Here is a 57,671-nt window from a genome sequence, read left to right on the forward strand (position 1 = left end):
TCAAAAACGTGACGACCAAGTATGCTATCAGCTACCTTTACCAAAACGTGGTCAGACAGGCGATGGGTGGCTAAATGACGTGCTTGACTTACAAATTCAAAACCTTCATTTGAAAATAAAAGCTGGGGAAATGGTTACGTTGCTGGGGCCCAGCGGCTGTGGAAAAACAACCCTCTTGCGCAAAATCGGCGGTTTTATCCCCGCCACGGAAGGTGAAGTAATGGTGCAGGGCAAAGACATCACGCAACTACTACCAGAAGTGCGCCCAACCGCCATGGTTTTTCCAAGCGATAACTTGTGGCCGCACATGACTGTTTTCCAAAACCTTTCTTTTGGATTAACTTTGCGGAAACACAACCGCAAACAAATCCAAAGAGAAGTCGCCGCCATGCTCGCCATAGTGAATATGTCGTTGACCGATGAGCTGCATCCCCATGAACTCACAATTGCGCAACAACAGCGCGTTGCGATGGCACGCGCTTTACTTTTAAAACCGAAAGTTTTATTGTTGGACGAACCTTTTTCCAAATTGGATGAAAATGCCCGGGCCCATATGTACGAAGAACTCATACGTATCCAGTCCGAACTGAAGACGACTATCATACTCGCAACTAACGACCGTACTGAAGCACTCTCCTTATCGCAACGTATTGTGGTCATGGAAGAAGGGCGGGTAGTCCAAGTTGGAACGCCCCTCGAAATTTATGACCATCCTAAAAACAGCTATGTCGCTACTTTTAGTGGGGAAATGAATACATTTGAGGAAATTGCCTTCCGTCCCGAAGACGTCCGTATCTTTGACAGCAGTAAAGGCGATTATGTCGGGATTGTTGACTCAATAATGCTTTTTGGGCATTATGCAACAATCCGAATTCTTTCGGGAAAATATGTGATTAAAGCCTACGCGCCAAAAAATAGTGCCAGTGTATTTAATGAGAAACAGACGATAACATTTAACATCGAAAAATTCATCAATTATGAAAAAGGAGTCGGGCTGTGAGCAAGGTATTAGTTATTATTGTTAGTTATCTTTTGGCCTTGTTCTTTCGTTTCTCATTTAAGTGGCTCTGTGATTTGACGCAAAAACCTGGTTTCATACCTATCCTCTTGATTTTATTCCTGAGTGGATATTTCTATTTATTTGGAACGACCTTGATTATTTTACATGCGCTGTCCCGTATTCCGGAAACCGCAATCGAAACGGCCCGCGATGTCGGTGCCAACAAATGGCAAATTTTCCGTGCCATTATCCTGCCCATGACCTATAAAGCCTGCTTGATTGGCATGGTGCTGTTATTAATTTGAAAGGAGAGTCACGCATTTGAAACTTGAAAAAATAATCATCATCACCCCCAAAGATAACCAAACCAATATCCGGGTGCCGTTTACTTTGGATCATGATTGCGAAATCCTGGAAATAATGTTTAAGTACGGACCTGCCTATGCCAGTGATGAAGATGCTTTGCCTTTTATCATGAAGATGCTCCCACGGTATACGGATAGTGAAGTCACATGGGAAATGGCTAAACAATATTTGCCCGTGGAAAATTTGGTCACGCTATCCTTGGCTTACGAAAATCACTATCTGGGCGCACGCCACACCAAGGACCGTGACCAAAAAATAGTGTTGTCTGAAAAAGAGTCCAGTCTGGGATTTCCGACCTTGCCCATTAAAAAAGGGGAGTGGGAACTGCAATTGAATGTCCATAATACTTGCTCGCCAGAACTAATTGCACACGTCATAGTTGAAGCGAAAGGAGGATTCCATGAAGCAATACGCAGTCGAACTGCATAGCCACACGAATCATAGCGATGCCCATTTTACCGTCGCCGAATTATGCCAAGAAGCCAGCAATTTCGGTTACGATGGTTTAATTTTAACCGACCACAATACTGCTTCCGGCTATCCGGAATTTAAAAAGTTGGCTGACGAAAAGGGACTCGTGACGATGCGCGGGATCGAATGGACGACCTATTTCGGCCATATGCTTGTTCACGGTGCCGATTACCTTGTTGATTGGCGCGACGCCCAGCCGACCACAATTGATTATCACATCCAGGAAGTCAAAAATGCCGGCGGATTGGTGGGTATCGCTCATCCTTATGCAATCGGGAGCCCCATGTGCACAGGATGCCATTGGTCCTTTGAAGTAGAAAATTGGAAAAATGTCGATTACATTGAAATTTGGAATGAAGTTTGCCCAGACGAGTCTCTTTCCAGTTGGGAAGCGTATGCGCGCTGGACCCATTTGCTTGACCAGGGTTACCGCATTTCCGCCAGTGCCGGTCGCGATTGGCACCGACTGGAAGGCCTGGACAAAAATCCCGCTGTCACCTATATCGAAACAGTGGGCCAGTTGACCCCAACCAGTTTCCGCCAAGCATTGGAAAAGGGAGCTTTCTATTTGACCCTTGGACCAAAACTCGATTGGCAAATCGGCAGCCATCATATGGGCGATACCATTCCGACCGGGATCTATGTAACGAATATTCAGGCGAAACCATTTGATCTGCCCGCATTTGCGCCTTTTAATCCGCGCGCAAACCGGGTCAAAATCATCCACAATGGCGAAGTCTATCTGGATATCCCGATTACCGAAGAAAAAATAACCCTTTCCCTCCACCTCCAGCCGGGCTATGTCCGCCTCGAACTCTGGGGCGCGATTAAGGACAAAACAAACGAATTACTTCTCGTTTCCAACCCTATTTATATTGAAAAGTAAATCCGTTCGGAAATAAAAGTTGAGATACTGCCGAGTTTTGGGTGAACTCGGCAGTATTTTTGATAAATGCAAATTATAATTCCGACTTTTCCCGAAACTCGGAATTATAATTTAATTTTTCACTTTATTCTTCCGAGTATGCTCATAAATCGACCTTTTCGATACAAGGCCACCGCACCAACGATACAATGACTCCACCGGTTTTTTATGATTGGGGAACAACCGCTCGAACTCTTTCTTTGTCCGCTTCAGACCGACCAACTTGGGCTCGGTCAACCCGCAATTGGAACAACCAAGCATTTTCCGGGAATGTTCTCGCATCACTCCCCGGCACTCCCCACACATTATCCCCGGCCGTACCGAATCGTGATCGTATGACATCAACTTTCGGTACCGATTATCGTTCACATGCATCCCTACGAACCTTTCACCGAGCCGCAGCTGCCAATCCGACATTGCAGCTTCTGTCATCCGGATTTTTTGAAAATAGCTATCCAGCTGCTGCGGCAAGACAATCGGCATTTCCGCAGTCAACCCATATAAAGTCACATTGGGATTCGTGAATACCAACCGCGCCTCAACCGGCAAGGGCACTCGCATTTTTCGCAATATTTCCGCAACCATCCGCTTTGCACGTTCCAATTGGTGCAGGGGATCGTGTGTCAAATCCATGAAGCCATCCGGTCCCACCTTATAGGTACCTTCCCAGTGCTTCGCGTCCAAAATATGAATCTTTTGAGAACCGATCAGTAACAAATCAATTTGGCATATGCGATCTTGGGAAATTACCAAGTCCTGGATTTGAACGATGGTACCTTCCAAGCAAGCCGCTTTATTATTAACTATATTTTCCCCGATTTCCCCCAACACCAAAAATCGGAATTGGCGCTCTTCTTTTTCACTAAACGTAACCCGTCCTCGCAAACACTTCATCAGTTCCAACTCAATTAAATCATCTCGACGCTTCAATAACATCCCATCATCTCCTTTTTCTATCTACCTATATATAAGCAAAAAGTCCCTAAAAGCTTTTTTTATGGTATGATTGAAGCATTATTTTTAAGGGAGAATCAGCACCATTGAAAATTCCGATATTGTTCGAGGACAATCATCTTCTTCTTGTCGAAAAGCCGGTCAACATCCCGGTTCAAGCCGACGCCAGCGGGGATCTTGATTTCCTTACAATGTTGAAACATGACATTAAACACCGGTACCAAAAACCCGGAAACGTATACCTCGGTCTCCTGCACCGCTTGGATCGGCCCGTTGGTGGGGCAATGGTTTTTGCCAAAACATCCAAAGCCGCCGCGCGCATGTCCGACATGCTGCGCCGACGCACGATCGATCGCACTTATTTTGCCATCGTCCATGGCAAACCCAGCACTAACGCGGGCACTCTTACGCACTACCTTTATAAAGACCGAAAGAAGAATCAAGTCTTCAGCGTGAACGCCAACCATCCGGAAGCCAAAAAAGCCGTTCTCGATTACCAAACAGTGATGACAAAAAACAACTTCAGCCTGCTCAAAGTCAACTTGCATACCGGCCGACCACACCAAATCCGCGTCCAGCTCGCAAGCAATGGCACGCCACTTTTCGGCGACCAAAAATACGGTGCACATCTCAATAAACACGGCCAACAAATCGCACTTTGGGCGACAAAATTACATTTTAAACATCCTGTGAAAAAGGAGCCGCTAACCATCTACTCAAGCCCACCAAACCAACACCCGTGGAATTTATTTCCAACTGTTATGGACGAAAGTTGAAAATGGGAGTAGAATCAAGTAATTAACAGGAGGGTAAATGAATGACAAAAAGTAAAAAATACGTATTAATAACAATTATAGCCTGTGCTCTTGCGGCTTCATCCGTCGGTTTGAACATCAACTTGAATGGTCTGTACATCCAGCCCGTCTCACAAGCAATCGGCGTTTCAACAGGAGCATTTTCATTACACTCCACGTTCATCAGTATTGGGATTGCGGTTGGTTCCATATCTGTTCCTGCATTCTTAAAGAAATTTGATTATCGTCTCATTGTCCTCGTTGCCAGTGTAGTCGCGGCAGTGATGACTTTTTTAATGTCACTTTCGAGTCAAGTGTGGATGTTTAGCGTCCTGGGCTTTATTCGTGGCTTCTCATCAGCATTCTTTGGCTTTGTTGGGTTACAATTTCTTATTAATAACTGGTTTATTGCGAAACATGGTTTAGTTACGAGTCTTGTTTTCAGTTTCGGTGGGGTGGCAGGTGCTATTCTTTCACCAATCGTTTCCAGTTTGATGGAGTCACAAGGTTGGCAAGCGGGTTACATCATTCAGTCTGTATTGTACCTGGTGTTTGCTTTACCAGCGCTTTTCATCCCATTCAAAGCAACACCGCAACAAGAAGGACTGGAACCCTATCGAGATGGTGAACAAGTCAAAACAGCTCAAGCAGGAGATTTCAAATCTGAAGTCAAACCATTCACCTACAAAACAAAAACCTTTGTCCTTGTCATTTTGGTGAGCATTTTTGCGACGGCGTTAACGGGCATGGTCCAACATTTACCAGGCGTTGCAACCGACTTTGGTTTTTCAACTGCCGTCGGTGCGATGATGATTTCTGCAGCTATGATTGCAAATATTATTTTCAAACTGCTGGTCGGAGTCTTGAATGATAAAAAAGGAGCCATTTTTGCCAATTTGGTAATGGTTCTGGCAGTTACTTCTGGATTCGGGTTGTTGCTTTTAGGGGCAAGCCAAATTTTCATGCTGAGTGGTAGTTTCATGTTCGGGTCCATCTACGGCTTAACAGCAGTGGGTATGGCACTTTTCATCAAGCATCTTTATCCGATTGAACATTTTGGAAAAGTTTTCCCAATCGTGAATTTTACCCAAAATATTGGTGCAGCTTTCGCCATTTCCATTTATGGATTCAGTTATGACTTAAGCGGAGGCTATACTCTGGCTGTTGTGGCATCCATGGTAGTAGCCGTCCTGATTGGAGCCTTAATCTTATTAGCAGACAAAAGTGTGAAGTGAAAACTTCGCACTTTTTTTCATGTCCCGTTATAATAGAAACAAATAACAAAGGAGGGGCTTCTATGGAAAACTTGACTGCCTTTGACGTGCGCGCAGCAAATGGTGCCCATGCAATCCGTATGGCAGGGAATCTCTTGATTGAAGCGGGGTACGTTACCGAACGTTACGTCGGCAAAATGATCCAGACCTACGAGAGCAATACACGTTATTTCGTCATTGCGCCTGGAGTCGCAATCCCACACCAACGGCCGGAATTAGGTGCTTTAAAGACCGGTGCGGCTATCATCACCCTGAAAAAACCAATCAATTTTGGCAACCCGGCGAATGATCCCGTTGATACCGTCATCGCCTTTTCAGCTGCAGATGACGAAGCCCATCTCAAGGTCGTCCGCCAAATTGCCCAATTTCTGCAAGAAAATGTGAATTCGAAAAATCAGGAGCAATTAGAATTGTTATTGAAAAAAATACTTGAGAATGCTATCTAGTTTCAAACTGGATAGTGTTTTTTTATACTCATTGATAGCATTACTTTTGTTTGCTAATATAGACAACGTAAGCGTTTACGAATTGGAGGTAAAAGAATGAATTGGTGGAAAAACAGTGTGATTTATCAAATCTATCCTCGGAGTTTTCAAGACTCAAATAATGATGGTATTGGGGATATTCCCGGCATTATTTCGCATCTGGATTACCTTGAAAAATTAGGTGTTGATGTCATTTGGTTGGGGCCGGTGTACCAATCTCCTGGTGATGACAACGGCTATGATATCAGCGATTACCAAGCAATCAATCCTGAGTTCGGGACCATGGAAGATTTGGATAATCTTATTAATGAAGCAAAAAAACGCAATATCGGCATCGTCATGGACCTGGTCGTAAACCATACTTCCGACGAACATGAATGGTTCCTGGAAGCAAAAAAAGGCAAGGACAATCCTTACCGCGATTACTATATTTGGCGTGATCCTGTCGATGGTGGTGTGCCAAATGACATGAAATCCACATTCAGTGGTCCGGCGTGGGAATTCGACGAAGCAAGCGGCCAGTATTACTTGCACTTATATAGTAAAAAACAACCTGATTTGAACTGGGAAAATGAAGAGATGCGCAACAAAATTTACGAAATGATGACGTTCTGGCTGGAAAAAGGTATTGCTGGCTTTAGAATGGATGTCATTGATCACATCGGTAAAGTTCCCGATGAAAAAATCATTACCAATGGACCGAAATTGCATGATTATATCCAGGAAATGAATCACAGATCTTTTGGGAATTACGATGTGATGACCGTAGGCGAAACGTGGAGTGCGACACCGGCCGATGCACCGCTGTACTCAGACCCGCAGCGCAAAGAACTTTCCATGGTATTCCAATTTGAACATATCGGGCTGGATGAGCAACCCGGCAAGTCAAAATGGGACCTCAAACCGCTGAATATCATTGATTTAAAAAAGACACTGACAAAGTGGCAAACCGAAATTGGCGAAAACAGCTGGAACAGTCTTTTCTGGAATAATCATGACACCCCGCGTATTGTTTCACGATGGGGTAACGACAACGAATACCGCGTTGAAAGTGCGAAGCTTTTCGCGATTCTGTTGCATTTGATGAAAGGAACGCCTTATATCTATCAAGGTGAAGAGATTGGGATGACCAACCGCGAACTTTCCGATATTTCCCAAGCACGGGATATCGAAACGATTAATATGTACCATGACCGCCTAGGTTCCGGGTATGACGAAGCGGCTATTTTTGAATCCCTCAATGCGAAAAGTCGTGACAATGCGCGCACCCCGATGCAGTGGAAGGATACTAAAAACGCAGGATTCACAACTAACGAACCGTGGATTCCAGCCAATCCGAACCACGAAACCGTCAACGTGGCCAATGCTCTAGAAGATCCAAATTCCGTTTTCTTTACCTATCAAAAACTGATTCAACTGCGGAAACAAAACCCGCTCATCGTCCATGGCAACTACACCTTACTGCTTCCGGACCACGAAACTATTTTTGCATATGAGAGGGAGTATGAAGGGGAGAAATGGGTAGTGGTCGCAAATTTGAGCGATTTTGAAGCAAGATTGGATTTAAAAACTACGCCAACTGAGACAATTATCAGCAACTACAATAAGACGTATGATCATTTAGCAGGTATTAAATTGGAACCTTATGAAGCATTTGCGGTGAAGGTGCTAAGCTAATAAAAATAGCCGGGGCTGGGAGTTATTTCCCAGCCCCGGCTATTTCACCGAATATTTGCTTCGTAAACGTGCTCAAAAAGGCAGCCCCGGCGTCACTTTGTCATGGTTGTTGCTGCTTCAGCAGCTTACAAACATGATACACTTGGGCGTCAGCCCACAGTGCCTCCATAATAATGCTCAGATAGTCTGCGACCATCTTCCGCTTATTCGCTCCAGTGATCCGGGGCTAAACGCCTTTTTTCCCACTCTCGGCTATTTCAATTAAAAGAACATTTTCAATACATCATCCAAAATACCATCATCACTATCTTTGGCCTTCTTGGCATCATTTCCGCCTGTTAAGCCGCCGAGTAATTCACCCAATAAGCCTTTCTTGCGGGTATCTTCTTGTAAGGACTTCGTCACTTTTTTAGCAGTTGCTTGCGTTTCTTTCTGTACACCCGCTTTATCAAGATGCTTTTCATTTTTCATGTCTGCTAGATATTTCAATACGACCGGTGCCAACAACACCAATACACGTTTGACCGCAGCAGGTGACATCCCAACGGAATTTGCAATCCGGTCAATTATCGAACCTTTGTCGTTGAACACATGGCCCAGAATCTTGTCGCCGTCTTCCGGATCCACTTGTTCTGCCACTTGATTGACTGATTGATACTGTTTGACATCCTGGTGTTTCGTCAAAGCCTCGTTTAGCGATTCCAAGCCTTTTTCATCTGCCGCGTTACGTTGCAGGGCTTGTAAAATGGCCGGCAAACCTACAGCCGCTACTTTGCCAAAGTCAGTCGCACTGACATCCGCACGTTTCGCCAACGTTTGCTTTTCAGCGGCCTGATCGTTATCCACAAATAAATCCAGTAAACTTCCTACATTATCAAATAATCCCATTTTAAATACCCCGTTTCTTTAATAGATATTTTCATTTTATAAAAGAAACCGAATACATACAAATAAAAGCCCTTCTCTAGAGTGTCTATCTAATTTTGATTAAACTGTTCATATTTCCCAAATTCAAATTCACATGATAAAATGAAAGCGGACACACAATGCCCAGTGATTAACACAGGGCAATATAAAAGGAGGAATTATAAATGAATAAGAAGTTTATTTTACCAATGCTTATCGCAGGTAGTTTTCTTTCTTTAGCGGCCTGTGGTAATTCAGGCGGAGATTCCGACACCGTCACTTTATATGTTTCCGGAGACGTTTCTGAAGGGAGCGCCTATGCGCAAATGGCAGAAAAGTACGAGGAAGAAACCGGCGTTCACGTTGAAGTGACCGACGTCCCTTACGCCGATTTAACAACAAAAATTTCCACTGCTGTCCAATCCGATGACGCGCCGGATGTTGCGCGTGTATCAGGTGTCGTACCTGATTGGGCAGATTACCTGATGGACTTATCTGATGTCGCAGAATCAGCGAAAACGATTGAATCCATCACCATAAAAAATGAAGAGGGCGTTGTCAAAGCGATCCCGACCGATATCACCGCGGTGGGTATGTTCATCAATACTGAACTTTATGACGAAGCCGGTGTTTCCTATCCGACTTCCGAAGATGATATTTGGACTTGGGATGAATTCGTGGCCGGACTAGAAGAAATCATGGACAAAACGGACGCCCGTTTCGGACTTGTGATGGATGCTTCAGACCACCGTCTCCGTGCATTTACTTATCAATTTGGCGGTAAAGATTTCTTCTTGAATGAAGATGAAACTTCTTACATGACTGACGAAGAAACGATTGAAGCAATTGAATATTTCAAGGAACTCAATAACAACGGTATCATGCCGAAATCGGTCTGGACTGCTGGTGAAGATGCTTCCGCAATGTTCAAGAGTGGCCAAATCCCAGCTTACATGTCTGGTAGCTGGCAAATAAAAGACTTCTCGGAAAATATCGATTTCGAATGGAAAGCTGTTTATATGCCTTATGAAGAAGTACGTGCAACCAATATGGGCGGTAACTTCATGGTTGGCTTTGAAAATGGGGCAAACCCGGAAGGGGGCCGCGCCTTTATCGAGTGGCTTTACCAACCAGAGAATTACACGCAACTAGCGACTTATGCGGGTTACTTACCTGCACTTGAGGGCGTAAGCGTTGAATATGATAGTGGCCAAGAAGCTTACGATATTTATATCAACGAAATCACAGCAGCCGATGAAGTTTCCGGTAAACAAACATCCGATGGCGTGTCCCGGACGATGCGTGGTTATACAGGACTGACCGGTGCTTACCGTGATTCAGTCGTTCAATATTTGAATGACGAGATTGAGATCGACACAGTGATTGAGAATACCATCGAAGATTATAACAATGGGTATTTAGAAAAATAAACACCCCGGATTAGATCCTGATTTCCGGATCTAATCCGTTTTTTTAAATAAAGGAGGGAAGGGAATTGCTAACAAAATTAAAAAGAAATAAATGGCCGCTCATCTTCACCGGTACCAATATCATCTTATTTATCCTATTCTTTTTACTACCCGCAATTCTCGGGTTTTATTATTCACTAACGGATTATAAAGGCTTCTCAACGCCGAACTTCATCGGCTTTGAAAATTATACGGAATTATTCCAGGACCCAAGTTTCTACCGTGCGCTCTTGCGAACCTTCCGCTATGCCATTACGCTTGTACCACTGATTTATGTCGTTTCCTTGAGCATCGCCTTGCTCCTCAACAGTAAATATGCCAAGGGACGCGGCTTGGGACGGATTGTTATCTTCCTACCCTGGACCATCTCGGGAATCATTGCTGGGGTCATTTGGAAATGGCTCTTTGGGGAACATTTCGGATTTATCAACTATGTTATTTCCGTCATTGGTGGCGAACCGCTTCCGTGGTCGTCCAGTGCAAATGCTGCCTTCTCAGTAATCGTCATGGCTGCTCTATGGGGTGGGACAGCCTTCAACATGCTCCAATTTTCTAATGCGCTAAAAAATATTCCGGCCTCGCTCTATGAGGCAGCCGACATGGATGGGGCAAATAGTCGACAAAAGTTCTGGAACATTACCTTGCCGTCCATCAAGCCGACCTCCTTCATGGTTATCTTGTTGGGATCCATTGGGTCCATGAAAGAATTCGCGCTCGTCCAATCATTGACTGGTGGTGGACCAGGGACGTCGAACGTTTTTATCGTGCAATACATCTACCAAACTGGTTTCGAAAAAAGACGAGTGGGCTATGCGAGTGCCGCATCGATGGTGCTCTTCGCCATCCTGCTATTGCTGGGTCTCGTGCAAATGCGAATAGGGGGGAAGAAACGTGACTAAAAAAACCTACGATATTTCAAAGCTACACGACAGGACCGCGACAATCTTGCTTACAACAGCACTTCTGATTGTTGTTGTGCTATATAGTTTTCCCTTACTCTGGTTTGTGTTAAGTTCCTTCAAACCTGGCTCGGAATTATTCACATATCCATTGAGTATCTTGCCGGAAAACCCGACACTCCAAAACTATAATGCAGCCTGGAATAGTCTGGATTTTTTTCGGTACTTTGGCAACACCATGATTTCTTCTGTTGTAACTACCATCTTGACCGTATTTGCCAGTGCGACCTGTGGCTACGCTTTTGCTAAATACGACCAAAAATGGCTTAATTTCTTTTTCATTTGTATCATCGCAACGACGATGCTGCCAACTGAAGTTATCATGAACCCAGTGTTCATTATTATCCGTGAACTCGGACTGTACGATAGCCTGGCGGGCATCATCATTCCGTCCATCAATACCGCAACCGGCATTTTTATGTTCCGAACCTTTTTCGTATCCGTGCCCGACGACCTCGTTGAATCTGCACGAATTGATGGTGCGACCGATGGGCAAATTTTCGCACGCATCATGTTTCCGATTGCCAAGCCTGTCATCCTGACGCTCAGTATTTTTTCATTTCAATGGCGTTGGAATGACTATATTTGGCCATTGATTGTTTTGAACGATCCCAAAAATTACACGTTGCAAGTTGCCCTCAGAGGTTTGGTCGGCGCCGAGAATATCAACTGGACCATTCTTATCGCCGCATCCGTCGTCTCGATTATTCCGTTGCTACTCGTGTTTATTGTATTCCAACGGTACATTACCGATGCAAATATCACAACCGGATTGAAAGGATAAGAACTCGGCAGTATATGTGTGAGTAGGCACATTTACTGCTGAGTTTTTTTATAAATCGGAAGAAAAACCCTCAAAAAAAGATTCTAGTTCCGACTTCAACCCAAAAGTCGGAACTAGAATCTTCAAAATCAATTTTTATTTCATCATTTCACGCGGAAATGCCGCCAGTACTTTTTCCGCAACAAACAATAATACAAGGCTACAGGGGCGCTGAACAAAAACAGAACGCCGACCACCGAAAAGCGCCAGTTCAACAGCCAAATCGCTCCAACACCGACAAGCATCCCTAACGATTGCAACGGGAACATCCACGGCAAAACCAGACTATCCTTCAGTTTCTGCCAAGGTGAACCTGCCAGGGTTCCATAAAATATAAAGAAGTAACTGATAGTCAAAAAAATAATGACCCACAACACCACAAAAACCGGCATCACCACTGGAGCAAACGTCGCTATGACACGGTAATTAACCCAGGAAAAAGCCAGCACCGCATACAATGGGATCATGAATCGGATGCTTTCATTCCAGACCCGGCGGTAAACTTCATAAAAGAATTCATTGATGACAACGTCTTTCCTTTCCCAAATCAAGGCACGCAACACTGCACATAAGGCGAGGGTGGCAGGACCAATGCCTAAGAGGACACCGCCAGCCAACACCCCAACAAACCATAAAATATTCAAATAAACCAACGAGCTAAACCACTGCATGGTCCGCATCAAACCGTGGCTAAGTGTTTCTTCTGATTCATACATAAAGCCCTTTACACCCCTTTTTTGGTGACGACTGCTATTTCTTTATATAATATAAAACGTTTCCAATATTGTCAATTCAATATTTTTAAAAATTAAGTGTTGACATCTTCGGAGGAAATAAGTATATTTAGCTTAGTAAAGCGCTTCACACTATTATAACAAAGCGGGGAGGGGAACCAGATGGCTACGATTTATGATGTCGCAAAAGAGGCGGGTTATTCGATTTCGACCGTTTCCAAGGTCTTGAATAACAGCACCAATGTGAGTGAACGGGCCAGAAAAAAAGTCCAACAGGCTATCACGGCTTTGGGATATGTTCCCAGCTCGTCCGCACGTACGCTCGCAACAAAAAAATCACAAATGATAGGAGTGGTGTTCTCAGAAAATTTGGGCGTCGGAATGGCCCACCCGTTTTTTGGTCCCGTTATTGAAGGATTCCGTCAGTTCGTGGATATTTATAATTATGACTTATTATTTGTTTCCAGAAGCATCAAAGGTGAAGAGAATTATACCGACCAGTTGATCCGAAGAGGGGTTGACGGTATCGTCATCTTCAGTACTGATTCAGATCGTTCGGATCTCCAAATCTACAGGGAACTGGGCATCCCATGTATCTTTATCGACACGGATGTGCATGAATTCAATTCGGTCTTCAGCGACAACTACCAAGGCGCGAAAATGGCAGTGGCACACCTTGTGGGGTTGGGGCACAAAAAAATTGCCCATATCCACGGTGAAAGCAGTGGCTTTGTCGGCCAGGAGCGGATGCGTGGTTTTATGGAGGCAGTCAAAGAGAATCATTTGCACCTTCCACCAGCCTATAGTGTCAATGGCGGTTTTTATTCAGCCGATGGAGGCCGTTCAGCCATGATGGAACTTTTACGTTTACCGGAACCACCGACAGCGGTTTTCGTTTCCGGGGATCAGATGGCAATCGGGGCAATCCAAGCTATCAAGGAATACGGTCTGCGAGTGCCGGACGATATTTCCGTCGTTGGCTTCGACGACATTGAAATTGCGAAGTATATGGAGCCGGCTTTGACAACTGTTGCACAGGATAAAGAAAAAATCGGCCAGCAAGCCGGCGTCATAGTCATTGACAGTATCATGACTCCCGACCGTCTGCCAGTCCGGAAAGTTATCCCGGTCCGCTTGATTAAACGGGCGACCACAGCTTCACCTAAATTAGCTTAATACTCTTGGTTATGCTTGCATAACCATCATTTTTACTAGAAAAGTAAAGCGCTTTACATAAAATGCAAGCGCTTAATAAAAATAAAGAGGAGCATTCAAATATGAAAAAATGGGCAAGTATTGTAGGCGTTGCGGGTTTGAGTTTGGCATTGGCAGCTTGTGGGGAACCAGAAGCGGATTTAACAATCACGTCGTTTACCGATGAATTACAAAGACCGATTGATCGCTTTGAAGAATTGCACGATGTGACTGTTGAGTTGCAAATCATCCCGACAGCTGATTACCGTCAAACGATGCAACCGGTTCTTGAGAGCGGCGATGGCGCACCGGACATTTTCACGGGTGAAATCGTGTACATGCAACAATGGCTGGATGCCGGTTACTGGACCAACCTTTCCGAAGATCCGTTCAACGTCGGTGAATGGGAAGATGATTATGTCGAGTACGTTTACGACCTAGGAAAAGACGAAGACGGCAATGTTCGTGCCCTTTCATGGCAGACGACCCCAGGTGGTATCTACTACCGCAGAAGCATCGCCAAAGAAGTACTGGGAACGGACGATCCGAAAGAAGTCGGGGCGATGATGGCATCGATGGATGGACTGGTTGAAGTGGGTGCGAAAATGAAGGAAGCAGGCTACGCTTTGTTCCCTGATGAAGGCTCAATTTCCAAGTTCACCAGTTTTGCGACAGGCGGTAGCGATCCGCAGCCATGGATCAACGAAAACAACGAACTGATCGTGACGGACGAACGCCTTTCTTACTTTGACTACGCGAAGACCATGCGTGATGAACAATATACGGCTTTGGCACCAGCTTGGTCACCATCTTGGTATGAATCCTTCAACGGACCGATCACTTACAACATGGGCTGGGAAGAACTGGAAGAAAATCCGGATGCAAGCGGTCAAATCGAAGTCTTCGCAGTGGCCTTGCCAACTTGGGCACTGGATGCCGTATTCAAGCAAGAAGCCAATGCCAATTCCGGCGACTGGGCTATCACTAACGGACCAACGCCATACTTCGAAGGTGGTACATGGTTAGGGATTTATGAAGGCTCTGAAAACAAAGATCTTGCTTTCGAATTCGTGAAAATGATGACGCATGACGAAGAATTCTTGACGGAATGGGCCGAAGAAACCGGTGACGTCCTCAGCTTCAAGCCAGTCACAGATGCCATCAAGGATGACGTGTCCGACGAGTTCCTGGGTGGACAAAACCATTACGAATTCTTCTTGAGTGAAGCAGAGAAAATTGATGCCAGCGTTGTGACCCCTTATGACCAACAACTGAACGATTTGTTTGGTGCCCAAGTAGGTGCCTATGTCGAAGGTGAAATCAGCAAAGAAGAGGGTATCCAAGAATTTTACAATCAAGTAAATAATGCTTTCCCAGACATCATTACGCCTGACGAAAGATAACAATCGATTCAATTTGGGATTCTCAAGCGAGAGTCCCGGATTTTTTAGTAATTTGGGATGACAAGAGGGAAAGTGCGAACCACAGACGAAGTAACTGTCTTGAAGTTCGCACTCGACCCTCATTCACTTTATGGGTCCAAACAAGCACGCTTTAAGCTACAAGGAGGATAAAAAATGGGAAAGAATTCAAATAGGGCGTACCTCTACATTGCGCCGTTCGTCATTGTGTTCCTGACGTTCAACATCTATCCAATCTTACTGACATTTTATTTTAGTCTGACGAGCTACTCCGGCATGGGCGGTATTGACAATGCCACATTCGTTGGCGTGGGTAACTACTTGCGTCTGGCGCAAGACAAATACTTCATCGAATCACTCTTGAACACCTTGATTATTTGGGGCAGCGGCTTTATTTTTCAAATCGCTATCGCCTTGGGTCTGGCCCTTATTTTCAGTGACATCCAGTTAAAGATGAAAGGTATCGGCTTTTTCCGGACCCTTTTTTATCTGCCGAACATCATTACCGTGGCCTCTGTGGCCTTATTGTTCAGTTTGGTACTGGACTGGAACTACGGCGCTCTCAACCAGATGCTGTTGGACATTGGTATCCTCAAGCAACCCATCAACTGGCTCAGCAACACCACCTATGCACGAGGAGCGGTCGCCAGCATCAATACGTGGATGTGGTTCGGGCAAACTTTCATCATTCTGTTGGCAGGAATTGCGGGCATTTCCACGGATTACCTGGAGGCTGCACTGATTGACGGGGCCAATTGGTGGCAACGATTCCGTTATATCACCTTGCCGCAACTGAAACCAATCATGCTTTATGTGATGATTACATCCCTTATCGGTGGTTTGCAAATGTTCGATTTGCCGATGCTCTTGACAGACGGCATGGGCGCACCGCGCGGCTCATTGAACACAATGGTCCTTTATTTATACAATCAAGCCTTCAAATACAATAACTTCGGGTATGCATCCGCCATCGCCTACGGATTATTCTTGATCACCGCTATTTTCTCGGTCATCATCTTCCGGACGATGTATAGCAACACGAACAAGAAAGGGGCATTAAAATGAGAAATACCGAATCAATCAGCAGCCAGACCGTCGCGGTAAAAATCGGCAAAAGATACAACAATCGGATAAAAGTACTAAAAGTGATTCTTTACATTTTCCTGATCCTTTTGTCGGTTGTTTCGGTCATCCCCTTTGTGATGATGATCGTGAACGCCACTCGTTCCAACGGGGAAATTCTACGCGGTTTTACCTTGATTCCTGGCCAATCGTTCCTCGAAAATTATAATGTCTTGATTAGCTACATGGATGTTTGGCGTGGCTTTGCGAACAGCCTTTTCGTGGCCACATGCGTGACGGTTTTGAACGCATACTTTTCCGCCTTGACCGCCTTCGCCATGGCCTTTTACGAATTCAAGGGAAAAAATCTTATTTTCGGGGCTTTCCTGGTCATCATGATGGTGCCTGGACAGCTCGGTCTCTTGGGGCAATATGAATTGAACAGCACTCTCGGTATCCTTGATACTTATTGGCCTTTGATCATCCCATCCATCGCGGCACCTTTTACGGTCTTTTTCTTCCGTCAATACCTGGTGTCTTCCATGCAGGTTTCCATTTTGGAAGCAGCCCGGATCGATGGTGCAACCGAACTGTACATGTTCCATAAAATAGTCTTGCCGATTTTGAAACCGGCTATCGCGACGCAAGCCATCTTTACATTTATCGGCACATGGAACAACTATATGACACCACTGATCATGCTACGGACACCAAGCAAATTCACGTTGCCGGTCATGATGGGGGCCTTGAATGGGTCACCGGTAGCCATGAATCTGGGCGCCATGTATCTGGGAATCGCCATTTCCGTCGTTCCAATCATGTTGGCCTTCATGTTCTTCTCGAAAAATATTATCAACAGCATCTCTGCTGGTGCAGTGAAATAATTAAAGTAGGTGAACAATTTTGTATCAATTGAATGAAAAAAATGAATGCATCATTGCAAACTACCAAACGGCGTCACCTTTTTCAAGTTTCTTGCCGGGCATCGCCGGTCTGAAGGGCATCCCCTTGTGGTCATTTTATGTCAACCGTGGCCAGGCCATCGCCAGCTTCGGCATTGAGAACAAGGATGGGGCAATCGCTGAATTTTTCCCGGCGGACAAAGCCTATCAATTCACGCCATTACAAGGCTTCCGTACATTCCTGAAAGTGACGAGAAACGGCAACACAAAGCATCTCGAACCTTTCGGGGTGCCAAATGCTGCCGGCAACGAAACGATGAAAATCGGCATGAATCATATTGAACTGACTTACGAAAACCCTGAAGAAAAGGTGGCGGTCCATGTCCGCTATTACATCCTGCCCAATGCTCCCATCGGTGCGCTGGTGCGGGAAGTGCGGATGACGAACGCAAACGCCGAACCGATTCAGCTCGAACTCGCGGACGGCTTGGCGGCGATCCTGCCGGCTGGGATCACCAATGCCGGTTACAAGGAAATCGGTAACACCCTAAAGAGTTGGTTTGATGTCAAAACCGTCGACAACCGCTTCAACTTTTACCATTTGCGCGGCAGTACTGAAGACACGGAGGACGTGAAGGAGATCCACAGTGGAAACTTTTATGCGTCCTTGATTGATGATGAAAAAGCAGCCATTATATATGACCGCGACCTGATTTTCGGTCACGACCAAACCTTAAGGACGCCGCAACATTTCCTGCACCACAACGTAAACGAAATCAAGCTGGAAGCCCAAATTCCGACCAACAAAAGCTCTGGTGGCTTTACGCTGTGGGGTGACGAAGTGGCTTCGGGGCAAACAATCACGCTCCAGACTTTGGTGGGATACGGGAAAGACGAAGCAACGATTGCATCCTTTTTGGAACAACACTTCAATGCGGCTTTCCTCGACGCCAGTTCTTTGACAGCCCAAACCTTGACGGCCGAATTGACCGCAGCCATCCAAACCAAGACCGCCGACAGCCGTTTCGACAGCTACGCCCGCCAATCCTATTTGGACAACGGCCTGCGTGGGGGTTTCCCGACCGTCCATTCGCATGACGGGAAACACAAAACCTATTACGTCTATTCCCGCAAGCACGGCGACCTGGAGCGGGATTATAATTTCTTTTCTACTTCCCCGACCTATTACTCCCAGGGGAACGGGAACTACCGGGACATTAACCAGAACCGCCGAATGGATGTTTTCTTCACGCCGGAAGTAGGCGATGACAACCTGCACCATTTCATGGAACTGATTCAGTTAGACGGCTACAACCCGCTTGTCATCAAGAAAGTACGTTATACCTTCAATGGTGACAGCACCCTGTTCCTGACCCAAGCGGCTGACAACCAGAAACTGGTTCGTTTCTTCCAGCAACCGTTTGAACCGGGGGAACTGCTGGCTTTCCTGAAAGAAAACAACATCACCTTAAATTCTTCATTCGAAGCGTACCTGGCCTTCGTTCTCAGCGAAAGTACCGAAAACCTGGAAGCGGACCACGGCGAAGGGTTTTGGATCGATCACTGGACTTATAACACCGACCTGATCGAAAGTTATCTGTCCCTTTACCCGGACAAGAAACAGGAACTGTTTTTCGAACGACCTTATAAATACTATCAAAACAAGGCGTTCGTAGAACCGCGCGCGAAGAAGCATATCAAACACGGCGAGCGGTTCCGTCAGTTCCATGCGGTCCGCCACGGGGAAAATGAAACCAGCCAGTGGGTCCAGACGCCAGATAACCAACCCCCGACGACCACCCTGTATGCCAAACTCGTGTTGTTGACGGCAGTGAAAGCCGCCACTATCGCGCCATTCGGTTACGGGATTGCGATGGAAGCCGGCAAACCCGGTTGGAACGATTCCCTGAACGGCTTGCCGGGATTGTTTGGCGCCAGCACATCGGAACTGTATGAACTGAAACGCCTTATGACCATCATTAACGCGGTGGATGGACCGGTGACCCTGCCGATTGAGGCCACTCGCCTCCTGGACAAGCTCCAGGCGCATTTTGAAACGATGACTACAGACGACCAAGCTTTTTGGGACCGGACCACCACATTATTGGAAAATTACCGCGCCGATATTTATCACGGACTATCCGGTGAATGGTCAACGCTGGCAGCCAAGCCTTTGTTGGCCGCTATCACCAAGCGGGTGGACGAAGCGGTGACAGCGGTCGAAGCCTACAACGGCGACGGGCTCCTGCCGACTTACTTTTACTTTGATAAAGAAGCGGACCATTTTTCAGCCCATGCGGTGACACCGTTCCTGGAGGGAATCGTCAAAAAAATGAAAGTGACCGCCAATCCGGTTGAAGCACGCCAACTCTATGAAGCCGTGCGAAAGTCGGAAATATTCGACCGCAAACTCAACATGTACAAAACCAGCACACCGCTGACCGACGAACCAATCGAGCTGGGTAGGGCGAAGTTTTTCACCCGTGGCTGGTTGGAAAACGAATCGGTGTTCCTGCACATGTCCTATAAGTATTTATTGGAAATTCTGAAGAGCGGCCTGTATGAAGAATTCTATGAAGATAGCCAAACGATGCTGATTCCGAATTTGGATCCAGCCGTATACGGCCGCAGTATTTTGGAAAACTCATCCTTTATCGCCAGCTCCGCCAATCCGGATCCGAGCATCCATGGCAAAGGTTTTGTGGCTCGTTTGAGCGGGTCGACCGTTGAATTTCTGGAGATGTGGGTCCGGATGTTCATCGGTGAGACGCCATTCACGTACACCGACCAGCTCGGGTTCCAATTACGACCGGTCCTGCATCAAGGATTATTCCAGGAAGACGGTACGGTCCAATTCAAATTATTCGGGGCCATCGACGTCACCTATGTCAATGAAACCAAACAAAATACGTACGGAAAAGATGGTGTCAGACCGGTCCGATACACACTCACCTACCTGGATGATCACGAAATCGCGGTTGAAGGCGAGTGGGTGGACGACCAAGGGGCACGCGCAATTCGAAATAAAGAAGTGAAGAGCATCCGCGTGACACTTGCTTGACACGAAGGAACGAGGGAAAGCAATGAAGAAATATATTGGTATCGATATCGGCGGGACGAATATTAAATACGGCCTGTTGGATGAAACGGGCACCATCCTTCACAAATCAAAAAGCAAAACCAGCACCAAGGGCCAAGAAATCATCAGCCGAGTCAAAGAAATCGTGGCAACCTATCAAGAAAACCATGAAATCGCCTCCGTTGGAATCAGTGTGCCCGGTGTTGTTGAGGCGACCGGCTTTATGACGACCGGCGGAGCCATTTTCGATTTTTATGGTATCCATTTGAAAGATATCCTCGAAAAAGAACTGGGCGTTCCGGTGTCGGTTGAAAATGACGCCAACAGTGCTGCCTTGGCCGAAAAATGGCTCGGAGCCGGCAAACAGTACGCGAATTATTTCACGGCTGTGGTCGGGACCGGCATCGGTGGGGCCATCATCATCAACCATGATATTTACCGCGGTGCCCATGCGACAGCGGGGGAATTTGGCTTCATGATCAACAAATTTATCGAGGCGGGCGATACGCGCTTGGCATCGCTCAGCTTGACCGGTTCCGTCCAATCCGGTTTGGTTCAACGTTACCAAGACGAAACGGGGACAACAGCCGAATTGGACGGCGAACAGATATTTACCTTGGCCGCAGCGGGTGACACCAATGCCCAAGCGATCATCGATGCGTTTTATCATCATCTCGCCATCGGGATTTACAATGTCCTGGTGACCCTGGACCCGGAAGTGGTGTTGGTCGGAGGCGGAATCAGTGCCAACCCAGCCTTTATCAAAGAATTGAATCGCCGCGTCCGGGCTTTGCAGGCTGGACACCGCGATATGGAAAATATGACCTTAGCCGAAATCCGCCCGTGTCATTTCCTGAATGATGCCGGGATTGTCGGGGCAACTTACAAGGCCATGAAAAGCTGCAAGGAGGAGAACGTAGAGAGTGGAAAAAACGAAGTTACGGCACTTATTTGAGCAAATGACCTTCCAGGAAAAAATTGGCCAGCTCGTGCAAGTCAGCCCGCACTTCCTGGATGAAAATCCGGAAGAAGGCACCTTGACCGGTCCGTTACAAAATGTGATTTTGGCGGAAGAAGACCGCTTTGTCGTCGGGTCGACGTTGAATACCCAAACCCGGGAACAAGCGGCTGCGATTCAGAAACGCTTTTTGGAAAAAAGCCGCTTGAAAATCCCGTTGTTATTGATGGCGGATGTCATTCACGGCTACCGGACCATTTTCCCGATTCCGCTTGCGCTTGGCGCCAGTTGGAATCCAGCCCTGATTGAGGAAATGGCCGCATTATCAGCCAAGGAAGCCAGCAGTGAAGGGATTCAGGTCACTTTTTCCCCGATGGTTGACTTGGTGCGTGATCCGCGCTGGGGACGGGTGCTGGAGAGTACCGGTGAAGATCCTTATTTGAATCAGGTTTACGCAGAAGCATTCGTTACGGGCTATCAAGGGACAGATCTGGAAAAGGATCATGAGAAGATTGCGGCCTGTGTCAAACATTTTGTCGGCTACGGCTGGGCTGAAGCTGGACGGGACTACAACCGCGTCGATATGTCGGAAGTGGAACTGCATCAAAATCATTTGCCCGCTTTTCAAGCTGCCATCGAGGCCGGGGCCAAATTGGTGATGACTTCTTTCAACGTCTTCAACGGCACGCCGGTCACGGCCAACAAACCGCTCCTCGAAACGGTTTTGCGGGAACAGCTGGGCTTTGATGGGGTCATCATTTCCGATTGGAATGCAGTCGGCGAACTGATCAATCATGGGGTGGCCGAAGACCATACCCAGGCAGCCCAACTGGCGGTGGCGGCGGGAATCGATATCGACATGACGTCCTACAGTTACATCCATGCCCAGGAAGAACTCGCTCCTTTACAGGAAGCAATTGATGCATCCGTGTGGCGCGTGTTGAATTTGAAGAATGATTTAGGTTTGTTTGAGAATCCTTATCGGGGCCTGACCGAAGAACCGGTTGATACCGAAGCTTTGCGGGGTGAAGCCCGTAAGTTGGCCAGCCAAACACTGGTATTGTTGGAGAACCACGACCAAACATTGCCACTCAAAGCGGATAATGCCATCGGCTTGGTGGGGCCATTTTCCCAAAGTCAGGATGTGCTGGGTTCCTGGTCCTTAATGGGTGACCCATCCCAAAGCGTGACTCTGGAAGCGGGAATGAAGCCCTATGCTCGCCAGTTGCAGGTAGCACCGGTCGCGGAAACGACCGCCATCTCAGCATCCGAATGGCAAGCCATCCACAACGTGTTCGCCACCAGTGAAACTTTGGTGGTGGCTCTGGGTGAAGCCAGCCGCGAATCCGGCGAGGGTGCCAGCAAGTCCGACATCACCCTGCATCCGGTCCAAATCGAGTTGTTGAAACAAGCCCACGCCACCGGCAAGAAAGTCGTGACTGTGCTCTTTAACGGCCGGCCGCTGGATTTGCGAGCGGTCAAACAGTATTCCGATGCCGTCCTGGAGGCTTGGTTCCCCGGGACAGAAGCAGGGAATGCCGTGGCGGATGTCTTGTTCGGTGCCGTCAACCCGAGCGGGAAATTGTCCATGTCTTTCCCGTACACGACCGGCCAAATTCCGGTTTATTACAACCAGATCCGTACCGGCCGTCCACTGACCGAGGAAACAAAAGGCTACCAATATGTATCACGCTATTTGGATATCCCGAACGAACCGTTGTATCCTTTCGGGTACGGAAAAAGCTACGCTACATTTGAGTTGCGGGAAATCGAACAGAGTACGACCGAACTCGATCCGGATGGCGAAATCCATTTCAGCGGCCTTATCAAGAACACGAGTAATTACGACGGGACGGAAACCATCCAACTTTATATCCATGATCAAGTCGCGACCGTGTCACGGCCAGTCAAGGAGTTGAAAAAGTTCCAAAAAATCACGGTTCCGGCGCAAAGTGAAGCACCATTCACGTTCACTTTGATCGAAGCTGATTTGCGTTACATCCATCCCGACTTATCAAACCACGCCGACCCCGGTCTGTTTGACGTCTTTATCGGGACGGATAGTCTTGCCGAAAAGGTGGGCACATTCAAGTTACTAGAAGGAGGAAAAGGTTAATGAAGGGTTTCAAGCATGATTTTCTTTGGGGTGGCGCCGTTGCGGCCAACCAAATCGAGGGTGGCTGGAATGAAGGTGGCAAAGGTATTTCAACCGCTGATGTCATCAGCGGCGGCTCCAATACGACGGCCCGGAAAATAACGGACGGGGTGGTGCCCGAGTATCATTACCCAAGCCACGAAGCGGTTGATTTCTACCACCGTTACAAGGAAGACATTGCCTTGTTCGCGGAAATGGGCTTCAAGAGTTTCCGGACCTCCATCGCCTGGAGCCGCATTTTCCCATTGGGGGACGAAACCGAACCGAACGAGGCGGGTTTGCAGTTTTACGATGACCTGTTTGATGAATTGCTGAAATACGGGATTGAACCGGTCGTGACCTTGTCCCATTTTGAAATTCCTTATCATCTTTACAAGCAATACGGCGGTTTCCGCAACAAGCAGCTGATTGATTTCTTTGCCCATTATGCGGAAACGGTGTTCGAACGCTACCGTGACAAGGTGAAGTACTGGATGACGTTCAACGAAATCAACAACCAGGCAGATGGTTACCATCCCCTGCATGTGTTTAACAACTCGGCCATCATTTTCGAAGAGGGCGAAAACAAAGCAGAAGTGGTTTACCAAGCGAGTTTGAACGAACTAATCGCCAGCGCCAAAGCCGTCAAAATTGGCCACCGCATCAATCCCGATTTCCAGATTGGTTGCATGATGGCCTATGTCCCGGTTTATCCGTATTCTTCCAATCCAGATGACATGATGGCAGCCGTAAAGGCCATGGACCGCCGTTTCTTCTACAATGACATCCATGTCCGCGGCGAAATCCCAGGTTACGTTTTGAAAATCTGGGAAAAGGAAGGCTATCAGATTGACTATACGGAAGAGGAGTTGCAAATCCTGCGCGAAGGGACAGTGGACTACATCGGTTTAAGCTATTACATGTCCAATACCGTGACCGCCTTGGAGAATGTCCCGGGTAGACAGGATGGGGCGATTGATGGCTTGAAGTTGACCGACAACCCCTATCTCGAAAAAAGTGACTGGGACTGGCCGATTGACCCGGTTGGTTTGCGTTATATCCTGAATGTCTTGAGCGAACGCTACAACCTGCCTTTGTTTATTGTGGAAAATGGTTTTGGTGCATACGACACGGTTGAGGCGGATGGCACCATTCAGGACGACTACCGCATCCATTATTTGCGTGAACACATCAAGCAAATGAAACAGGCCGTTGAAGAAGATGGCGTTGACCTGATCGGCTACACACCTTGGGGCTGCATCGACATCGTCAGTTTTTCCACCGGTGAAATGGAGAAGCGCTATGGATTCATTTACGTCGATAAAGACAACCAAGGCGAAGGGACCCTAGACCGCAAGAAAAAGGCGTCTTTCGATTGGTACAAGGAAGTGATTGCCTCGAACGGGGAAAACTTGTAACGATGATCGACTCGGCAGCAAATTCGCTGCCGAGTTTTTTTGGGTTCGCCAAACCCTTTAAATTGCTTTCATCCCTCATTTAATATAAATTTAATCCAATACGATTAACGAAAGGAGCACCCATCTTTATGTCAATTGGCTATGCCTGTTTAAATATCGGGACGCCGGGTACAAACGTCCGCGCCGTCACGATGAAATTCGCCACCCCGGAAAAACTGACCGAGGTAACTGCACACAACCTGGCCTCACTCGAGCGCATGGTTGATTATAACCACGAAAATAATATCAAACTATTCCGGATCAGTTCCGACCTGATTCCATTTGGCTCGAGCCCCGTTAATGAACTCGACTGGCGCGTGATTCATCAAGAGGATTTCCATAGAATCGGTGCCAAAATCAAAAAAAATGGCCTACGCGTTTCCATGCATCCGGGCCAATATACCGTTTTGAACTCCCCAAGTGATGACGTCGTTAACCGTACCATTGCGGATCTGATTTACCACGACCAAGTGCTCACTGCGCTTGGAACCAACCGCACCAGTAAAATTATTCTGCACGTGGGAGGGGTATACGGTGATAAGCCAGTTGCGATGGAGCGATTCGCTCTCAATTTCCAGCGCCTGCCGCAATCCGTCAAGGACCGCCTCATCATCGAAAATGACGAACGTTCCTATAATATTGAAGAAGTGCTGGTTCTGGCTAACCAACTGAAAATACCGGCCGTATTCGATAATCTGCATCACGCGATCAACCAACCGCCAACACCGGCGCCGGACAGCTATTGGATCGCAGAAGTCGCCAAAACCTGGCAGCCCGAAGACGGCAAGCAAAAAATTCATTATTCCCAACAGGATCCGACCAAGCAACCCGGTGCCCATACCCAAACAATCGCGCTTGAAACGTTTCTGGATTTCTACAGCGAATTACCCGATCAAACCATTGATATCATGCTGGAAGTCAAGGATAAAAACCTGTCCGCCGTTAAATGTGTCAACGCCTTGACCGATACACCCCAAATCAAATTTTTGGAAAAAGAGTGGGGTAGATACAAATATGCCATCCTGGAAAAATCGCCAGCTGCTTATCAAGCTATCCGCACGTTATTAAAAGATAAATCAGCTTACCCGGTGCGCGAATTCTATCAGTTAATCGAAACAACGTTAGCTGATTCAAGCGCGAACCCCGGCTACATTGAGAATGCGGCCGAACACGTTTGGGGCTACTTCAAGGACCAAGCGACTCCAGCCGAGCGCAAACAATTTGAACGCAACTTGGCTAAAGGCGCACCCGCACCAATCAAACGCCAGCTGCTCAAGCTGGCAACCAAATACGAAGTCGATTATCTTTTGCAATCATTATACTTATACCTTTAGGAGGCCACACCATGAAATGGGCAATACTGGGAGCAGGCAACATCGCCAATGATTTCGCACGTTCTTTCAAAACTGACAAGGCCGAGCTTTACGCCGTTGCATCCCGTTCCAAAGAAAAAGCAGCCGCATTTGCCGACCAATATAAGATTCCTGTCAGCTACGGCAGCTATGAAGAAATGCTCGCCGACGCTACCATCGACGCCGTCTATATCGCGACACCTCACAGCCACCATTACAAGCAGATCAAGCAATGCCTGAATGCCGGTAAGCACGTCTTTTCCGAAAAAGTCATGGTGACAAGCCGCGCCCAACTCGACGAAGTCATCCAGCTCGCGGCCGACAAGAACCTGTATTTGGCCGAAGCCATGACCATTTTCCATGTCCCGCTTTACCCGAAACTCAAACAGTGGATTGCGGAGCACGACCTTGGCAAACTCAAATACATCCACGCGCCATACGGAGCCTTCAAACCCGAAGACTCCCCGATGTATTTCTACAAACCCGAGCTAGCGGGCGGCGCACTCTTCGACATCGGAACTTACGCGCTCACATTCGCACTCGAGTTCATGACCAGCCAACCTGACGAAATCCTGACTTTCGGCAACCTACACGAAACCGGAGTCGATGAAACCTCCGTCATTCTTTTGAAAAATAAAGAAAAAGAACTGGCAACCATTACCTTATCTTTTGGTACCGACCTCCCACATGTAGGCGTCGTTGCGTTCCAAAAAGGTTACCTGGAAATACCGGGCTACACCCGCGCTAACCAAGCTACTTTTACGGACCTACAAGGAAACAAAACAGTGATTGAGACAACCGATACCGCCCATGCCTTCACTCATGAAATCAATAATTTCACCAATATGGTGCTGGAAAAGGGTGCTAACCCCACTCTCGCCAAAACAAAAAATGTCATGACTATTATGGATACGGTTCGGGCCGAATGGGGACTGGTTTATCCGTTCGATTAAATTATTATGGACCACCTACTCTGAATACTCGTTGGCTGTATAAGGTCAAGTGTGCAGAGAAAGGGGTCCTTCTCTGCGCGCTCCCGATACGAAGCTTTCCGAGCATGCAGACTTTCGCAAATAGTCTGCATACTCGGAATAATATTCATGAATGTATGCAGATTTTACTGTTTTAAGTAATCATGAATCATTCTTTTTGAAAATATTTTGTCGCACCACAAATAAATTTGATGGACGCGTTGTTTTTCTGGTGGAAATAAAGTATCTAATTCTAGAATTGTCCGTTCTAAACTGTTTCGTTTATGTTCAAATATGTTGCATCTTGGGCAAGTTAATCGTAGAAAACTGTACTCAACCATCCGAACCCGACACTCCCCACAAAGTACCCCACCCGCTACATCCTCCACACAGTACTTAGCCAACGGCTGATATGGATTATTCACAACATGGTGATTAGCCAATCGCTGACCCAACCGGACATCACTATCCTGCAAAAATCCGCCCGACCGAATCCGTAATTCGTTTAAATAACCTTGCACCTGATGCGGCAACAACACCGGATCATCCCGCCGCAACCCATACAAACTTACGCCCGTTCCCACAAATACTAATCGTGATTCTACCCGAACCGATACCCGCATCGACCGCAACAATTCTTCCAGCAACATCCGGGATCTCTTTAGCTGCGCCAACGGACAGGCTGATAGACCCACAAAATCCCCATCCATTAAGTCAAACGCCCCCATCCAATTTTTTACTTCAAACAAATAAACCACACCATCACAAATATATAAAGCATCAATCTGGCACAACTTTCCACCAACAACCAACACCAAATCATTCAACCGCACCGCACAATCATCAATCCAGGCACCCAATTCATCAAAGCTGCACTCACCAACCTGGCCCGATTCCGAATTCCGCAGCTGTCGCTCCAGCCTCGGCGAAAACACCATCCGTCCCTGTAGCGCACGCAATACCCGAAGCTCAACCGCCATTTCCCGTTTTTTCATCAACATAGCCATTCCCCCTTTACATATATATAAGCAAAAAACCTCGAAAAGCTTTTTTTAAAATAAAAAAATACCCTCTATAGCCTTAAACTGATCATACTTATATAAGCGCTTGCATTTTGCGGAACTTTCACCTACAATCAGAGGTGATAGAAGTACCATTCAAAGACAACCAAGATACGGAAGTTTGGTTAAATCCCAATACGGTCCCGCCACTGTAATCATATGGAGACATATGGAGTCAGATCTTTATCTTGGATTGCTAATAATGCAACGTTTGCTGTTTCGAGGTAAAACAGTATCGTCCCAGTCTATGTAATGGCGCATAGGCTTTTTTTGTACTCAAAAAACAGCTTCATTTTTAGCAAAATGAAGGACCTCTATCAAAAATTAGTAGATGGGGACTGGACTTCAAAGATGAAGGTGGGTAACCAATGACGGTTATTCAGTTCCTAATTTTTTATAATACAAAAATTAGGAGTGAGGAAAAATGAAAAAATATTTATTTTTATTAGCATCTGGATTTATTTTGGCGGGTTGCCAATCACCACAAACGACCGAAGAATCAATTTCCGAATCAACCATCTCATCAGTTATGGCAGAGACGATTACCGTCACGATGCGCATGTCCATTGATGGTGAAGAAGTTGAGGGTGGCAGCCAAGAAATACAAGTCGAAGAGGGCGCTATTCTCCTGGATGTTATGAAAGAGAATTATGACATCGAAGAAACGGACGGATTCATTACGTCCATTGACGGACAGGAACAAGATACGGAAGCAGGGAAATATTGGTTATTTGATATAAATGGCGAAATGGCACCAGTGGGCGCAAATGAAACGGAACTCCAAGAGGGAGACGTTGTAGAATGGAAACTAGAAGCGATGTAAGAAAAAAGAGCCAAAAATTTTCGGTTAAGCGATTAGCTTTATTGGCTATCCTGACAGCCCTTTGTTATGTTGGCAGGATTGTCTTTCAATTTATCCCGAATGTCCAACCGATGACGACCATCCTCCTGTTGATAACATTGAATCTCACGATTACGGACGGCTTGATTGTTGCAGCTGCGTCCCTTATTCTGTCCAATATGGTTTTGGGAATGGGTCCTTGGCTTTTTCCACAACTCATCACGTATTTCCTTTTGCTGGGTTTCGCCGGCATCTTTCTCAAACCCCTTTATGGGAAGGGGAAGAAAAATACCCGCTTCATTTTTACTGCCTATTCTTTTTTGAACGGCCTGCTGTTCGGATTCATCATCTCCATTTTTTCTTACAATATGTATGGCATGACCAATTTTTGGGTCTACTATTTAATGGGGATTTCGTTCGACCTCATGCATGCGGCGGGAAATGCTGGTTTCTACTTGATCCTGGAACCGATTCTAGCACCGTTGTTACACCACCAAATGCGAAAAATCCATTGAACCGAGGATGCTCCTCGGTTTTTTCTTGTCTTGACTTTTAGAAAAAATAGAAATAATATGAGGGTGTGTGTTGCGCTTTCATATTGAAATGAGGGGCAAGTATGGAAACAAAGGAAAGAAAAATATTTGAATCCGTTCCGGGAAAACAAGTCACCATTGCGCATATCATTGCCAATCCTGATAAACGTATCTTTGACAAATTGGGATTACAAAATGAGTATTACCAGGCAATTGGTATCATGACCATTACGCCAAGCGAAGTGGCCGTAATTGCCGTGGACATGGCTAAAAAACAAGGGCCGATAAAAATTGGTTTTGTTGATCGCTTCAGTGGCTCAGTTTTTATTTTGGGAGACATTGCCGCTGTTGAAGGAGCAATGATAGAAACAACATCATTTCTTGAGAGGATGATGGGATTTAGTGTACCTAAAATTACGAAAACATAAATCGAACGGGGTCTTTATATGAAAAAGATAATGTATATCGGATCGATTGGGAGCGGAAAAACGACGCTTTGCCAAAGTATTTTAGGCGAAGAGCTGAAATATAACAAGACGCAGGCAGTGGAGTTTTACCCCCAAATGATTGATACGCCAGGCGAATTCGTGCAGCATCGGCGTTTTTATAGTGCCTTACAGATGATGGCAGCCGAATCGGAAATTATCGGCTTGATCTCCAGCGCCATTGAACAGGAAATGATTTTTTCACCAAACTTTGCCCAGAACATGATGCGACCATGTATCGGGATTGTTACCAAGATTGATTTATGCGAGGACGAAAAACAAATACAGGATGCAGAGAAACGACTGCAACTAGCCGGAGTGGAAAAGATTTTTCGTGTTTCTGCCGTAACCGGCGAGGGCATGCCAGCATTAATAGATTATTTAAAAGGAGCAGATGTTCATGCAAATATACACTCGGACCGGTGATAAGGGTTACACGCGCATTGTCGGGGGCATCCAATTAGCTAAAGACGAAGCACGGGTCATTGCCTATGGAACCGTGGATGAATTGAACAGTATCGTTGGAATCATTACCAGTCTGGATGAAACGAAGCCACAACTTAGAGCGGAACTGATGCAAATTCAACAGTATCTGTTCGATTGTGGCAATGATTTGGCAACACCACATGGTAAAAATCCATACAGGGTGACCAAAGATTTAACTTTTTGGCTAGAAAGTAGAATTGATGTATACGCGGATATCCCACCCGTAGTGGAGTCATTTATTTTACCAGGGGGGACAACGCTTGCCAGCACGCTTCATTTTGCACGTACCGTGGCACGCCGGGCGGAAAGAGAAATCGTGACCTTCCAATGGACTAACGATATGAATGAGGAAGTCCTCAAATTTATCAACAGGTTATCGGATTATTTCTTTGCAATTGCGCGGGTTGTTAATGCGGATGCACAGATTAAAGACGTGCTATACGAACGCAGCGGTAAAGTCTTCCATACCGAAATAACTAAAAAAGATTTAAAAGATTAGAAATGAAACCGTTTTATAAAAAACTATTGACAATTATTTCTTTGAATAGTACATTTAGAGGGTAGAGCACAAGGGCGTGCGAATTAAAAATACGAGCAACGAGGCCGTAAGTACACGAGTATCAATGATACTCCCGTTACTTGCGGCCTTTTTTTGCGAGAAAGGAGGGTAATGATGGAGAAAGTCAGATTTGGAACAACTTTATACATGGGTGATAATAGCTTGGAGCATTTAGCGGAATTTGAAAATGAACGACTATTAATTGTTACAGATGGATTTATTGCTTCTTCTCAAATTCTGGAAACCGTATTGAATTATTTTTCATCCACGACAACATTCAAGCTAATTTGGGGGAAATGGAAATGCTCCAGAAGGCAGCCGGTAATATTCCCGTCATTGGCAATGGGGGAATCAAAAATGAATGCCTGTTGGAAAAAATGCTCAACACTGTTCCATTAGCCTCCGTTGCAAGGCCACTCATCTTGAATCCGAATTTTCCATTTGATGGAAAAATGGAAAATGTCCCCGCAGGCCTGCAAAAAAGTATTGATAGTTCACCTGAATGGTATTTCAACGAACCACAGTAAGGCCAGTGCGCCTATACTGCGGTTCGTTTTATTTATTTTTCTTACAGTGTCTGCACATCAATCCCGTTTACCACCAAAAATTTTCAAAAAAAATACTGCCTCCGGATCAAATCATCCAAAAGCAGTATTATCTTTATTTAATCGGGCGTTTCGCCACGATTTCAATTTCGACATCTGCACCAAGCGGCAATTCCAGAACAGCGACGCAAGTCCGGGCCGGGTATGGGGCCTCGAATTGCGTTTTATAAACTTCATTCATCGCCTCAAAATGTTTCATTGAAGTCAGATACACATTCACTTTGACCACATCATCAGGTGTTAGATCCGCTTCAGCCATAACTGCCAACAAATTAGTAAAGCACTGCACAGTCTGAGCCGCAATATCATCACCCAATTCACGAGCATCAATCGCATTCTTGGCCGTTTGACCGGAAAAATAAACATACTCGCCAGCGTCGACCGCATGCGAATAAGGACCCGACGCCATTACACTGTCTGCTGTATAAATTTTTCTAACCATATCTGAAACCTCCTATTAAGTCTTTGATACCATTCATTCTAGCGAAGTACCTCCCTATATACAAATAATCATCGCCGAAAAACCAACCTATTGAATTTATGCTTTTACTTTTGGCAACAAAATCTCTATAATATTTCTTAATATACATTTGAAAGGCAGTGTAATCATGGAAAAATCAATCATCGAACAACTCCCGAAAGTGGAACTACATTGCCACCTTGATGGCTCCGTGCCACTACCAACTTTGCGTAAATTCGCAACCGAGGCAGGCTACCAACCCGGCGAAATCGAAAAGGCCATAGCACCGGATAAATGCCTCAACCTGCAAGACTATCTCGACAGCTTTGACGCAATCCTGCCACTTCTCCAGACTGCCCAAAACCTGGAAGAGGCCACTTACGCAACCATTGAAGCCGTCGCCAACGACAATGTGAAATATATCGAACTACGTTTCGCACCGCGACTGCATACACGAGAAGGGCTGACCCTTCATGAAGTACTGGATGCCGTTATCCGCGGACTCGAAGCCGCAACCGACGTATTCCCGGTCAAAGTCAACCTCCTAATCAGCGCCATGCGCCACCATTCCAACGCGGACAACTTGGCACTTGTCGAGCAAATCAAAACCTACCACAATCCTTACGTCGTCGGTTTCGATTTCGCCGGAGATGAAAAAGAGGGCGCCAACCAGCACATAAAACCAGTCGTGGATGCGGCCAAACAAGCCAATCTTCAAATCACGCTCCATTCCGGTGAGTGTAACTGCCCGCATAACGTCGTGGATGCAATCCACCTCGGTGCAACCCGAATCGGCCACGGCGTCGCAGTCAGAAACGACAAAAAAGCCCGCGACCTTTGCCGCGAGCGTAATATTTTATTGGAGGTGGCTCCAACCAGCAACGTCCAGACCAATGCAATCGCGTCCCTGGATGACCATCCCTTGCGCCTGTTCCTGGACGAAAACGTTCCGTGTTGCGTCAATACCGACAACCGAACCGTCTCAAACACAACCCTCAGCCGCGAATACCAACTCATGGCTGAAAATTGCGCCTTGACCTATGGCGAAATGAAGAAATTAAACGTAGCAGCTATCCGCCACTCATTCGCAAGCGCGGAAGTAAAACAAACGATTCAAAAACAACTTGAAAATTCTTACGCTCCCTATCTGGACTAAGAAAAATCTTGTGCTATAATTATCTTTAGCGTTACCAATGACGCTAAAGAATCCCGGGCGATTAGTATAGCGGGAGTACGCTAGCATGGCATGCTAGTAGCACGAGTTCGATTCTCGTATCGTCCATCCATAAAAAAGGGCCTACTTCATAACGAAGTGGGTCCTTTTTCGCAAAGGTCTTCTCAAATTCAACAACCTTTGCACTCTGAACCAACTATTAACGCAAAGGTTCGTTAATAAACGCCTACCTTTGCCGGCAAAATACAAAATCTACGCAAAGGTCTTCAAAACTTACTCGACCTTTGCGTAATGAACGTATGAATCATTCTTTTTGAAACTAACCCCTCACACCAAAGATACAAATCACGCTGTGGGTAAAGAGAATTACCGAATAAAGTATCCAGCTCAGCTTTAGCCCGCACCAGTCCATCCTTTTTAAGCTCATAAAAATTACACCTGGAACAATACAGTTTAACCAAATCGAAACCCATCATTTTCCCACGACAGTCAGGGCACATCATGCCACTCGAAACGCTCGCCCGAGAATAGGGCACTTCTTTCTGATAAGGATTAACCGCCACATGATATTTTAAAAGCCTCTCCGCCAATCGTCTATCCCACTGGGACCAGCCACCACGCCAACAAATATCCCTATAGTATTCCGGAATCTGATGCACAAACAAAATGGGAGCGTCTCTTTGGATGCCATAAACAACAATTTTGGGATTCATAAAAACAAGCCTGGCCTCAACTTCCAACTCAATCCCCATACTTCGTACCACATTTTCCAAAATCAATTTAGAACGCTTGAGTTGAGCCAATGGGCAGGCAGCCAGTCCAATAAAATCCCCATCCTTTATATCGAAAGAACCTTCCCAATTCTTTATCTCCAAAAGATAAACCTTTCCATCAGAAATAAATAAAGAATCAATCTGGCAAGTCCGGCCACCGCTTACCAAAAGCAAATCATGCAACCGCATCACATATTCATCCATGTCATCAGCCATACCATCATTCAAACATTCTCCCCTATAGCCAATCAACAAAGACTTATAAAGGCGCTCCTGTTCAGACGTAAAAGCCATCCGGCCACGCAGAGCTTCTAACTTCTGTAGCTCAATCGGTTTCTCACGAACTTTCATTAACATATACATTCCCCCTACATATATATAAGCGAAAATTCGCAAAAACAATTTTTTTCCTTCAAAATCATTCTGGCTCTGCACAAAATCCACAACTATACTATAATGATTGTAACCGCATTACAAACAAGGAGTGATTATAATCAAACCCAACTACAAACAAACCAAACAGCCACTTCGCGACAATCCAGGCATCCAAACCGAACTAACCGACGCAACCATCCAAGAACGCAAAACGAAAGTCCTGAACCTTATGAAACAAAACCAACTCTCGTCACTCATCATCTACGCCGACAAAGAGCACGGCGCCAACTTCGAGTACCTGGTTGGCTTCATTCCACGCTTTGAAGAGGCCATCCAGATCCTGAACGTCGACGGTTCCAGCATTTTAATCTTGGGAAATGAAAACCATAACAAAGCAAAATATGCACGGATTCCGTCTGAAAGCTTCAAATGTTCGATGTTCTCACTTCCCAACCAACCAATGGCCAGCGGGGACGAACTGAAAAATATCATTAGCGAAGCGGCTATCGACACCAGTCAAAAAGTAGGGCTGGTAGGGTGGAAGCTCATCCCGGGAATCGATATACCGAACTTTATCGTGGAAGCCATCAAAACCCGTACCACAAATCTGGTGGACGCAACAGGCTTGATGATTGACCCGGCTTACGGCGCGCGCACGACCAATAACGCCAACGAAATTGCCCACTACGAATACGGGGCTTCACTGGCTTCAGACGGCGTCCTGAACGCCCTGAACAATTTGGAAGTAGGTAAATCCGAACTCGAAATCGGCGCACATCTGCACCAACACGGCCAATATAATACCGTCGTATCCATAGCCGCATTCGGCGAACGTTTTGTGAATGCCAATATTTACCCGACCCACAAAAAACTGGAGCAGGGTGATAAAGTAGCCCTGACAACTGCCTACAAAGGCGGCCTTTCCAGTCGAGCAGGGTATGCCGTCGAAACCAGAGAAGAACTCGAACAAGTAGACCCAGGTTATCTGGAAAACGTGGTTTATCCTTATTTCACAGCTTATAACTATTGGCTCCAAAATGTGAAACCAGGCGTTCACGCCGGCGAATTCTACGCCAATTTTGAAGCCCAATACCCACAAAGAACTTATGGATGGGAACTTTGTCCCGGGCACCTGGTGGCCGATGAAGAATGGCTATCATCGCCATTTTTCAAAGGTTCAAACGCTACCGTTGCGTCTGGCATGCTGTTCCAGGTCGATTTTATCCCGAGCCAAAAGCAATACAAACAGGGTGTTTCCGCTGAGAGCACGGTCGCAATCGCCGACACGGAACTCCAAAATGAAATCAAAGCATCTTACCCTGAGCTTTGGACCCGAATCCAAAATCGCAGAGCCTATCTAAAACAGGAACTAAATATCGATTTACCAGACGAGATTCTGCCTTTAGCTAGTACACTGGGCTATATCAGACCCTTCATGCTGAACAAAGATATCAGTCTCTATCTCGAAAACTAACAAAAATCGGAAGAACAAACAACAAAGGCAACTTCTCCTGCCGACTTTTAAAAAAACTCGGCAGTAAATTTACCCATTCTAAAATCTCTTTCCGAGTTTGCAAAGAGTCTCTGCAAAGGGACTCTTTTTTTCATGAATTATGCTAAAATTTAAACAAACGCTACTAGGAGGAACAACCCTTTGGAATATCCCTTATTACCAAAACAAATGCCGGCAACAATCAAGTCTGTCTGGCGCAAAACCACAATTCTTCTCGCACTTATTTTCATAATCATCGGATTAGCCGTTACAGCTCTTCTCGCCTATCTGGACGTCTTCACCAACCCATGGATTATCGCGCTCAGTATTTATTTCGGTATCACGATACTCACGACCCTAATCGCGATAGCACTGATTCCATATCGTTATCATTTCTACCGCTTCGAAGTGACACCCGAGGACCTGGCTTTCCAAAAAGGCTACTTTTTCCGCTCAATCACCTACGTGCCGATGAACCGCATCCAGCACGTCGAAACCGAGCAAGGACCGTTCCTGCGCAAAGAAAACCTGATGGAAATCGTCATCCATACCGCAGCGACCAGCCACCGCATTGCCGGCCTCGATATGTCCGAAGCCCTGAATCTGCGCGAACAAATCATTGCACTCGTAAAGGTGGCGAAAGAGGATGTCTAATCGTCAAAAATTCCATCCCATGGCCATCGCCAGTTACTGGATCCAAGCCTTAAGAACCTGGCTTTTCCTGCTCGTTCTGACTTTAATCAACGGCGGCTCCTATTTAGTCATCCTGGGAATCGTCGCCCTGGCACTCGTCCAAGCAATCGCAAAATACCTAACGCGCTCGTACGTCATTTCCCCCGAAAAAATCATCATTTACCACGGCTTTTTTCGGAAAAAAGAAACCGACATCCCTTACGAACGCATCCAGACCATCAAGCAACGCCAGTGGTTCTTTTACAAACCCTTCAATATTATCCAAATCCTGATTGAAACCGCAGGCGGAAAATCCCAAGAGGCGGAGGGCGAGCTACCAGCCGTAGACATAAATACCCTCCAATTACTGGAAAGTTACCGTCACCGCGAGCCTTTGGAAAAAGAACCCCAGACCGCTGCCGAGGCGACTTATCACGTCACCGATGAGCAAATATTTCTTTTCGGTATCACCGACCTCAGCATTCTCGCCTCCTTAACGGCTCTGATCGCTTTCGGGACCGAGTTGATTCCGGATAGTTGGTATACAAACGTTGTGACCACTGCCGAAGATGCGTATCGTCGTGGCTGGATTTTCTTGCTCGGATTAGCGTTGCTTGTATTTGTATCCATTATGCTGATATCTTTGGCCAAGAACTTTTTCCAGTTTTATAACTTCAATGTGTCACGCTCCAACCAGACCTTGACCATTGAAAGTGGGTTGTTGGAAAGAAAAGTCCAAAAAATCCCGGTTGATAAAATCCAGGGTATCCGAATTCGCCAACAAGTGTTACGCAAAGTGTTGAAACTCTCGTCCGTTGAAATAATCCTGGCAGGGGGCCAGGAAAAACAAGGTGAAAATAATACCCCCACTAAACTGTATGTCCTACCCATCATTTCAGACAGCAAGTTGTATCAAACCCTGGACCAGCTATTGCCGGAATGGCACATGCAACAACCTGACCTCATCCGCGCTTCCACCAATAAAATTTGGTACTTCTGGCGTTGGTATTTACTCTTTATACCCGTAATCATTGCCGGGTTTTATTTTCATTTTTATTGGGGACTTGCGGCTATGTTAGTGGCAACGTACTTTCTATTTTGTGCCTGGTTGGACTATCATTATCAAGGCTATGCCATCCAAACAGCAAGTCGCTTGTGCCTGCAAACTTTCGAGTCTTTAACCAAAGTGCAAACCTTTGTCGAAAGGCCCAAAATACAGGCCCTTACCAACCAAACCAGCAAGTGGTTGTATCCGAAACAAATTGGTCACACCAAAATGACCCTTAAAACAGGTCTCGGATCCGAATCCATCAAGTTGAAGTTCATTGGCCAAAAGCACCAACATAAATTGAAACAGTTTTTTAACAAATAAACCTGCCTCATGAGGGTAGGTTTATTTTTTTACGCCAAATCGCTGCCACCATTAGAAAAAACGTTCTTTTTTCCGACACAACTTCCCACACAATCCATAAAAAGGGCAAGCTGAAATATCCATAAATTGCAAAAATATCTGTAATTTGACATTTAATGTGATTGAATGCACAAAGAAATAAGTCGTTTCTGTCAAAAAAATCATTATTTGAGCACATAAAATCATAAAGAAAGCACTTACAATCAATTTAAACCAAAATGAAAGGATTTTTGGTCATAGCAAAAGCATAGCCAATCGCATAAAATGAAAGCGTATTCCGAAAGCGGAGTCATTAATCCTGAAATTCTATCAGTTCTCCCGGGAAAGAACCGATAGAATCCACATGGTAATGCAAGCTTCAAAAATACTAATTGAGACATAATATTTTTTATCTGAGGAGATGAATGGTATGGCAGTGAAAAAAGTTGCTGGTGAAGGTTTAACTTTGAAACACAAGATTGGTTATGCTGCGGGAGACGCTGGCGGGGTAATGACATTAATTCTAGTAAGTAGCTACATGACACGTTACGTAACAAACGTATTGACAATTAACTTTGCGACATTATCGGTATTATTATTAATCTGGAATATTTGGGACATGGTCAACGACCCATTGATGGGAACGTTGATGGACAAAATGTTTGCAAAATCTTCCGGAAACAAAGACAAATTCCGTCCTTGGCTCTTATACTCTATTGCACCAATCGTTTTAGGTATGATCGCATTCTTTAGTGTCCCAAGTTTACTGAGTGGCTTCGGTGCCATTGCTGCCTTGTTCATCTTCAAGATTGTTTACGAGCTTGGTTACACCATGATGAACATCGGGATGGGTTCCTTGCTTGGAACAATGGCAAAAAATGATCCGGAACGTGCCCAACTTTCTTCTGCTCGCGGAATGGGTTCAACAGTTGGTGGTATGATTGCAATGGTTCTTGTACCGCAAATGTTGGGACGTTTCGGTGAAACGACAACAGGTTACTTCTGGTCAGCAGTTGTCTGTGCAGTTTTAGGTGGTTTCACAATCTTCATCCACTACTTGTGGACAGAAGAAAGAAATACGGCATCAAAAGCAGTTAAAGCAGACGATGAATCACAAAAAGTTAAATTCTCCGATATCTTGAATGTATTCAAGAAAAACCGTGCTTTCTTGGCACTAAGTATGCACTCAATCATTATTGTTTTTGGTACAACGATTTACGGTCAGTTCAATGCTTACATGTACGCTGACGTATTGGGCGATATCAGCTTGATGAGTTACACATCGATTATTTCAATGTCATTGACAATGGTTATCCTGTCTATTGCACCCGTTATTGTTAAAAAAATGGGTAGCACGGTACGTGTAATCCGTACATCACTCTTAATCGGTCTTTCCATGATGCTTGGACTATTCGGTCTGATGTTGAGTACGAACGTAGCGCCAACAGTCTTCTTGTTTGTATCAGGAATTGGTTACGCATTGATCAACTTATCTGTTCAAATGCAATGGGGTCTTGTTGGGGAAGCAATCGACTACAACGAATACTTAACAGGTAAACGTACAGAAGGCGCAATCTACGGAACATTCTCATTGACTCGTCGTGTTGGACAAACAATTTCTCAATCATTGGCAGTATTGATGATTGGTTGGATTGGTTACAACCCTGAATTGACAAACGCTGGCGTTTCACAAGCAGGCGGAACAATTCTAGGTATCCAAGTCATGACATTGGTTGTTCCAGCTGTTGCAGCAATCGGCTCATGGCTATGCTTCAAGTTCGTCTGGAACTTGGATGGCAGCACTGGTAAAGAACTATCTGTATGGAGAAACAGCAAAGTTGCTCCGGTTGCAGAAGTTGAAGCTGTAGTAGAAACTGTATAAAGCATTCAATCCCCTAATGAGCATTGCGAATTAGGGGATTTTGTATTTTTAAATAACGAAAGGAACGTGTCCTGTGAAAAATAGTCCAGTAATCAATAAGCAATCCATAAATGATGGCTATATTCCGGCACCCTATGAACTTGAAAAAGGGGAAGCCATTAATGATAGGTATTTAGAACCTGTTTACTTTGAAAATGAAAATGGACCGACCATCGGTGTCACGACCTGTGGGGTGATTGTCCAGGATGGGTTATATTTCAAAGATTTGGACAACTCGGGAAAGATGGCACCTTTTAAAGATTGGCGTTTGGATGATGAAACACGTGCGAAAGATATGGTTCATTACCTTCGCCTGGATCAACAAGCCGGTCTTGTCTTAAATACACTCTGGAACACGCCGGTTGTGCCAACGCGTGCTGAAGCCACCGATGAAGCGGGCAAGCTCGCCTTAAATAAAATTTACAAAAAACACGATCCGTCAGAACCAGAGCCACCGTCCCCCATCCCAGGTATCTCAACCCATGTCGATGATAAAGATATTTTGGAACGGAAAATAACCGGTGGTGTATACCGCGGTGACATGAATGTTGAAGCAGCGATGAGTGCCTTGTATCATAACGCCGGTACGCAAATGCTGGAATACGAAGCGTCCCTTGGTGGCGTGGCCATCCCTTATTCGCTACATACCAACCCCATCAACATCGGCTATCCGGATTCACTGGGTATCGCCGCTGCGGTAATGGGAGAGGGCAATTACGACCTCGTCCATGAAATGGCCCATGTTGATCGCAGTATGATGAAGGCTGCCGGACAAAATGTACTTTATGGACCACAAGTTGATATCGCAACGGATCCCCGTTGGCCCCGTAATAGTGGAACCTATGGAGAAGTACCGGAAGTCACAGCTGGAATTGTCTCTGAACTGGTTAAAGGGTATCAAGATGGGACAGATGGTTTAAATAAAGACTCGGTTGTCTTAACCGTGAAACATTTCCCCGGTGATGGCCCTTCAGAAAATGGATTCGAATCGCACATGGCAATTGGTCAATGGCGCCTTTATCCAACAGCAGGTTCTTTGGAAAAATATCATTTGCCGCCATTCCAGGCAGCGTTTGATTTACAAGCATCAGGCATTATGCCGAACTACTCACGCATTACGACCGATAGCCGGACAAAGCCACAAACATATCGTGGAAAAATGACCTCAAAAGAAGTGGTCGCGACTGCCTATAGCAAAGAACTGTTGGATGGTTTAGCAAGAGAAACGATGGGCTTCAATGGCTATGTCAACTCAGACTCCGGAATCGTGACGTCACAAATTTATGGTGTGGAAGAGTTATCCATTCCAGAACGTTATGCCAAAGCAATCGCAGCCGGAACGGATGTAGTCGGCGGGACGGCTGACCCGGAACATATTGTCGAAGCAGTGGAAAAAGGCTATCTGGCCAAAGAAGACCTGGACCGCGCCAGCTATAATCGTCTCTTGAGTTTATTCAAAACCAAGCGGGTCGATAATCCTTATCTTGATCCCGAACATGCGAACAAGGTACGCGCTGAAAAACTGGATGGGGCGAAAAAAGCTGCCTATCAGGCCAACCAAAAATCCATCGTTCTAGCGAAAAATCATGGCGCGGTATTGCCATTAAAACCAAACAAAAAAGTATACATTGCTTGTTTCAAAGGTGTTGATACCGGGGCAGCTTTCATGGCAGCCGCGATGGGATTAAAAGAAGTGCCGAAAGATGATCCCGAGGCATTCCGTCAAAAATTGGTGGCTTTATTTGAAGAAAAAGGCCATGTCATAGTTGATACACCGGAAGAAGCAGATTATGCATACCTGCATGTATGGCCGATGACAAACGGCATGGTGTTCAACCAGTTTGCCATGCCTGTTATTGACTTGGTGGATAATCAACTCTTCGATGAGCGTGAAGTGAACAAGAGTCAGAAACGTACCGGCAACAAAGTGTCGATCACGACCCTGAAAGATGTCGCCAAAATCAAGGAAATCAGTGAACTGGTCCACAACAACGGAGGCAAGGTGATTGCGAGCTGTGTCGTTACCAGTCCATGGCTTTTGGATAAATTGGAACCCTACGTGGATGGGATGACCTTCCAATACACAACGAGTAAAGTCGCTCTTGATCAGGTGCTTCGTGCGCAAGTTGAAGTAGTGGTGGGCGAATTTTCACCAACTGGGAAAATGCCCTTGACGATGGTATCTTCTCCAGAAGTCATTGCCCTTAACGAAGTTGAAATCGACGGGGAAATCCGTGAAGTATGCGTCTCACCAAATGACGTGCCCGGATACGACAAAGACCAGTACATAAAACCGGAAATTTTAGCCAATGTCAAAGGTGGCAGTTATGCTTACTGCGACGAAGACGGCAATTACTACCGGGCAGGGTTCGGCTTACATTACGAAGTCTAAACATTTTTTAAACGAGGAGGAATCGTATTATGAGAACACGCTTTTTATCAAAATGTACAAATCAAGAGGTCGAAGCATACCTACAAAAAAATGACTTAATCTTTATCCCGGTGGGTGTCACCGAATTACACGGCGGACTGCCGCTGGATTCCGAAACAGTCATCTCTGAAGCAGTAGCTTTGCGCCTGGCCGAAAAAACAGACGGCTTAGTCTTGCATAACTTGCCGTATTTCTATGCAGGTGCTACCTTATCCGGTCGCGGAACCGTTCAAGTTTCGGTTCGTGATGGCATCGATTATCTTCTGGCCATTGCCAAATCTTTATACCGCCAAGGTTTCAAGCGCCAAGTCTTTATCAGCCTGCACGGGCCAGCCTCCATGACGATTAGTCCGGTAATCCGCGACTTCTTCGAAGAGAAAAAAGTGCCGTTGCTTTATATCGACTCGGTCATGACCATGATGCAGCCGGAATTTGCCAAACAATTCTTCGGCGGCGAAGGGGATCCCTTCACCGATTTAATCTTGGCCGGGTATGACTACCTGGGCCGTTTGGATGATGTTCCCATCACCACACCGGAAAATGATTTCTCCGAGAAAAAAGAACAGTCCGTGGCTTTTGCATCTGGGTTGTTCCGTTCCGCCTTTGGCTCCGGCTCAACGGCCTACTACTTCGGCGAACTATCCGACCATATGCCGACGCATAAAATCGAATCTGTCGAACATCGCCAAGAAATCGCCAATAACGGTAAACCCTTGTTCGATGCCTTCGTCGAAAGTCTGGAAATCGAGAAAAAAGTTGAGCTCCTCAAAGAACTCGCTGATTTCCAAGATAATGAAGTCATCCCGAAATACAAAGATTGGTTATACGAATAAACACCAAACCCCGCAGCTACATCGCGGGGTTTTTTGAATAGGCAGAAAAGTCGGAAGAAGGGAACCCAAAACACCATTATACTGCCGACTTTTTTAAAACTCGGCAGTAAAAAATCAATTCTGCCGTTCTAGTTCCGACTTTTAAAAAAAATCGGAACTAGAAACACCAAAATCCAATTCTACTTCCGACTTTTGTCATTTAAGAAAATCTTCTAAACTAAAATTAAACCAAAATCCTCCTCTTGTCTTTCTGAATCCAAATTGATAGGATAGGAGATGCAGTAAAAATGAAAACGCTTTTCAAAAAGAATCCCCAGCAGAAAGGAAAATGTAAATGACTAAAAAGCCGCAAAAATTTGTTTATTCAAAACCAACGAATGGCTATCCTGAATGGAACAACAACCCGGAAATCTTCCAACTGAACCGTCGCAAACCAGCAACGACTTCTATTCCCTTCGCTTCAATCGAAGAGGCGAAGCAGACGCCGTTTGAAGAGTCACGCTTCGTTCGTTCTTTGAACGGCGAATGGGCATTCAAATGGGTCAAGAATCCGGCTGAACGCCAAACCGATTTTTATAAATCGGAGATCGATACCACTAATTGGGATCGCATAACAGTACCCGCGCATTGGCAATTCCAAGGCTATGATTACCCACAATATACGAATACGACCTATCCATGGGTTGAGCAACAAGAGCTCAAAGCACCGTTTGCGCCGACCAACTACAATCCGGTGGGACAATATGTGACCGCTTTCGAACTGGAAGAAGACTGGCTTGATAAACCCTTGTTCCTTCATTTCGCTGGTGTCGAGGCAGCCTTCTATGTTTGGGTGAATGGGGAACTGGTCGGTTACAGCGAGGATTCCTTTACCGCTGCCGAATTTGACCTCAGCCCTTATGTAAAACCAGGTGAGAACAAACTCGCTGTTGAAGTCTACCGTTGGGCGGACGCAAGTTGGTTGGAGGATCAGGACTTCTGGCGTCTGAGCGGGATTTTCCGCGATGTGTACTTATACCAAACGCCATACCTCCACATCCGCGATTTCCATACCCAAACACTCTTGGACGACGCTTACCAAAACGCCGAACTGAAAGTAACCGTCGAAACGGAAAACCTGTTTGAGGTTCCAGAATCAGGCATGATTGAAATCCAACTGCATGATGAAAACGATCAGCCGGTCTATCAAACCAAACAACCAGCCAACGAACCGATTATTGAATTTTCCGAAACGATCACGAATCCGAAAAAATGGAGTGCGGAAGAACCAAACCTTTACACGCTCTATCTATCTGTCATCTCAGACACGGGCGAAACCCTGGAAGTCCACCGTTCCCAAGTCGGTTTCCGTAAATTCGAACTGAAAGATGGATTGATGAAAATCAACGGCGCGCGTATCCTTTTCAAAGGTGTCAACCGCCACGAATGGGATGCCAAACGCGGCCGTGCAGTCACGAAAGAAGACATGGAAAAAGACGTCAAGCTCATGAAACAATTCAACGTCAATGCCGTTCGGACTTCCCACTACCCGAACCATCCTTACTGGTACGAGCTATGTGATCGTTATGGTTTGTATGTTATCGATGAAATGAACCTGGAAACCCACGGATCTTGGTATTATGGCCAAAAAGAACTTGAGGAAACCGTACCCGGCAGCCGCCCGGAATGGACCGAGAACGTATTGGACCGTGCCGCTTCCATGTATGAACGCGACAAGAACCATCCATCCATCCTTATTTGGTCGTTGGGGAATGAATCGTTCGGCGGGGACAATTTCCTGAAACTGTATGATTACTTCAAAACCGTGGATCCATCCCGCCTTGTTCATTACGAAGGAGTTTTCCATTACCGTTTGAGCGAGGCTGCATCTGATATCGAAAGCACGATGTATATCCCGCCAAAAGAAGTGGAAGCGTACGCCCTGAATGCGACCGAAAACTCGAAACCTTACTTGATTTGCGAATTTTCCCATGCGATGGGGAATTCACTCGGGAATTTCTATCAATACACCGAACTATTCGACAAGTATCCAATCCTGCAAGGTGGCTTCATTTGGGATTGGAAAGACCAAGCCATCCACAGAGAAACGGAAGATGGCCGCACGTACCTGGCATACGGTGGTGATTTTGGCGAATCACCAAACGACGGCAACTTCTCCGGAAACGGACTCGTTTTTGCGGATGGTCAGATTACACCGAAGGTATACGAAATGAAGAAGTGTTACCAAAACGTGGCGTTTGAACCCACCGATCTGGTGAACGGCCTGCTTACCCTCAAAAACAAAAACTTATTCGCTAACCTTTCCGCGTATACCTTGCAATGGAAAGCGGAGAAGAACGGCGAAATGGTGGAAGAGGGCACCGTGGCTACGCTCGACATCGCGCCACAAAGCACGAAAACCATCAAATTGCCTTACATGAAATATGAAAATGAAACAAGCGGAGACGAGTATCATCTCACGGTTTCCTTGCATACCAAAGAACATCACGAGGTCGCCTATGAGCAGTTCCAATTACCGACCACGAAACGCAACGACACCCATAAAACAATCGTGCTCGCGACCGGGGACACAACATTTACTTTTGATGCAAATACCGGCTTACTTTCCTCTGTGAAAAAAGGGCCAACAGAACTGCTGCAATCCGCCCTGGAACCAAACTTCTGGCGCGCATCCACGGATAACGACAAAGGCAGTAAATTCGACAAACGCAGTGCCATCTGGCGAGAGGCCCAAGCAAACCGGGAACTCACAGCACTGCACGTAACGGAAACGGATGTCCAAACTACTTTCGTTTACCCAGAACTCGGGAACCTGAAACTTGCCATTACCTATTCCGTAACGGATTTTGGCCAGCTAACAATTCATTATACGTTGATGCCGCAAAAACCACTGCCGGATATCCCCGAAATTGGGATGCGGGTGTCTCTGGACAAGGCGTTCGATCAATTGAAATGGTTTGGCAAAGGGCCATTCGAAACCTATATCGACAAACAAACCGCCGCAAAAGTAGGCGTCTACACGAGCACCGTGGCCGAGCAATTCGTTTCGTACCTGAAACCGCAAGAAACCGGCAACCACATTGACACACGTTGGGTGGAACTGACGGATACAACTGGTACCGGCCTGAAAGTGAGTGGCCAACCGCTCGTGGAATTCAACGCGCTGCCATATAGTTACGAAGAAATGGAACCAGCCGACTATGCTTACCAACTACCTGAATCCAACCGTACCGTTTTGCGCATCAATCATCTGCAAATGGGAATCGGTGGGAACGACAGTTGGAGCCAGGACACGCTTCCGGAATTCCGCCTGCCAGGCACGCATGGTTATAGCTATAGCTTTAAGATTGAAACGATCTAACTTGAAACCTGACATCCGCTCATTGCCGGTGTCAGGTTTTTTTGGTAATCACAACTACTTTTATTTAAATACTTCAACTTTTCTTTAACAATTTGAAACTTCAATACTGTGAAACCGTATACAATTGGTTTATGGAAGTTGTTAAACTTTTATCAATCTAGTGGAAGGATAAAAGTAGTATCAAAAGAGGAGGTAATATCTATATGTTACAAGCTGTGCAAGAAACAGCTGTCAAAGAGAGAAGAGCGACTTCGGTAAAAAGAAGTATCAAGAAAAACTGGCCTTTTCTCGTCATGTTGGCAGTACCTTTAACTTTTTTGTTCATTTTCTCATATGGGCCAATGTATGGTGTCTTGATTGCATTCAAAAAATATTCACCAGGTCTAGGTATTTGGGACAGTCCTTGGAATAATTTCGATCATTTCAGACGGATGTTTGAGGATTTTACTTTCGAAAGGGCCTTTTGGAACACAATCAAAATCAGTGCGCTGAAATTGATATTCGTTTTCCCGGCACCCATCATTTTAGCCTTGACGCTAAATGAAGTGAAGAATCTAAAATTCAAGAAAGTGACGCAAATCATTTCATACTTGCCTTACTTCATGTCTTGGGTTATCGTCGCATCCATGGTTCTGGAAATCTTTTCTCCGCAACGCGGAATTGTAAACGCTGTTATTACTGCTTTGGGCGGTGAACCGATTCACTTCATGGCAAGTGAAAAATGGTTTGTACCCATTTTGGTTGGATCGGATATTTGGAAAGGAATCGGTTATGGAGCCATCATTTATTTGGCCGCCATTACAGGAGTAGATCCTTCGTTATATGAAGCAGCGGAATTGGATGGCGCAACGCGCTTCCAAAAAATGCAACATGTTACCTTACCGACGATTTCGCCAATCATCATAACAATGTTGATTTTGAATATCGGTTCTATCCTTAATGCCGGCTTTGATCAAGTATTGAACCTGTATAACCCACGTGTATATGGTGTCGCGGATATCATTGATACGTATGTTTACCGTACCGGTTTAGTAGAATTCAACCTGGATTACTCGACGGCCGTTGGTTTGTTCAAGAACCTGATTGGTTTGATGTTGATCACGGGATCGAATTATTTGGTCAAGAAGCGTACCGGACAAGGAATAATTTAGGGGAGGGACAGAAATGCAACGAAAAAATAAAAACAAACTTTTTGATTACGTGAATTTCTTTTTACTCACCTTATTGAGTATTGCGATCTTGTATCCATTCTGGAACCAAATTGTCCTGTCTTTCAGTAGTTCCTCATCCACTTCTGGATTGGGACTCAACTTATGGCCTGAAGAATGGTCCTTGGAAGCTTATAAATTTATCTTCGGCTACGGGAATGTTGGTCGGGCGTATATAAACACACTGATTCGGACGATTTTAGGAACGCTGGTTATTGTCACAACGACAATTTTGGCAGCGTATCCATTGTCGCGTAAGGACTTACCTTTCAGAGGGGTGTTCATTGCCTTGTTCATCATTGCGATGTTCGTATCGGGCGGAATGATTCCTGACTACTTGTTGGTCCGCAACTTGGGACTATTGGATACAAGATGGGCTTTGGTTTTACCACGTGCCTTGAATGTAACGTACGTTATCATCATGATGCGTTTCTTCCGGGGAATCAGTCCGGAAATTGAAGAATCGGCAGTTATGGATGGGGCGACTCCCTTCCAAATCTTGTATAAAATTATCTTGCCGCTATCCAAACCGATTGTCGTAACAATAGCTTTATGGGCAGCGGTGTATCACTGGAATGAATGGTTCCATGCGCAAATCTACATCCAGGACGGACGTTTGGATGTCCTGCAAACACTCGTCAGGGAGATGTTGGTTAACGTTGACCCATCCCGGATGGAAATGCAAGTATCTGGTGTTGGATCTGAAGCATCCGAATTACTACTAAGTAACGTTCGTGCAGCAACAGTCATGGTTTCGATTGGACCAATCGTCATGGTGTACCCGTTCGCACAAAAACACTTTATTCAAGGATTACAATTAGGAGCCGTTAAAGGCTAAATTAGAAGGGTGGAAAAAACATGTTAAGAAGTAAGAAGAATATCGGAAAATGGTTAGCTTTAAGTTCAGCTGGGGTACTACTGGCTGCATGTGGCGGTGGAAATACAGCTGAGTCCGGCCAAGCAGCCGGAACTGCAGTGGATGTCACAGCCTTGCCAGAAGCAGGCGACTTCGAGGAAACCGTTGAATTGCATTTATCCGGCTCCTTTACGCAAGGAAATATTGAGGATGATAACTGGGTCCAACAAAAATTAGAAGAAAAATTCAATGTTGATATCGAGAATACGAAAGTCGATACATGGAACAAAGACGAAGCATCCATCATGATTGCTTCCGGTGATTTACCAGATGCCTTTGCTTTCACGGGTGGTTCAATGACGCCAAAAGAGTTTTTTGAAAATGGCTTAACACGTTCTATTCCACGCGAAATGATCGAGAAATATATGCCACGCTATACAGCGATGCTGAACGAAAACGAAAACGGTCTTGGCTGGGAATTGAATAAAGTTCCAGGAACGGAAGATGAGTATTTTGCCCTGACTGGTCACCAAACACATACAAAAGGAATCATCTGGGCACCGACGCTACGTTTGGACTGGATGGAAGAGTTAGGTCTTGAGTTACCGGATGATATGGAACCAATCGGAGACAGTGACGGTTATGAACGGATTTATTGGACAAATCAATCCTACTCTTTAGAAGACTTGGAAAAAATCTTGACAGCCTTCACCTATGAAGATCCAGATGGTAACGGAAAAGATGATACATATGGATTATTACCATACAACAGTGACTTGAACTGGGCGACAACCTTGTTTGGGGCTCACGGCGTCGCACCTTCCTACAACTTGATGGAAAACGATGAATTGAAAATGCCGGTTATCTCAGAAGGCTATAAAGAAACTTTGAACTTGTTGGCTGATTGGAACGAAAAAGGTTTGATTGACCCTGAATGGACAACATTGACGGCACAAACTGCCTGGGAAAAATACCAAACAGGTTCAGCAGGTTACTTCATCGCACAAAGAACTTACTTGGCACAGGAAGATTGGACAAAAGGCCGGGCACCACATAACGTGATTGCAGCCGATCCAGATGCAAAATTGTTGGCATTTGCGCCGGAAGTTGGTCCTGATGGCACACAAGGAGAACAATCCTACATGCCGGTTACCTTATTCGGGGATTCCATGCAAATATCTGCTGATGTAACGGATGAAGAATTGGCGCGTTACCTACAAATGTTCGATTACATCAACCACGATCCAGAGCCATGGGTGAACTACGGTAATCCAGGTGAGCATTCTGATTGGCAAGGAGAAGAAGGCAACTCTGCTTTGATTGTCCGTCCTGAATTCCCTCGTGAAGAAGGAGATATGGGCTTCTGGGCATATAGTTTCCGTTCTTATCCAAACGAACGTGGCGTTTACTTGAGCCATCCGAAGACAACAGAATTGAATGAATTGTTCTTTACAAAACCGGAAGTTGTTGATGAAATGGCAATTCGTCCATATCGCCATGACTTATTCGATGAAACTGAATATGCTGATTTGAACGGCCGCTATGGTGCACAACTAACAACGATTGCGGATGAATTCCGTATGAACGGTATTACCGGCAGCATCGATATCGAAGCTGAATGGGACGCTTATGTGGAAAGATACTTGGAAAATGGTGGTTCACAACTATTGGAAGAGCTTGAAAAAGCACCATTGGTTGAAGACTTACTTTCAGGAGAAGTTGAATAATAACTGGATTTGACCAGTAACAATCATGCATGCAGAGTCATTCCGGAAAAGGGATGACTCTTGCGTGTTTTCAAAAATGGCTGATTAAGGAGACTAACGATTTCATGGAAAAATTATCTTTGAAGAAAGTGGACTTGTTTGCCCCAGGAGACAATGGTTCGAAAGCTTATCGTATTCCTTCATTACTGACGACGAAAAAGGGAACCGTGATTGCCGGAAACGATGCCCGCATCGTGAACCAGCGCGATAATCCCAATAAAATAAATATTACCATCCGCAGAAGTTTCGATAACGGCGAGACATGGCAACCTATCCAAACGGTCGTTGAATATCCGGGTAATGATATCAAAAGCCCAGCTGTCATTGACTCTTCCTTGTTGCAAGATGAAGAAACAGGGACAATCTGGCTGCTGTTTTCCCATACACCGGGTGGCGTGGGACTTTGGAACAGCGGTCCTGGTATCGGTTTTGATGAAAAAGGACGCCGGAACCTGCATGATAGCGAGATGAAACGCTATGTTTTGGAAGCAGACGGGACGGTCTTGACGCGTGAAGGCGAACCAACTGATTATACCGTAAACGAAAAAGGCTTTAGTTCCAAAAAAGGGATTGAAAGTGGTCATATTTACGAGATTTTCGATGAAATGAAAGCCGATCATTTATTTGAACAAAACACATGTTATTTACAGATTGTTAAAAGTGAAGACGATGGCGCAACCTGGTCCCAACCAATCGAACTCAACCCACAGGTGAAGGCCGAGTGGATGCAATTTTTGGGAACCGGTCCAGGGGTCGGGATTCAATTGAAGCACGGTGAACATGCTGGCCGTTTGGTTTTCCCGATCTATTATTCAAACTTGGCCCGCATGATGTCTTGTGCCGTTATTTACAGTGACGATAATGGGAAAACGTGGCAAATGGGTGACTCACCGAATGATAACCGGGAAATCAAGTTGACAACGGAGTCCGCACAGGCGTTGGGTGCCAACGCCAGAAAATACGAACTGACCGAATCGCAAGTGATTGAGTTAGAAAGTGGTAAATTGGTCTTGTATATGCGTAACCACTATGGCAACGGCCAAATTGCCCGGGCCACCAGTGAAGACGGGGGGCAAACATGGGACGAATTTGAATTTGTTGAAGAACTCATCAACCCTGTGTGCCAAATCAGTGTCATCCGTTACCCTTCACAAACTGGCCAAGAACTGATTTTATTTTCCGGACCCGCTTCGACGGAAAAACGTGAAAATGGCGTTATTCGTTTGAGTGATGACGGTGGTAAAACATGGCCATATGCACTGACAATTGAGGAAGGGGATTTTGTCTATTCCTGCTTGACGGTGATGGCAAATGGCGAAATCGGTATTTTATACGAAACAACAATAGAAGACCGGGAAAGTATCCGTTCAGTCTTTACATCATTAACGTTGGAAGATATTAAAGGTTAAACAGCCAAGAAAGAATAGGGGATAAACATGCAAGCAATTATGGATAAGAAGAGTTCATTGATGAAAGCCATGGTTTGGTTATCCGACATGGTCCACATTCAATTCCTGTGGGTGGTATTCACCTTGGCAGGCTTGGTGGTAGGCGGGATTTTCCCGGCTACATATGCTATGTTTGCTGTTCAGCGCCGATTGATCCGGAAAAAATCATCCGGCCAATTGAACAAGCTGTTTTGGGAAGAGTATAAAGCGAACTTTATCAAGGCCAACATTCTGGGGCTTCTATTCGTTCTGATTGTCCTTGGTGTTTATCTATATTATCAATCCGTGCTTAATATCGCGGGGCCGCTTCGGGTTATTTTCAGTTTTGTGGCATTCGGAATCGTATTTTTTACCACGCTGACAATCGTTTTTACTGGTCCCGTTGCGGCCCACTTCGATCTTGATGTTTTTCAGATCATCAAACATGCCTTGATTGTGGAAGTTTCTTGTCCTATTCACACCATCGGAATTATCGCGACGACGGTGGCATTTATTGCTAGTGTGTATCAATTTCCCGTACTGGTTCCTTTTGTTAGTGTCGCGATATTCACGTATAGCGTGATGTGGATTGCCCAACATGCTTTCGGAACTTTGGAAAAAGTAATGCAACAATCATAAAAAAACCGACTCAGGAGGAATTATTAATGAAACGCTCAGACCTAAAAGGATTATACTCTGCACTGCTCGTACCATTTGATGAAGATGGCAAGGTGAATGAGGCTGGACTCAGACAAATCGTCCAACACAACATCAACACGATGAAAGTCGATGGTTTATACGTCGGCGGCTCATCCGGCGAAAACTTTTTGGTGGAAACAGCAACCAAAAAACAAATTTTTGATATCGTGATGGATGAAGCGAAAGGGGCTATCAAATTGATTGCTCAAATTGGGGGCATGAATCAATACGAAGCTATTGAATTGGGGCAATATGCAACGGAGCTCGGTTACGATGCGGTTTCCGCGGTCACACCGTTCTATTACCGCTTTGGCTTCCAGGAAGTAAAAGATTACTATTTCGATATTCTTGATAAAGTGGATAACGATATGATCGTTTACTCCATCCCGACTTTGACCGGTGTGGAAATGGGAGTGAAGGAATTCGAGGAATTATTCGCACATGAAAAGATTGTGGGCGTGAAATTCACGCAAGCGGACTTTTACTTGTTGGAGCGTTTGCGTAAAGCTTTCCCGGAACATTTGATTTTCTCCGGCTTCGACGAAATGCTGTTACCGGCGTTAATGTATAACGTGGATGGCGCTATTGGTTCAACGTTTAACGTAAACGGTGTCCGCTCGAGACAAATCATGGAAGCAGTCGCAGCAAAAGATAACGAAAAAGCCCTTATTTTACAAAATGATACGAACGACTTGATTGAAGCGGTATTGGCAAACGGTTTGTATGCCACTTTGAAACGTATCCTTCAATTGCAAGGTTGCGATGCTGGTCCATTCTTGTCCAGAAAACCGATGGCTTCAATGAGTGAACAACAAATCGCCAAAGCTGACGAAATCTATGAATTATATTTGAAATATGCACACGTTGAAAACGTGGGAGTTGATGCTTAATCGAAGCGACATTTACAACCTTTCCGCATTATGAGAACCGGGTAAGCCTGTTTGATAAGCTGCCTATTCAAAAGGATAGCATTGTTTTTGTCGGTGACAGTATTACCCAACGAAACGAATGGGCGGAAATGTTTGGCAATCCAAAAATCGTCAATCGCGGTATTGATAGTGATCGTGTGGGTGGTGTCCTTACCAGGCTTTCGCAAATCGTGACCGGGCAACCGGCTAAAATATTTTTGCTGGTTGGCATCAATGACATTTCCGACCAGACACCACTATCGGAAATAGCTACCGTTTATCAAGAAATCGTCGCCACTATCCGGGAGAAAACGCCGGATACCCAGTTGTTTCTGCAAAGCATCCTGCCGGTTAACCATTCAACTTATGGTCATTACATTGATAACCAAGTGGTTGTTGACTTGAATACGCAAATTGCGCAGTTTACTGATGGACACACCATTCACTATGTCGCTCTTTATGACACCTTTCTGGCAGATAACAAGCTGGAAATGGCGGAACGCTTTACCTATGACGGTGTTCATCTTTCTGGAGAGGGCTATGCGAATTGGAAGAAACAATTGGAAGGCTTGATTAAATAGAAAGAAAGAGCGATAAAGAAATCTTTTATCGCTCTTTCTTTTAAAGATTGAAAGGAGAAGTAGTTTTGAAAATATTGAGCATCGACATCGGCGGAACGGGCATCAAAAGTGATATCTATTCTCAAAACGGCCAAACACTAGGCGATTTTAAAGAAATGCCAACCGTGGTAGACCATGCAGCGGGGACGAACAACATTTTGGAGCAGGTGCTCGTGTTGGTAGAAACATATAGTCAATCCTACGAGCTGGATGGGGTTGCGATTTCCTCAGCCGGGGTCATCGATCCAGTGGCTGGTAAAGTGATTTACTCAGGTTATACGATTCCTGGCTACATCGGGACAGAATTTAAACAACAGATTGAGGCGCAGTTCAATATTCCTTGTTTTGTTGAGAATGATGTAAACAGTGCCGCTTTGGGTGAATATTGGCTTGGGGCTGCTAAGGGCAGCAAATCAGCGGTTTGCCTGACAATCGGTACGGGTATCGGTGGTGCAATCTTGTTGGACGGAACCATTTGGCATGGTAATTCATTTGCTGGTGGGGAAGTGGGTTACCTGCCCGTGAACGGCCACAATTGGCAAGACTTGGCCTCGACAACCGCCTTGTGCCAGGATTATGAAAACCGAACCGGACGGGCTGGCATGACCGGGAAAATCGTCATGCAGGCATATCGGGATGGCGATGAGGCGGCAAACCAAGCCGTCAACCAATTTGTTGGTAATTTCTGCCGTGGCTTGCTGCCGGTTCTATACTTGTTCAATCCGGAAAAAGTCATCATCGGTGGGGGTATTATGCAGCAACAGGATATCCTTATTCCAAAAATTAAACATAAATTGGACCAGCTGTTGCAAAACCAATTTTTCTTGCCGGACGAACTTGTTGCCGCATCCTTTGGGAATGAATCGGGACGCATCGGTGCCGTCTATCATTTTCTCAAGATGCAAGGACTGGAAGCGCAACAAAAAAGGGAAGTTGCGACCTCGAATCATTAAGGTATAATGAGATTGTTATCCTTAAATTTAAGAATGAGGTCGAGAGCATGTATAAAAGTATCGTTGTGGACGATGAAAGAAATATCCAAGAACGCCTTTCTAAATTTTTCCCTTGGAATGAATACGGTTTCACTGTTGTCGGTACCGCCGGCGACGGCTATGCAGCCTTGAAACTGGTTGAGGAAATGCAACCGGATTTGATATTCACGGATATCAAAATGCCGAAGATGAACGGGTTGGAACTGGCTGAGCAAGTTTCCAAACATTTTCCAAAGACCAAAGTCGTGATTCTGACAGCACACGATGATTTCGATTATGCCAAGAAAGCCATCAACTATGGCGTCATTGGTTATTTGCTGAAGCCGATCATGAAAAAAGATTTTCGGGAGTTGATGGACAATCTGAAACCGAAACATTTTCCCGATATTAATGAAGAAAGTGTTGATGAAAAATCTACTCCCGAAACGCCCCATAAAGAAAAGAACCAGTACGTTGATTTTGCAATCAAGTACGTTCGTGAACATTATGCTGAACCGATAGCCTTAAAGGACATCGCCCACCAAATCTATATCCATGAGGCGTATCTCAGCAAATTATTCAATGAAAAAATGGGTGATGGTTTCAGTTCCTATTTAAACAAGGTACGTGTTGAAGAGGCGAAAAAACTGATCATGTATACTGACACGCAACTGAAAGATGTGGCGGAAAAGGTTGGGTTTTCGACGTATTCCTATTTCAACCGCGTATTCAAACAAACAGTTGGTGTGACACCGCTTGAATTCAGAAGGAAGCATACGTAATGAAAAAAAATATCAAACGAATCCGGAGTCTCAGACGCTATTTGGTTTTTCTGTCGGCACTGGTCAGTATGGTCAGTATTTTTATCATTATCCTTTTTTTCTCTAACGAAGTAGATGATTATCTCATTGAGCAAAAACAAAACTACGCTGAGGAATCACTCTCGCGTTCGTCTTTTATTTTGGAACGAGAATTGAACAAAGTGACGAACCTGGTTGGGAAAATTCAAAACAATGAAACCATTATCTCGAGTGTCAATGCCCTGGAAAACTCGGATGATTCGCCCATCGTTAAATACAAGCTGTCCCAACAACTGAATGATTTTTTGTTCAGTCTCAATCAAGAAAGCTTTTTGATAAAAAACATCCTGATCATCACGCCAAAGACCCAATACAGTGCGACCGGGGATACGGCCGGCTATGAATTGAACGGTTTGGAAATAACGGATAATACCAATACTTATTCGTTATATTCAGTTCCGACGCTATTGCAGGATGCCAACAGCAACAAGTACACGATGCAGGAGATACTGAATCGTAGCAACACCTATTTAAAAGATGAGTATTTTTTTGCAGCGAATATCGCGGATAGCAATAAGCAACAAAAAGCGCTGGTATTGGTCGTAATCGATGAACGGGAATTCGCCAACCAACTATTGGCCAGAGACCAATCTCAAATTATCTTTAACGAATCTGCGGTATTTTTCCAAGGCGAACGCTTTGACAAGAAAAAAATGGGGGACCGATATTTGGCGGATATTTATCCTTATAACCTGCAACTTGTCTATCAAATGGATGAGACTGCTTCGGATAATACGCCAGTTATTATTGGCATTCTCATCGCATCCGCTCTCTCGGTGCTGATGCTATCCTTTTTTCTTTCCAAAAGTACATCAGATACGACCTTGGAGCCCATCAATGAACTCCTGGATTGGATGAACCGGCGCCAAGCTACTGAAAAAAAATTCCCACTAAATGCCCAAAATCGTTTTGGTTCCAGGAGTTTTCGAGAACGACTGACCTATTATTTTTTTGTGACCATCATCATCCCGGTTGTTGTCGTTTCAGGGCTTTATTCCTGGCATGCGTATCAAGGTGCCAGCCGGGAAATGACAGCACTGCATGCTTCCGAACAGAGCGGCAAAGCCTTGATTTTAAGTCAAGAAGTGAAACAATTCAAGAAAATATTAGCCACATTTTCTTCGACATTTGGCCTGACAAATCGTGGGTCGTTGGATTTGATTGATGAAGCATCATTGGATGAATTCAAGACAGCTTATCTGGATACTTTCAGCAATGAATCCATCGGTGTTTATAATGCTGAAGGGGACTTGGTTGTTTCGAGTGGCGCGTTTGTTTTCAACACCGTTGAAAAATCGCTGTTGATGAATCGGGAAAACAACCAATCGCGTTTTTCATATAATGTCGGGATGACAAATCGCGGCGAATCCTTCTTGTCCTTGGTCTTGCCCATCGCCTATCAATCTAATTTCGACCAACCTTTGGGATTCGTTGTTTTGAATATCAGTGAGAAATATTTCGGATCGATACCGTTAATTACCGGCGATAATACCGAATTTCTCACCGACAATGATTTGTTTGTCTGGAACTTGAACCA

Annotated in this window: 52 protein-coding genes, 1 tRNA gene and 1 riboswitch (2 of these 54 cut by a window edge); of the genes, 47 read left to right on the forward strand and 6 right to left on the reverse strand. The window is 45.4% G+C overall.

Annotated elements, in window-relative coordinates; genetic code table 11:
* The 5 genes in view from ACTU7M_RS04520 to ACTU7M_RS04540 are tightly spaced (at most 16 nt apart) and all read left to right on the forward strand, a layout consistent with a single transcriptional unit that may run on beyond the window.
* A protein-coding gene (locus ACTU7M_RS04520) for a glycerophosphodiester phosphodiesterase (RefSeq protein WP_443473188.1) crosses the window boundary here: on the forward strand, positions 1 to 74 show its 3' end. It extends 592 nt beyond the left edge of the window; the window shows 74 of its 666 coding nt (coding positions 593-666); its start codon lies off the left edge, out of view; its stop codon occupies positions 72 to 74.
* A gap of 5 nt (positions 75 to 79) precedes the next feature.
* On the forward strand, positions 80 to 1,000 hold the full coding sequence (locus ACTU7M_RS04525) for an ABC transporter ATP-binding protein (protein ID WP_443473189.1): 921 nt from the start codon (positions 80 to 82) through the stop codon (positions 998 to 1,000).
* The gene (locus ACTU7M_RS04530) at positions 997 to 1,305 is read left to right on the forward strand and encodes an ABC transporter permease subunit (RefSeq protein WP_443473190.1); all 309 of its coding nucleotides are present in this window, start codon (positions 997 to 999) and stop codon (positions 1,303 to 1,305) included. Before ACTU7M_RS04525 ends, ACTU7M_RS04530 begins: the two co-directional genes overlap by 4 nt.
* 16 nt (positions 1,306 to 1,321) lie before the next feature.
* Positions 1,322 to 1,795 carry a hypothetical protein gene (locus ACTU7M_RS04535; protein WP_443473191.1) on the forward strand — a complete coding sequence of 158 codons (474 nt, stop codon included), beginning with the start codon at positions 1,322 to 1,324 and terminating at the stop codon, positions 1,793 to 1,795.
* Positions 1,746 to 2,723 carry a CehA/McbA family metallohydrolase gene (locus ACTU7M_RS04540; protein WP_443473192.1) on the forward strand — a complete coding sequence of 326 codons (978 nt, stop codon included), beginning with the start codon at positions 1,746 to 1,748 and terminating at the stop codon, positions 2,721 to 2,723. The genes ACTU7M_RS04535 and ACTU7M_RS04540 overlap by 50 nt, the downstream gene beginning before the upstream one ends.
* Positions 2,724 to 2,834: 111 nt before the next feature.
* Here the strand turns inward: ACTU7M_RS04540 and ACTU7M_RS04545 are convergent, their stop codons facing one another.
* A complete protein-coding gene (locus ACTU7M_RS04545) occupies positions 2,835 to 3,698 on the reverse strand; it encodes a nuclease-related domain-containing protein (RefSeq protein ID WP_443473193.1) in 864 nt (287 codons plus the stop codon).
* 104 nt (positions 3,699 to 3,802) lie between these two features.
* Between ACTU7M_RS04545 and ACTU7M_RS04550 the strand changes: the two genes are divergently transcribed.
* From ACTU7M_RS04550 to ACTU7M_RS04565, 4 genes are all read left to right on the forward strand, one after another.
* Positions 3,803 to 4,492: an RluA family pseudouridine synthase gene (locus ACTU7M_RS04550; RefSeq protein WP_443473194.1), complete on the forward strand. Its 690-nt coding sequence runs from the start codon at positions 3,803 to 3,805 to the stop codon at positions 4,490 to 4,492.
* Between the two features lie 41 nt (positions 4,493 to 4,533).
* Positions 4,534 to 5,745 carry an MFS transporter gene (locus ACTU7M_RS04555; RefSeq protein ID WP_443473195.1) on the forward strand — a complete coding sequence of 404 codons (1,212 nt, stop codon included), beginning with the start codon at positions 4,534 to 4,536 and terminating at the stop codon, positions 5,743 to 5,745.
* Between the two features lie 62 nt (positions 5,746 to 5,807).
* On the forward strand, positions 5,808 to 6,230 hold the full coding sequence (locus ACTU7M_RS04560; RefSeq protein ID WP_443473196.1) for a PTS sugar transporter subunit IIA: 423 nt from the start codon (positions 5,808 to 5,810) through the stop codon (positions 6,228 to 6,230).
* A 96-nt stretch (positions 6,231 to 6,326) separates the two neighbouring features.
* Positions 6,327 to 7,946 (forward strand): glycoside hydrolase family 13 protein, encoded by a 1,620-nt coding sequence (locus ACTU7M_RS04565; protein WP_443473197.1) that lies wholly within the window; start codon positions 6,327 to 6,329, stop codon positions 7,944 to 7,946.
* 261 nt (positions 7,947 to 8,207) lie between these two features.
* Here the strand turns inward: ACTU7M_RS04565 and ACTU7M_RS04570 are convergent, their stop codons facing one another.
* On the reverse strand, positions 8,208 to 8,834 hold the full coding sequence (locus tag ACTU7M_RS04570; protein WP_443473198.1) for a DUF937 domain-containing protein: 627 nt from the start codon (positions 8,832 to 8,834) through the stop codon (positions 8,208 to 8,210).
* Between the two features lie 203 nt (positions 8,835 to 9,037).
* Between ACTU7M_RS04570 and ACTU7M_RS04575 the strand changes: the two genes are divergently transcribed.
* The 3 genes from ACTU7M_RS04575 to ACTU7M_RS04585 all read left to right on the forward strand — a co-directional run bounded on the left by ACTU7M_RS04575 (position 9,038) and on the right by ACTU7M_RS04585 (position 12,064).
* A complete protein-coding gene (locus tag ACTU7M_RS04575; RefSeq protein ID WP_443473199.1) occupies positions 9,038 to 10,282 on the forward strand; it encodes an ABC transporter substrate-binding protein in 1,245 nt (414 codons plus the stop codon).
* 65 nt (positions 10,283 to 10,347) lie between these two features.
* Positions 10,348 to 11,220, forward strand: a complete 873-nt coding sequence (locus ACTU7M_RS04580) for a carbohydrate ABC transporter permease (RefSeq protein ID WP_443473200.1) — start codon at positions 10,348 to 10,350, stop codon at positions 11,218 to 11,220.
* The gene (locus tag ACTU7M_RS04585; RefSeq protein ID WP_443473201.1) at positions 11,213 to 12,064 is read left to right on the forward strand and encodes a carbohydrate ABC transporter permease; all 852 of its coding nucleotides are present in this window, start codon (positions 11,213 to 11,215) and stop codon (positions 12,062 to 12,064) included. The genes ACTU7M_RS04580 and ACTU7M_RS04585 overlap by 8 nt, the downstream gene beginning before the upstream one ends.
* A 143-nt stretch (positions 12,065 to 12,207) precedes the next feature.
* On the opposite strand, the gene ACTU7M_RS04590 is transcribed toward ACTU7M_RS04585, so the two are convergent.
* Entirely contained in the window at positions 12,208 to 12,819 is a 612-nt protein-coding gene (locus ACTU7M_RS04590) for a YesL family protein (RefSeq protein ID WP_443473202.1), read from the reverse strand.
* Between the two features lie 180 nt (positions 12,820 to 12,999).
* Here ACTU7M_RS04590 and ACTU7M_RS04595 point away from each other — a divergent pair, with 180 nt between their 5' ends.
* The 10 genes from ACTU7M_RS04595 to ACTU7M_RS04640 all read left to right on the forward strand — a co-directional run bounded on the left by ACTU7M_RS04595 (position 13,000) and on the right by ACTU7M_RS04640 (position 27,349).
* Positions 13,000 to 14,013 carry a LacI family DNA-binding transcriptional regulator gene (locus ACTU7M_RS04595; protein ID WP_443473203.1) on the forward strand — a complete coding sequence of 338 codons (1,014 nt, stop codon included), beginning with the start codon at positions 13,000 to 13,002 and terminating at the stop codon, positions 14,011 to 14,013.
* Positions 14,014 to 14,114: 101 nt separating this feature from the next.
* The gene (locus tag ACTU7M_RS04600) at positions 14,115 to 15,434 is read left to right on the forward strand and encodes an ABC transporter substrate-binding protein (RefSeq protein ID WP_443473204.1); all 1,320 of its coding nucleotides are present in this window, start codon (positions 14,115 to 14,117) and stop codon (positions 15,432 to 15,434) included.
* A 174-nt stretch (positions 15,435 to 15,608) separates the two neighbouring features.
* Entirely contained in the window at positions 15,609 to 16,517 is a 909-nt protein-coding gene (locus ACTU7M_RS04605; RefSeq protein ID WP_443473205.1) for a carbohydrate ABC transporter permease, read from the forward strand.
* The gene (locus tag ACTU7M_RS04610; protein WP_443473206.1) at positions 16,514 to 17,398 is read left to right on the forward strand and encodes a carbohydrate ABC transporter permease; all 885 of its coding nucleotides are present in this window, start codon (positions 16,514 to 16,516) and stop codon (positions 17,396 to 17,398) included. Before ACTU7M_RS04605 ends, ACTU7M_RS04610 begins: the two co-directional genes overlap by 4 nt.
* 19 nt (positions 17,399 to 17,417) lie before the next feature.
* Entirely contained in the window at positions 17,418 to 20,477 is a 3,060-nt protein-coding gene (locus ACTU7M_RS04615) for a hypothetical protein (RefSeq protein ID WP_443473207.1), read from the forward strand.
* Between the two features lie 22 nt (positions 20,478 to 20,499).
* On the forward strand, positions 20,500 to 21,450 hold the full coding sequence (locus ACTU7M_RS04620) for an ROK family protein (RefSeq protein WP_443473208.1): 951 nt from the start codon (positions 20,500 to 20,502) through the stop codon (positions 21,448 to 21,450).
* Positions 21,419 to 23,569 carry a glycoside hydrolase family 3 N-terminal domain-containing protein gene (locus ACTU7M_RS04625; RefSeq protein ID WP_443473209.1) on the forward strand — a complete coding sequence of 717 codons (2,151 nt, stop codon included), beginning with the start codon at positions 21,419 to 21,421 and terminating at the stop codon, positions 23,567 to 23,569. Before ACTU7M_RS04620 ends, ACTU7M_RS04625 begins: the two co-directional genes overlap by 32 nt.
* The gene (locus tag ACTU7M_RS04630) at positions 23,569 to 25,005 is read left to right on the forward strand and encodes a 6-phospho-beta-glucosidase (RefSeq protein ID WP_443473210.1); all 1,437 of its coding nucleotides are present in this window, start codon (positions 23,569 to 23,571) and stop codon (positions 25,003 to 25,005) included. Before ACTU7M_RS04625 ends, ACTU7M_RS04630 begins: the two co-directional genes overlap by 1 nt.
* Positions 25,006 to 25,133: 128 nt before the next feature.
* A complete protein-coding gene (uvsE, locus tag ACTU7M_RS04635) occupies positions 25,134 to 26,378 on the forward strand; it encodes a UV DNA damage repair endonuclease UvsE (protein WP_443473211.1) in 1,245 nt (414 codons plus the stop codon).
* An 11-nt stretch (positions 26,379 to 26,389) separates the two neighbouring features.
* Positions 26,390 to 27,349, forward strand: a complete 960-nt coding sequence (locus ACTU7M_RS04640; protein WP_443473212.1) for a Gfo/Idh/MocA family protein — start codon at positions 26,390 to 26,392, stop codon at positions 27,347 to 27,349.
* Between the two features lie 164 nt (positions 27,350 to 27,513).
* Here ACTU7M_RS04640 and ACTU7M_RS04645 read toward each other — a convergent pair whose 3' ends face one another.
* A complete protein-coding gene (locus ACTU7M_RS04645; RefSeq protein ID WP_443473213.1) occupies positions 27,514 to 28,368 on the reverse strand; it encodes a nuclease-related domain-containing protein in 855 nt (284 codons plus the stop codon).
* Positions 28,369 to 28,516: 148 nt separating this feature from the next.
* Positions 28,517 to 28,671, forward strand: a riboswitch (adenosylcobalamin (AdoCbl) riboswitch).
* 181 nt (positions 28,672 to 28,852) lie between these two features.
* On the opposite strand from ACTU7M_RS04645, the gene ACTU7M_RS04650 reads away from it, so the two are divergent.
* The 6 genes from ACTU7M_RS04650 to ACTU7M_RS04675 all read left to right on the forward strand — a co-directional run bounded on the left by ACTU7M_RS04650 (position 28,853) and on the right by ACTU7M_RS04675 (position 31,731).
* Positions 28,853 to 29,251: a DUF4430 domain-containing protein gene (locus ACTU7M_RS04650; protein ID WP_443473214.1), complete on the forward strand. Its 399-nt coding sequence runs from the start codon at positions 28,853 to 28,855 to the stop codon at positions 29,249 to 29,251.
* Positions 29,230 to 29,784 carry an ECF transporter S component gene (locus tag ACTU7M_RS04655; protein ID WP_443473215.1) on the forward strand — a complete coding sequence of 185 codons (555 nt, stop codon included), beginning with the start codon at positions 29,230 to 29,232 and terminating at the stop codon, positions 29,782 to 29,784. The genes ACTU7M_RS04650 and ACTU7M_RS04655 overlap by 22 nt, the downstream gene beginning before the upstream one ends.
* Before the next feature lie 101 nt (positions 29,785 to 29,885).
* Positions 29,886 to 30,230 carry a BMC domain-containing protein gene (locus ACTU7M_RS04660; protein ID WP_443473216.1) on the forward strand — a complete coding sequence of 115 codons (345 nt, stop codon included), beginning with the start codon at positions 29,886 to 29,888 and terminating at the stop codon, positions 30,228 to 30,230.
* A gap of 18 nt (positions 30,231 to 30,248) precedes the next feature.
* Positions 30,249 to 30,713, forward strand: a complete 465-nt coding sequence (locus ACTU7M_RS04665; protein WP_443473217.1) for a EutP/PduV family microcompartment system protein — start codon at positions 30,249 to 30,251, stop codon at positions 30,711 to 30,713.
* Positions 30,688 to 31,272: a cob(I)yrinic acid a,c-diamide adenosyltransferase gene (locus ACTU7M_RS04670; protein ID WP_443473218.1), complete on the forward strand. Its 585-nt coding sequence runs from the start codon at positions 30,688 to 30,690 to the stop codon at positions 31,270 to 31,272. The genes ACTU7M_RS04665 and ACTU7M_RS04670 overlap by 26 nt, the downstream gene beginning before the upstream one ends.
* A 174-nt stretch (positions 31,273 to 31,446) precedes the next feature.
* Positions 31,447 to 31,731: a hypothetical protein gene (locus ACTU7M_RS04675; RefSeq protein WP_443473219.1), complete on the forward strand. Its 285-nt coding sequence runs from the start codon at positions 31,447 to 31,449 to the stop codon at positions 31,729 to 31,731.
* Positions 31,732 to 31,992: 261 nt separating this feature from the next.
* Here the strand turns inward: ACTU7M_RS04675 and ACTU7M_RS04680 are convergent, their stop codons facing one another.
* Entirely contained in the window at positions 31,993 to 32,379 is a 387-nt protein-coding gene (locus ACTU7M_RS04680; RefSeq protein ID WP_443473220.1) for a RidA family protein, read from the reverse strand.
* Positions 32,380 to 32,545: 166 nt separating this feature from the next.
* Between ACTU7M_RS04680 and add the strand changes: the two genes are divergently transcribed.
* Positions 32,546 to 33,553 carry an adenosine deaminase gene (gene add, locus ACTU7M_RS04685; RefSeq protein ID WP_443473221.1) on the forward strand — a complete coding sequence of 336 codons (1,008 nt, stop codon included), beginning with the start codon at positions 32,546 to 32,548 and terminating at the stop codon, positions 33,551 to 33,553.
* Positions 33,554 to 33,608: 55 nt separating this feature from the next.
* Positions 33,609 to 33,679: transfer RNA gene (locus ACTU7M_RS04690), tRNA-Ala, on the forward strand.
* 158 nt (positions 33,680 to 33,837) lie between these two features.
* On the opposite strand, the gene ACTU7M_RS04695 is transcribed toward ACTU7M_RS04690, so the two are convergent.
* On the reverse strand, positions 33,838 to 34,701 hold the full coding sequence (locus ACTU7M_RS04695) for a nuclease-related domain-containing protein (protein WP_443473222.1): 864 nt from the start codon (positions 34,699 to 34,701) through the stop codon (positions 33,838 to 33,840).
* Positions 34,702 to 34,837: 136 nt separating this feature from the next.
* On the opposite strand from ACTU7M_RS04695, the gene ACTU7M_RS04700 reads away from it, so the two are divergent.
* From ACTU7M_RS04700 to ACTU7M_RS04780, 17 genes are all read left to right on the forward strand, one after another.
* A complete protein-coding gene (locus ACTU7M_RS04700; protein ID WP_443473388.1) occupies positions 34,838 to 36,193 on the forward strand; it encodes a M24 family metallopeptidase in 1,356 nt (451 codons plus the stop codon).
* A 180-nt stretch (positions 36,194 to 36,373) separates the two neighbouring features.
* Positions 36,374 to 36,865: a PH domain-containing protein gene (locus ACTU7M_RS04705; protein WP_443473223.1), complete on the forward strand. Its 492-nt coding sequence runs from the start codon at positions 36,374 to 36,376 to the stop codon at positions 36,863 to 36,865.
* Complete coding sequence (locus ACTU7M_RS04710; protein ID WP_443473224.1) at positions 36,858 to 38,255, forward strand: PH domain-containing protein; 1,398 nt, start codon at positions 36,858 to 36,860, stop codon at positions 38,253 to 38,255. Before ACTU7M_RS04705 ends, ACTU7M_RS04710 begins: the two co-directional genes overlap by 8 nt.
* Before the next feature lie 448 nt (positions 38,256 to 38,703).
* The gene (locus ACTU7M_RS04715) at positions 38,704 to 40,155 is read left to right on the forward strand and encodes an MFS transporter (protein ID WP_443473225.1); all 1,452 of its coding nucleotides are present in this window, start codon (positions 38,704 to 38,706) and stop codon (positions 40,153 to 40,155) included.
* A gap of 73 nt (positions 40,156 to 40,228) precedes the next feature.
* Positions 40,229 to 42,586, forward strand: a complete 2,358-nt coding sequence (locus ACTU7M_RS04720) for a glycoside hydrolase family 3 protein (protein ID WP_443473226.1) — start codon at positions 40,229 to 40,231, stop codon at positions 42,584 to 42,586.
* A 29-nt stretch (positions 42,587 to 42,615) separates the two neighbouring features.
* On the forward strand, positions 42,616 to 43,458 hold the full coding sequence (locus ACTU7M_RS04725; RefSeq protein WP_443473227.1) for a creatininase family protein: 843 nt from the start codon (positions 42,616 to 42,618) through the stop codon (positions 43,456 to 43,458).
* A gap of 334 nt (positions 43,459 to 43,792) precedes the next feature.
* Entirely contained in the window at positions 43,793 to 46,819 is a 3,027-nt protein-coding gene (locus ACTU7M_RS04730) for a glycoside hydrolase family 2 TIM barrel-domain containing protein (RefSeq protein ID WP_443473228.1), read from the forward strand.
* A gap of 203 nt (positions 46,820 to 47,022) precedes the next feature.
* Entirely contained in the window at positions 47,023 to 47,970 is a 948-nt protein-coding gene (locus tag ACTU7M_RS04735; protein WP_443473229.1) for an ABC transporter permease, read from the forward strand.
* A 13-nt stretch (positions 47,971 to 47,983) separates the two neighbouring features.
* Complete coding sequence (locus tag ACTU7M_RS04740; RefSeq protein ID WP_443473230.1) at positions 47,984 to 48,865, forward strand: carbohydrate ABC transporter permease; 882 nt, start codon at positions 47,984 to 47,986, stop codon at positions 48,863 to 48,865.
* A gap of 20 nt (positions 48,866 to 48,885) precedes the next feature.
* A complete protein-coding gene (locus ACTU7M_RS04745; RefSeq protein WP_443473231.1) occupies positions 48,886 to 50,610 on the forward strand; it encodes an ABC transporter substrate-binding protein in 1,725 nt (574 codons plus the stop codon).
* A gap of 104 nt (positions 50,611 to 50,714) precedes the next feature.
* Positions 50,715 to 52,058, forward strand: a complete 1,344-nt coding sequence (locus ACTU7M_RS04750; RefSeq protein ID WP_443473232.1) for a sialidase family protein — start codon at positions 50,715 to 50,717, stop codon at positions 52,056 to 52,058.
* Between the two features lie 27 nt (positions 52,059 to 52,085).
* The gene (locus ACTU7M_RS04755; RefSeq protein WP_443473233.1) at positions 52,086 to 52,715 is read left to right on the forward strand and encodes a YesL family protein; all 630 of its coding nucleotides are present in this window, start codon (positions 52,086 to 52,088) and stop codon (positions 52,713 to 52,715) included.
* A gap of 26 nt (positions 52,716 to 52,741) precedes the next feature.
* Entirely contained in the window at positions 52,742 to 53,665 is a 924-nt protein-coding gene (locus ACTU7M_RS04760) for an N-acetylneuraminate lyase (RefSeq protein WP_443473234.1), read from the forward strand.
* An 80-nt stretch (positions 53,666 to 53,745) separates the two neighbouring features.
* Complete coding sequence (locus tag ACTU7M_RS04765; RefSeq protein ID WP_443473389.1) at positions 53,746 to 54,264, forward strand: GDSL-type esterase/lipase family protein; 519 nt, start codon at positions 53,746 to 53,748, stop codon at positions 54,262 to 54,264.
* Between the two features lie 65 nt (positions 54,265 to 54,329).
* Complete coding sequence (locus ACTU7M_RS04770) at positions 54,330 to 55,256, forward strand: ROK family protein (RefSeq protein WP_443473235.1); 927 nt, start codon at positions 54,330 to 54,332, stop codon at positions 55,254 to 55,256.
* A 47-nt stretch (positions 55,257 to 55,303) separates the two neighbouring features.
* A complete protein-coding gene (locus ACTU7M_RS04775; protein ID WP_443473236.1) occupies positions 55,304 to 56,056 on the forward strand; it encodes a response regulator transcription factor in 753 nt (250 codons plus the stop codon).
* On the forward strand, positions 56,056 to 57,671 hold the 5' portion of the coding sequence (locus tag ACTU7M_RS04780; protein WP_443473237.1) for a sensor histidine kinase. 1,045 nt of this gene lie beyond the right edge of the window; the window shows 1,616 of its 2,661 coding nt (coding positions 1-1,616); its start codon is at positions 56,056 to 56,058; its stop codon lies beyond the right edge, outside the window. Before ACTU7M_RS04775 ends, ACTU7M_RS04780 begins: the two co-directional genes overlap by 1 nt.

Origin of the sequence: Jeotgalibaca sp. A122 (genome assembly GCF_052266715.1) — a bacterium.
In the GTDB taxonomy this organism is placed as follows: domain Bacteria; phylum Bacillota; class Bacilli; order Lactobacillales; family Aerococcaceae; genus Jeotgalibaca.

Coding starts and splice junctions, on each gene's coding strand:
- ACTU7M_RS04545 (WP_443473193.1), bottom strand. CDS start 3,698: ATGTTATTGAAGCGTCGAGATGATTTAATTGAGTTGGAACTGATGAAG.
- ACTU7M_RS04555 (WP_443473195.1), top strand. CDS start 4,534: ATGACAAAAAGTAAAAAATACGTATTAATAACAATTATAGCCTGTGCT.
- ACTU7M_RS04560 (WP_443473196.1), top strand. CDS start 5,808: ATGGAAAACTTGACTGCCTTTGACGTGCGCGCAGCAAATGGTGCCCAT.
- ACTU7M_RS04565 (WP_443473197.1), top strand. CDS start 6,327: ATGAATTGGTGGAAAAACAGTGTGATTTATCAAATCTATCCTCGGAGT.
- ACTU7M_RS04570 (WP_443473198.1), bottom strand. CDS start 8,834: ATGGGATTATTTGATAATGTAGGAAGTTTACTGGATTTATTTGTGGAT.
- ACTU7M_RS04575 (WP_443473199.1), top strand. CDS start 9,038: ATGAATAAGAAGTTTATTTTACCAATGCTTATCGCAGGTAGTTTTCTT.
- ACTU7M_RS04590 (WP_443473202.1), bottom strand. CDS start 12,819: ATGTATGAATCAGAAGAAACACTTAGCCACGGTTTGATGCGGACCATG.
- ACTU7M_RS04595 (WP_443473203.1), top strand. CDS start 13,000: ATGGCTACGATTTATGATGTCGCAAAAGAGGCGGGTTATTCGATTTCG.
- ACTU7M_RS04600 (WP_443473204.1), top strand. CDS start 14,115: ATGAAAAAATGGGCAAGTATTGTAGGCGTTGCGGGTTTGAGTTTGGCA.
- ACTU7M_RS04605 (WP_443473205.1), top strand. CDS start 15,609: ATGGGAAAGAATTCAAATAGGGCGTACCTCTACATTGCGCCGTTCGTC.
- ACTU7M_RS04610 (WP_443473206.1), top strand. CDS start 16,514: ATGAGAAATACCGAATCAATCAGCAGCCAGACCGTCGCGGTAAAAATC.
- ACTU7M_RS04620 (WP_443473208.1), top strand. CDS start 20,500: ATGAAGAAATATATTGGTATCGATATCGGCGGGACGAATATTAAATAC.
- ACTU7M_RS04630 (WP_443473210.1), top strand. CDS start 23,569: ATGAAGGGTTTCAAGCATGATTTTCTTTGGGGTGGCGCCGTTGCGGCC.
- uvsE (WP_443473211.1), top strand. CDS start 25,134: ATGTCAATTGGCTATGCCTGTTTAAATATCGGGACGCCGGGTACAAAC.
- ACTU7M_RS04640 (WP_443473212.1), top strand. CDS start 26,390: ATGAAATGGGCAATACTGGGAGCAGGCAACATCGCCAATGATTTCGCA.
- ACTU7M_RS04645 (WP_443473213.1), bottom strand. CDS start 28,368: ATGTTGATGAAAAAACGGGAAATGGCGGTTGAGCTTCGGGTATTGCGT.
- ACTU7M_RS04650 (WP_443473214.1), top strand. CDS start 28,853: ATGAAAAAATATTTATTTTTATTAGCATCTGGATTTATTTTGGCGGGT.
- ACTU7M_RS04655 (WP_443473215.1), top strand. CDS start 29,230: ATGGAAACTAGAAGCGATGTAAGAAAAAAGAGCCAAAAATTTTCGGTT.
- ACTU7M_RS04660 (WP_443473216.1), top strand. CDS start 29,886: ATGGAAACAAAGGAAAGAAAAATATTTGAATCCGTTCCGGGAAAACAA.
- ACTU7M_RS04665 (WP_443473217.1), top strand. CDS start 30,249: ATGAAAAAGATAATGTATATCGGATCGATTGGGAGCGGAAAAACGACG.
- ACTU7M_RS04670 (WP_443473218.1), top strand. CDS start 30,688: ATGCAAATATACACTCGGACCGGTGATAAGGGTTACACGCGCATTGTC.
- ACTU7M_RS04675 (WP_443473219.1), top strand. CDS start 31,447: ATGGAGAAAGTCAGATTTGGAACAACTTTATACATGGGTGATAATAGC.
- ACTU7M_RS04680 (WP_443473220.1), bottom strand. CDS start 32,379: ATGGTTAGAAAAATTTATACAGCAGACAGTGTAATGGCGTCGGGTCCT.
- add (WP_443473221.1), top strand. CDS start 32,546: ATGGAAAAATCAATCATCGAACAACTCCCGAAAGTGGAACTACATTGC.
- ACTU7M_RS04695 (WP_443473222.1), bottom strand. CDS start 34,701: ATGTTAATGAAAGTTCGTGAGAAACCGATTGAGCTACAGAAGTTAGAA.
- ACTU7M_RS04710 (WP_443473224.1), top strand. CDS start 36,858: ATGTCTAATCGTCAAAAATTCCATCCCATGGCCATCGCCAGTTACTGG.
- ACTU7M_RS04715 (WP_443473225.1), top strand. CDS start 38,704: ATGGCAGTGAAAAAAGTTGCTGGTGAAGGTTTAACTTTGAAACACAAG.
- ACTU7M_RS04725 (WP_443473227.1), top strand. CDS start 42,616: ATGAGAACACGCTTTTTATCAAAATGTACAAATCAAGAGGTCGAAGCA.
- ACTU7M_RS04730 (WP_443473228.1), top strand. CDS start 43,793: ATGACTAAAAAGCCGCAAAAATTTGTTTATTCAAAACCAACGAATGGC.
- ACTU7M_RS04735 (WP_443473229.1), top strand. CDS start 47,023: ATGTTACAAGCTGTGCAAGAAACAGCTGTCAAAGAGAGAAGAGCGACT.
- ACTU7M_RS04740 (WP_443473230.1), top strand. CDS start 47,984: ATGCAACGAAAAAATAAAAACAAACTTTTTGATTACGTGAATTTCTTT.
- ACTU7M_RS04745 (WP_443473231.1), top strand. CDS start 48,886: ATGTTAAGAAGTAAGAAGAATATCGGAAAATGGTTAGCTTTAAGTTCA.
- ACTU7M_RS04750 (WP_443473232.1), top strand. CDS start 50,715: ATGGAAAAATTATCTTTGAAGAAAGTGGACTTGTTTGCCCCAGGAGAC.
- ACTU7M_RS04755 (WP_443473233.1), top strand. CDS start 52,086: ATGCAAGCAATTATGGATAAGAAGAGTTCATTGATGAAAGCCATGGTT.
- ACTU7M_RS04760 (WP_443473234.1), top strand. CDS start 52,742: ATGAAACGCTCAGACCTAAAAGGATTATACTCTGCACTGCTCGTACCA.
- ACTU7M_RS04775 (WP_443473236.1), top strand. CDS start 55,304: ATGTATAAAAGTATCGTTGTGGACGATGAAAGAAATATCCAAGAACGC.